Source organism: Salmonella sp. SAL00672 (assembly GCF_046552175.1).
GTDB lineage: Bacteria > Pseudomonadota > Gammaproteobacteria > Enterobacterales > Enterobacteriaceae > Salmonella > Salmonella enterica.
This window is the reverse complement of sequence record NZ_JBGDUQ010000005.1, coordinates 57549-115219: the sequence shown is the minus strand read 5'-3', so window position 1 is coordinate 115219 and position 57671 is coordinate 57549. Positions and strand designations below refer to the sequence as shown.

The window sequence follows — 57671 nt, the reverse complement described above, 5'->3', positions numbered from 1 at the left end:
GAGTGTAAACCATTGCTGACTGGCGTGGCGCAGACCCTTTTATAAAAGCGGCAATAGTCCCGACAACGCTAAGGATTTTGTGTATAATTGCGGCCTTTTTCGGCGATCTGCCATTTTTGGGCGCGTTTGCCCCCGCTGACTTTTTGAGGATATCAACATGTCATTACCCCACTGCCCGCAATGTAACTCCGAATATACCTACGAAGATAACGGCATGTTCATCTGCCCGGAATGCGCTCACGAATGGAACGATGCGGAACCCGCTCAGGAGAGCGATGAGCTGATTGTCAAAGACGCCAACGGCAACCTGCTGGCAGACGGCGATAGCGTCACCATCGTGAAAGATCTGAAAGTAAAAGGCAGCTCTTCCATGCTGAAAATCGGCACCAAAGTGAAGAACATTCGTCTGGTTGAAGGCGACCATAACATCGACTGCAAAATCGATGGTTTTGGCCCGATGAAACTGAAATCCGAGTTCGTGAAAAAGAACTGATTTACCGTGTCATTGCCCGGTAGCGCCTTGCTTACCGGGCCTGAGCGGCCCTGCCACCGACAATATTGTGCCAATTTCGAACTACACTTAACGAGCATCTCTTACCTGAGGTAACCATCATGCCGTTAAGTCCCTATCTCTCTTTTGCCGGCAACTGTGCCGACGCCATCGCGTATTATCAACAAACGTTAGGCGCAGAACTGCTTTATAAACTCAGCTTCGGTGAAATGCCCCCCTCGGCGGCGGATAACGAAGAGGGTTGCCCGTCAGGAATGCGCTTTCCCGATACAGCTATCGCCCACGCCAACATGCGCATTGCCGGCAGCGATATCATGATGAGTGATGCCAGCCCGTCGGGAACGGCGCATTATTCCGGCTTTACGCTGGTGCTTGATACCCAGGATGTAGCAGAAGGGAAGCGCTGGTTTGATAACCTTGCCGCACAAGGGCAAATCGAAATGGACTGGCAGGAGACCTTCTGGGCGCAGGGTTTCGGCAAGGTCAGCGATCGTTTCGGTGTGCCGTGGATGATTAACGTGGTTAAACATCAGCCTGCCACCTAATTCCCCGGGAGGCTCGCCCTCCCCCTTGCCATCAGAGTGATCTTTGGCTGTACGTTATCCGCCGTTTAACTGTCATAGAATAAATAATGACGGTAGTTTGCTACAGTCTGGCGAAAGATGGTTGATCCTGATGAAGCGTCGGGAGGACATTATGCCAGTCTGTGAATTACGCCACGCGACAACAGAGGATACCGATTCTGTTTACGCGCTTATCTGTGAGTTACTTAAAAATGAGCTTGATTATCAGGCTTTCAGGGATGGATTTGCCGCTAATTTACTGGACCCCAACGTTCATTATCGTTTAGCGCTGCGCAACGGAGAGGTAGTCGGCATGATCAGCCTGCATATGCAGTTTCATCTCCATCATGCCAACTGGATTGGCGAAATTCAGGAGCTGGTGGTATTACCGCCGATGCGGGGACAAAAAATTGGCAGTCAGCTTCTGGCCTGGGCAGAAGAAGAAGCACGTCAGGCGGGGGCGGAGCTAACGGAGCTTTCCACAAATATTAAACGCCGCGATGCACACCGTTTTTATCTTCGCGAAGGTTACAAGCAAAGTCATTTTCGGTTTACGAAAGCATTGTGATCTGGCAGCCGTCATCAGGAGATAAGGCATAACGTAATCAGCCGTCACCGGGTGAAGTAGCGGAGCCATCTCAATTCTACTGTCGGCAAGCCTGGATAAAGGTTAAACGGGCTGACTCGCTTCTTTAGCAAAAACGGCCCTTTTAAGTTGTAGAAATGTAAATTTATTGTCAACGAACTACACTTTTCTCTTTGGCATCACCGGGAGGGTTGCCTGAAAATCCCGGGATGAGGTTTTCTTAGAAGGACAGTGACGTTATGTTCGCAGCAATCATTATCGGTATTTTTATTATCAGCGTCATTTATGCGCATTCACGCGGTGTGGAAAAACAAAAACTTTCCCGTCAACTCTTTGACCACTCGACGTTTATGGCGCCGATCAATATGTTCATGACTCGCTTCTCAACGTTACCGGCAAAGCAGCCGTACTTTGATACCACGGCATTTCCAGAGCTGCAGAAGCTGACGGAAAACTGGCAGGTGATTCGTGAAGAGGCGCTACGGCTTCAGCATCACATAAAAGCCGCGCAGGCCAATAACGACGCCGGATTCAACACCTTTTTCAAGCGCGGCTGGAAACGGTTTTACCTTAAATGGTATTCCGATGCCCACCCGTCGGCGGAAACGTTATGCCCGATAACGACAAAGCTGGTCAACAGCATCCCCTCTATCAAAGCGGCGATGTTCGCCGAGTTGCCTCCCGGAGCCTATCTGGGAAAACATCGCGACCCCTATGCCGGTTCAGTACGTTACCATCTTGGATTAAGCACACCGAATGACGACCGCTGTTTTATTGAAGTTGATCGACAGCGCCATAGCTGGCGCGACGGCGAAGCCGTCATCTTCGACGAAACCTACGTTCATTGGGCGGAAAATAAAACTGAGCAGACGCGTATTATCCTCTTTTGCGATATTGAGCGTCCAATGAAATGGCGCTGGGCGCAGAGCGTAAACCACTGGGTCGGCGCATCGTTGATGTCCGCCGCCAGTTCGCCAAACGACGAGAACGATCGCACCGGTGCGATTAATCGCATCTTTAAATACGTTCATGCAGCACGCGATGCCGGGCAACGGCTGAAAAAGAAAAACCGCACTCTCTATTACGCGCTGAAATATCTCGTTATTGCCGCTATTTTTGCCGCGATAATCCTTTTCAGCCTCCTCTGAAGCCGGGCCGCGGTATGGAACTGCCTGCCGCGGCCTGTTCTATCCTGGCGTTAGTCTCAAAGCGTTCCCTGGCCTTGAGTCTATCCATCCGGGTAATTTCCACTTCAGGCAGAGCAGATTGCCGGATGGCGGCTCCGCCTTATCTGGCCTGCGCTCAGCGTTTCTCCCCATAATAAATGTCATGCGGCATTTTCTTTCGACACGTCAAAACTGACGATAGCCTGTTTTTCGTCAGGGTTTTGAGCAAAATTCGCCCGTAATATCAGGGAAAGCCCATACTAAAAAAGTGGCATAAAACATGCATACTGAGGGCGACAGCGCGTATGCGCGATTTGATTAACTGGAGCGAAACCGATGAAAAAAGTCGTCACGGTTTGCCCGTATTGCGCATCAGGTTGCAAAATCAATCTGGTGGTCGATAACGGCAAAATCGTCCGGGCTGAGGCGGCGCAGGGGAAAACCAACCAGGGTACCCTGTGTCTGAAGGGCTACTACGGCTGGGATTTTATTAATGATACCCAGATCCTGACCCCGCGCCTGAAAACCCCAATGATCCGTCGCCAGCGTGGCGGCAAACTGGAATCTGTTTCCTGGGATGAAGCGCTCAATTACGTCGCTGAACGTTTGAGCGCCATCAAAGCGAAGTACGGTCCGGATGCAATCCAGACAACCGGCTCCTCTCGCGGTACCGGAAATGAAACCAACTATGTAATGCAAAAATTCGCACGCGCCGTTATTGGTACCAATAACGTTGACTGCTGCGCTCGCGTCTGACACGGCCCATCGGTTGCAGGTCTGCACCAATCGGTCGGTAACGGCGCAATGAGTAATGCGATTAACGAAATTGATAACACTGATTTAGTGTTCGTCTTCGGGTATAACCCGGCGGATTCCCACCCTATCGTGGCGAATCATGTGATTAACGCTAAACGCAACGGGGCGAAAATTATCGTCTGCGATCCGCGCAAAATTGAAACCGCGCGCATCGCTGACATGCATATCGCGTTGAAAAACGGCTCGAATATCGCGCTGCTCAACGCCATGGGGCATGTCATTATTGAAGAAAACCTGTACGACAAAGCGTTTGTCGCCAGCCGTACCGAAGGTTTTGAAGAGTACAGTAAGATTGTCGAAGGCTATACGCCGGAGTCCGTCGAAGAGATCACTGGCGTGAGCGCACAGGAAATTCGTCAGGCGGCGCGGATGTATGCCAGCGCGAAAAGCGCAGCGATCTTGTGGGGGATGGGCGTCACCCAGTTCTATCAGGGTGTGGAAACCGTGCGTTCACTGACCAGCCTCGCGATGCTGACCGGCAACCTCGGCAAGCCAAGCGCGGGCGTTAACCCGGTTCGCGGCCAGAACAACGTTCAGGGCGCGTGCGATATGGGCGCGCTGCCGGATACTTATCCGGGCTACCAGTACGTTAAGTTCCCGGAAAACCGCGAGAAGTTCGCTAAAGCCTGGGGCGTAGAAAGTCTGCCTGCGCATACCGGCTATCGCATCAGCGAGCTGCCGCACCGTGCGGCGCATGGCGAAGTGCGCGCGGCGTACATTATGGGTGAAGATCCGCTGCAAACCGATGCGGAACTCTCTGCAGTACGTAAAGCGTTTGAGGATCTGGAACTGGTCATCGTGCAGGACATCTTCATGACCAAAACCGCGTCGGCGGCGGATGTGATTTTACCCTCCACCTCCTGGGGCGAGCATGAAGGCGTCTTCTCTGCGGCTGACCGTGGCTTCCAGCGCTTCTTTAAAGCCGTTGAGCCGAAGTGGGACCTGAAAACCGACTGGCAGATTATCAGTGAAATCGCCACCCGGATGGGCTATCCGATGCACTACAACAACACCCAGGAGATCTGGGATGAGTTGCGTCATCTGTGCCCGGATTTCTACGGCGCCACTTACGAGAAAATGGGCGAACTGGGCTATATCCAGTGGCCATGCCGCGACACGTCGGATGCCGATCAGGGAACCTCGTACCTCTTTAAAGAGAAGTTCGATACCCCCAACGGTCTGGCGCAGTTCTTCACCTGCGACTGGGTAGCGCCTATCGATAAACTCACCGAAGAGTACCCGATGGTACTGTCGACGGTGCGCGAAGTCGGCCACTACTCCTGCCGCTCAATGACCGGTAACTGTGCGGCGCTGGCCGCGCTGGCCGATGAACCGGGCTATGCGCAAATCAATACCGCCGACGCCGCGCGTCTGGGCATTGAAGATGAAGCGCTGGTGTGGGTTCATTCGCGCAAAGGTAAAATCATCACCCGCGCGCAGGTCAGCGATCGCCCGAACAAAGGGGCGATTTACATGACCTACCAGTGGTGGATTGGCGCCTGTAACGAGCTGGTGACTGAAAACCTCAGCCCGATTACCAAAACGCCGGAGTACAAATACTGCGCCGTACGCGTTGAGCCGATCGCCGATCAGCGAGCCGCCGAGCAGTATGTGATTGATGAGTACAACAAGCTGAAAACCCGCCTGCGCGAAAGCGCAATGGGTTGATCTGCCGGATGGCGGCATCAGAATGCTTTATTCGGCCTGCGTCTACAGTAGGCCTGATAAGATGCATTAGCATCGCCATCAGGCATTTTCCCTATAACAGCCTCCGCCCGGAGGCTGTTTTTTTATCCATACGATCTCTTTATACTGTCTTTTCCGTACCCTAAATAAAATTCAAAATGAAACTACTTCTTGCATTGATGTTGTTTATGACATTCTTTGCCCATGCCGCAGATCCTGAGCCGGGTAGCCAGTATTTGCAGGCAGCAGAGGCAGGTGACAGACGCGCGCAATATTTTCTGGCCGACAGTTGGTTGAGCTATGGCGATTTGAACAAAGCTGAATACTGGGCGCAAAAAGCCGCCGACAATGGCGACGCCGACGCCTGCGCGCTACTGGCGCAAATCAAAATCACTAATCCGGTAAGCCTGGATTATCCCGACGCGAAAAAGCTGGCTGAAAAGGCGGCTAACGCGGGCAGTAAAGCGGGAGAAATTACGCTGGCGCGGATCCTGGTCAACACCCAGGCCGGGCGTCCGGACTACCCAAAAGCCATCTCGCTGCTGCAAAAGGCCTCTGAAGATCTGGATAACGACTCCGCGGTGGATGCGCAAATGTTGCTTGGCCTGATTTACGCCAACGGCGTGGGCATTGCCGCCGATGATGAAAAAGCCGCCTGGTATTTCAAACGCAGTTCCGCTATTTCCCGTACCGGCTATTCAGAATACTGGGCGGGAATGATGTTTTTAAACGGTGAACCGGGCTTTATTGAAAAGAACAAGCAGAAGGCGTTGCACTGGTTGAATCTAAGCTGTCTGGAAGGGTTTGATACCGGTTGCGAAGAGTTCGAAACGCTAACAAATGGCTGATGTTTATTGCCGGATGAACGTAGTCGTTGTAGGCCTGATAAGCGTAGCGCCATCAGGCAACCCGGAGCAGGTTGCGGATGGCAGCGTGAACGCCTTATCCGGCCTACATTTTCTTTCTTTGTAGGCCGGATAAGCAAAGCGCCATCCGGCAATCCGTTATTGGGCGGTTTTATCAAATTTGCCCAGCACATCGCGCTCATAGGCCAGCGCTTTTTTGCGGTCAAACTTGTGTTCCCACTTGGCGATCACCAGCACCGCCAGCGCATTCCCCACCACATTTAGCGCAGTACGCGCCATGTCGAGGATACGGTCGACACCAGCGATAAACGCCAGCCCTTCCAGCGGAATGCCCACGCTGCCCAGCGTCGCCAGTAACACCACGAAGGAAACGCCAGGCACGCCGGCAATCCCTTTCGACGTCACCATCAGCGTCAGCACCAGTACAATTTCCTGCCACAACGACAGGTCGATACCGTATAGCTGCGCGATAAAAATGGCGGCGATGCTCTGGTATAACGTGGAGCCGTCGAGGTTAAATGAGTAACCGGTCGGTACCACGAAACTGGTGATAGAGGCTGGCGCGCCGTAAGCTTCCATCTTCTCGATAATGCGCGGCAGCACGCTCTCGGAGCTGGCGGTCGAGTACGCCAGAATCAATTCATCTTTCAGAATGCGAATCAGAATCCAGATACTTAACCCGCACAGGCGCGCCACGATGCCCAGCACTACAAGCGCAAAGAAGATAATGGCAAAGTGTACCAGCAGCACCAGTTTCGCCAGCGGCCACAGCGACGCGAAACCAAAATTCGCCACCGTGACGGCGATCAGCGCAAAAACGCCCACTGGCGCATAGCGCATCACCATATGGGTGACTTTAAACATGGTCTCAGAGATGGAACGAAATACCGTCACCAGCGGTTCGCGGTGCGTTGCCGGCAGGGATGACAACCCCAGCCCAAACAGGACCGAGAAAAAGATAATTGGCAGCATATCCCCTTTGGCCATCGATGCGATGATATTGGTCGGCACCAGCGACAGTATCGTCCCCATCAGCCCATGCGCATGACTTTGTACTTCCGCCGTGGTGTTCTGGTATTTCGAAATATCGACGGTCGCCAGTTGCGACATATCAATGCCTGAGCCTGGCTGAAAGACATTCGCCAGCGTAATGCCGAGGATAATCGCCACCGTAGTGATCAGTTCAAAATAGAGAATGGTTTTGGCGCCGATACGGCCTAGCTGTTTTGCATCGCCAACGCCGGCGATGCCGACAATCAGAGTCGAGATCACGATCGGCACGACGATCATTTTAATCAGATGGATAAAGATATCGCCAGCAGGCGACAGCAGGTTGGCAATCAGCCATTCACGACTGTCACTGTGATAATGCAGATAGCTGCCCAACAGAATGCCCAGCACCATAGCCAGCAAAATTTGCCAGGCCAGGCTGACTTTCAAATTTTTCATAACAACAGACTTCCTCGATGAAGCGTTGCTCTCCGCCGAAAGCATGAGAGCAATACATACTGAAAGGGTATGATTTGTGTTGCGTTGGTTTGTAGAGTTTTTTAACGCGCATAATCAGTATCATTTGCATAGCGTCTTGCGCAACCCTTTCATAACAGGGCTTTTGGCTGTTTTTATGCATAATAACGCGAGTTTATGGCGTTAATGATGAATAACTATTTGTTATGGAAAGTTTTTTACTTCGTCAAAAACGAATAATACACTGAGGTAATTAATTTTTACTTGTGTCTCATTCGCCGTTTTTTTAAACAGCACACATGACAAAAGTCACAAAAAAGAAAAAATTATTTCTGCCGATTTTGTAACAATTTAGCCAAATTAATGGCCTCTACCAGCTGCGCGCGGTTCACTCGCGGCGAGTTGGCATCCAGTAAGGTTTGCCACAGCGACACGGCTTGCGCATAATCCGCCTGCATAAACGCATCCGCCGCCAGCAGCATCTGCGCGGTCACTTCTGTCGCATCCAGCGCTAACGCTTTATTAATCATTTCACGCGTCGCAGGCGTCATATGTTGCCCGGCCTGGTAATACAGCACCGTTGCCAGCGCGGCGAAAAGCTGCGCGTTATCGCCTCGCAGACGCAACGCCTGACGATATGCCAGCAGCGCATTGTCATACGCATTGCGATAGAGATAATACTCGCCCAGCCGCGCCCATTGCTCGCTATCCTGCGGATTGGCGCGGATTTTTTCTTGCAGCCTGGAAAGCTGCGCCTCTGGCGTTTGCGGGTTCGTAAAGTCACGTAGCGGATCGGCCAGACGCTGTTGCTCGCTACGCACAGCCTGCCATTTCGGCGTCAACAGATAGCCGCCGACACAGGCAGCCACCATCAACACCGCCGCAGCCGCCAGACGCTTTACGGGCATGGGACGTAACGGCGCAGTGGAGTGTTCAGACTGGCTCATTGTTCCCCCTCTTCTGCGTGCTGACGCTTTCTCACCCGCCAGGCCACCACGCCCACCAGCAATAACAGCAGGTACGGCAGCGCCCACAACAGCAGCGTTTGCTCATTCAACGGCGGGTTGTAGCGTACGAAATCACCATAACGGTCGGTCATCCAGGCGGTGATTTCCGCTTCGCTTTTACCTTCGGCCACCATGCTGTAAACCTGATGGCGCATACTGACCGCCACGGGCGCATTGGATTCCAGCAAATTCTGGTTCTGACACTGCGGACAGCGCAGTTGACCGGCAATAGACAGCGCTTTTTCCTGCTGTTGCGGATTGTCAAAGCGCCAGGTATCCACCACCTGGGCGTGGGTGCTAAAAGGCAGAAAAATCAGAAAAGCCACAAGTAACATCGTCTTGCCGGATGGCGGCGTAAACGCCTTATCCGGCCTACCATGCTTTTCACTCGTAGGCCTGATAAGCGCAGCGCCATCAGGCAATAACTCAGGATGCTTCCTCCCCCGCCATCCGCTCAGCAGCGCGCCACACACCATCAACAATCCCCCACCCCAGATCCAGCGCACGCCGGTCTGCACGTATAAGCGCATGGCGTAACGATCCGGTCCGGTTTTTTCGCCCATCACCGCGTACCAGTCATGTAGCAGGTTCCAGTGAATCCCCGGCTCCATCATCTGTTGACGACGCGCGGCATAGAAGCGCCTTTCAGGCTGCAGGCTGCCAATGCGTTTTTCATTTCGCCACAACGTGATCCGCGCTTTTTCACTGGTGTAGTTGCCTTTGGCTTCCAGATCCAGACGCTCAAAGCGGAAAATGTAGCCCGCCAGTACCACCTGCTGACCGGGGCTGAGGTTAAGGCTGATTTCATGCCGACTGCCGCTGGAAACCATGATCCCGGCGGCGAAGATAAATACGCCCGTATGCGCCAGCAACGCCGGAAGCTGACAACGCACAGAGACTTTGCGGCTTCTGATTGTCGCCAGTACGATAACCACCAGCATCAGCAGGCCAAACGGCAGCGTGACGCGATTAAAATAGGGCGCGCCCACCGAAAGCCTTCCCCAGCCCATCAAACCATAAATCATGGGGTAGAGCGTCCCGATTAGTACGATCAACAAGACGGCGCTAAAGAGCAGCAGCGTCGCCAGAATGAGCGTTTCACACTTTCCGCCGCCCAAACGCGTCGCCGGATACGGCTCCCGCGCCCGCCAGCCGTACAGAGCAAGCGATGCCAGACTTAACGCGGCAAAAAGGGTAAACAGCGGCACCGCGCGCACGTTATCCAGCGCAAAGGCATGTACCGAAACAAGAATGCCGGAACGCACAATCAGCGTTCCCAGCAACGAGAGGATCAGCGTCAGTATCGCCAGCAGCAACGACCAGTGGCGGAAGCCCCCGCGCTGGCGGCTGACATACAAACTGTGCAGCAACGCGCTGGCGGCAAGCCACGGCAACAATGAGGCATTTTCCACCGGGTCCCAGAACCACCAGCCGCCCCAGCCCAGTTCGCAATACGCCCACCACGATCCGAGAATGATTCCCAGCGTCAGAGCGCACCAGCCGGCTAACGCCCAGCGCCAGCAAACCCAGGCGGTTGCGGCGTTAAAGCCGCCGCACAGTAGCGAAGCCAGCGCTACGCTCGCCGCGGTCATCAGGCCGCCATAACCCAGATAGAGCAGCGGCGGATGTAAGATCAGCCCCAAATGTTGCAGCATGGGATTAAGGTCGCGCCCTTCCATGGCGGGAGGGAAAATACGCAGGAACGGATCGGACCACTGCACAATAAATAGCAGCAGCGAGGCCATAATGAGGGACAAGATGCTCAGGGTCAGCGGAAAAAGCGCGTCAGATTCATGCCGGGAGCGCCAGGCGAATAGCGCCGTCCACCCCGAAAGAAGCAGCGCCCACAGCAGGAGAGAGCCTTCATGACCGCCCCATACCGCCGCCAGTTTCAGTCCCCATGACAATTGACTATGGCTATGCTGCGCAACATAAACGACCGAAAAATCGCTGGTCAGAAAACAGCTAACCAGAATCGCAAACGCCAGTAGCAGCAGCGTGAACGCCGTCCACGCGCCGCAGGTCGTCAGGCGCATGACGCCGCGCCAGTGCTGCCCCATCCCGCACCACGTCGCCAGCGGGGTCAACACGTTGACCCCGAGACTCAACAACAGCGCCAGAAATCCGGCTTCAGGAAGGAAGATGTCCAGATTATGCAACCGTTAGCTGTCCCGCATAAAGAATGAAAAAGCGCAGCAACAGCACGCCGGTCAAACTGGCGCCGCAAACGGCCAGCACGCCGTGAAACGTGACGCTACGATTTGCCCAGGGTTTCAGCAGCAGCGGGATAATCAATCCCAGCCCTACGACGCCAAGCCAGAACCACCAGCTCCAGAATCCGCCGCCCAGCGCCGCCGCCAGCGCGCGCATTTTGCCGTCATCGCCCAGCGCCAGACCGACGAAGAACGCCGCCAGCAGGAAAATTTCCAGCCATACCACCGGAACCTCCATGCGATGCACAAAGCGCTCTTCAGTGCTGTGCGGGTTGCTACGATGGCGTAACGCCATGGCGATCAGCGCCACCGCCGCGCCGGAGGAAATCCCGGAGAACAGAAACAGCGCCGGCAGGATCGGGTTATTCAGGAACGGATAGGATTTCAGCGCCGACAGCAGAAACCCGGTGTACGCCCCGAGCAGAACCGCCAGTACCAGCATTAACGTCTCCAGCGCGCGATGAAACGGCGTTATTAGCGCCAACACTTTCTGCACGATCTCTAACCGCGGCAGCCAACGCTGTTGCAGGGCAATCACCTCTTTTTCAAAGATTTTCGCCAGCCACAGCACTAACACCACCATGTACAACTGGAACAGCATCACCCCCATCGACATCACCGAGGTAAAGCTGTAGTGGAACATCAGCTTCCAGAAGGTCCACGGGCGCGTCAGGTGGAAGACCAGAATCAGCAGACCAAGAATAATCGCCCCCGGCCCTAACACCAGCGTGGTGCGCAGCAGCGTGCTGTCCGAACCACCCGCCTCCGGATGGAAGCGGCGCAGCAGAATCGCCAACGTAACCAGTCCGGCGGAGATGCCAATCAGAAACAGATAGATGGCGATGGGCCAGTCCCACACCAGTGATGCAAAATGAAATGCAGAAGCGGATGTCATTGGCTCACCTCCCCATAGTTAAAGGGAACGCGGTAGACCTTCGGTTTTGTGCCCAGCGCCAGCTTGTAACGATAGGTGGTTTTCTGCCGCAACAAACGGGAAATATCGCTGTTGGGATCGTCCAGATTACCAAACGTCAGCGCCTTCGTCGGGCATGACTCAACGCAGGCGGGCTGTTTGCCCGCTTTCAGGTTGGTTTTCCGGCAGAAATCGCATTTATCCGCCGTCTTACTGACCGGATGGATAAAGCGCACGCGGTAGGGACACGCGGCAATGCAGTACTGGCAGCCGACGCAAAGGTCCGGGTTCACGTCGACAATACCGCTGGCGGCATCGCGGAATGATGCGCCGGTCGGGCAGACGTCAACGCAGGGGGCATGGTCGCAATGCTGGCACGAGTGGCGGAAGAAGCGATATTTCACATCAGGAAACGTCCCCTGCGGCTCGCTGCGAATAATCGTCAGGCGCGATACGCCGTCCGGCACGTTGTTGACTTCCCGACAGGCATCCATGCAGGCCGTACAGCCGATGCATAATGACTCATCGTGTACCATACCGTAACGCACGCCGTTAATATTCAACGTGTTCGCTACAACGCGTCCTGCCATCCCACCGATCGCCGCCAGCGCGCCGACGCGGGTAATAAATTGACGTCGGGTGCAACTCATGGCTGCTCCTTAAGCAACGGAACGGACGCCGGGTTAAAGTGCGGGTTAGTACGCTGATCGCTGTGACAATCCACGCATATTTTGATCCGCCCTTTCTCGCTTAGCGTCTGCATCGTGTCTTGCTGCGGATGCAGGGAATGGCAACTGGCGCAGGTCACTTTAGTAACATGAACATCGTGCGGCCAGAACGCTTTTTGCAGTTGTTCAGGCAAGTGGCAGGACATACAGACGCTGTTCTGTTGCTCTACCGTATACATCGGGTCGTTAAAACGCATCACATCTTTCACCCCTTCACGGTGGTGAAGCGACGGTTGACCGTGGCAGTTGGTACAGGTTATCGGCAATTTATTGTTCGGGTTGATAGCGCCCGTATGTTTACCGTGCATACCTTCGGTGTCCGGCTTGTGACAGTCCAGACAGGCAGCATCCGGATTACGCTGCTGGGTGACCGTCCAGCGTTGATCCGACTCCTGCGGCGTTGGCGTGGCAGTGATTCCACTCAGGCTCCAGAACAGGCCTGACGCCAGCACCCCAGCAGTTAATAACGAACGTAATACGCTCATATTCACTCCATTACATAATGCCTGATGGCGCGCAGCTTTAAGGCCTACAAGACTTCTGTAGGCCGGATAAAGCGCTTGCGCTGTCATCCGGCAAATTTGTCACATGTGAGGTTATTGGCTTAACAGACCGTTTTTACGCGCCTGATCTTCCCACTGCGGTACGACCGTTTTCAGGAAGTCCTGCTTCTCCGCGTTGATTTGTTGCATATTCAAACCAATCGCTTTCTGCGCCTTCTCTTTCGTCGAAATATCCGGCAGCGGAATTTCATGGGTAATGCCTTTGGTCGCCAGCAGTCGCGCCAGTTTAGTACGGGCATCCGCGGCTTTATCCATCGCACTGCCTAACATCCGTAGACCTTCTTCCGGGGCATGCATATGAATACCGTGTGACGCAATCGCCAGATCCCAACGCCACTGCGCGTGGCGAATATCGTTCAGAATCGGTTTCATTTCCGCGTCTGTCGCCCCCGCATCCCATGCGGCTTTCGCTTCGAAGTGCGCATGTACCAGCTGATCTTCAACCTTGATTTTCAGGTCATGAATCGCCTGTTTACGCTCGGCGACCACTTTTTGCAGGGACGCTTTGTCCTGGGTGTGGCAGTTGGCGCAGGTTTGCGCGAAATTGTCGAACGGGTTGCCGATTTTATGGTCGGTGTAGAGCTTGCCTTCGGCGTTCTGTACTTTCGGCATGTGGCAGTCGATACAGGTCACGTTGTTCTTACCGTGAATGCCCGCGCTCCAGGTTTCATATTCCGGGTGCTGCGCTTTGAGCATTGGGGTTTTCGACAGCGAGTTAGTCCAGTCAGAGAAGGCGATGGCGTCGTAGTATTGCTCCATATTTTCGACCTTCATGCCTTCATCCCACGGGAACTTAACGGCTTTGTTTTTACCGTCAAAGTAGTACTCCACGTGGCACTGACCGCAGACCATCGATTGCTGATCAAATCGTCCCGCTTTATCAAACGGTTTGCCGATAGCCTCCATCGCCCGTTCAGCATAGGGGCGCGACAACGTTAACGCTGGCTTCCCCTGGGCGAAATCGTCCGACGCGGTGTTATGACAGTCGGCACAGCCCAAATCGTTGACAATTTCCGGGCCGCCGCGCGCCCATTTGCCATGGAAGTAGCCGTCTTCGCCTTCTTGTTGGATAAGGCGCGCGACATCAGGGCTTTTACAGCTCCAGCAGGCCATCGGCAACGGGCCGTCTTCCGCCGTTTTTGGCGCGCCGGTACGCAGCGTTTCGCGCACGTCAGTTACCGCATACGCGTGGCCGCGTGGTTTGTTGTAGTCACGGGAGAAGGGATAGCCCGCCCACAGGATCACCAGACGAGGGTCTTCCGCCAGCGCATCTTCACGGGCAGACTGTTCTGACGTCGCTTTCCATGACTGATATTGGTCGGGGTGTTGAGGCGCGAACGTTTCATTTTTCGCTTCAACAGTAACGGTTTTTGCGGATACAGGCGTTTGCTCAGCGTAAACAGAGGTAATGAAGAAAAAAGGAAATATAAGGCTGAAGAAACGGCGTGCGCGTAGTGTTTTCCTTGCCATAGAGCTCTCATCCAGATTGCGCCATTATCTTTAATGGCGATTTTTTATCGTTTTCCATAACAGCAACCGCACAAATACTGTTATTACATTGATCTCCTCTATGTGTAACAAATAACCACACTTAAAATGTTGTCTTTAATCAATTGTAAGTGTATGTAAAATACCACTTTAGAGTTAGCAACCTGGACAAAACTCCCTCTCTTTTCTGATTTCCGGACACGGATCACTTTTTTAAAAAATTTCATATAACGTCATGTTATCCCGAAAATTTATCTAATTTTGCGGGACACAATCAAAAAATAGATTGCTGCTTATTTGCACAGTTCCCTTTTTGCGTGATCTGTCGCCCAAATACTAAACAAAACTTATTAAGACCCTACATTTAACGTTTATGCGACATATTATTAACATCCTACAAGGAGAACAACAGCATGAGCCAAACACATAAACACGCCATTCCCGCCAACATTGCGGATCGTTGCCTGATAAATCCAGAGCAGTATGAGACTAAATATAAACAGTCTATTAACGACCCCGATACGTTTTGGGGCGAACAGGGAAAAATTCTCGATTGGATCACGCCGTACCAAAAAGTGAAAAACACCTCCTTTGCGCCAGGCAATGTGTCGATTAAATGGTACGAGGACGGCACGCTGAATCTGGCGGCGAACTGTCTTGACCGCCATTTGCAGGAAAATGGCGATCGCACCGCCATTATCTGGGAAGGCGATGACGCGTCGCAGAGTAAACATATCTCTTATCGCGAACTGCATCGCGATGTCTGCCGTTTCGCGAATACGCTGCTGGATCTGGGCATTAAAAAAGGCGATGTGGTAGCGATTTATATGCCGATGGTGCCGGAAGCGGCGGTGGCAATGTTGGCCTGCGCCCGCATCGGTGCGGTGCATTCGGTGATCTTCGGGGGCTTCTCGCCGGAAGCCGTCGCCGGACGCATTATCGACTCCAGCTCGCGGCTGGTGATCACCGCTGACGAAGGTGTACGTGCCGGACGCAGTATCCCGCTGAAAAAGAATGTCGATGACGCGCTGAAAAACCCGAATGTCACTAGCGTTGAGCATGTGATCGTCCTGAAGCGCACCGGCAGCGACATTGACTGGCAAGAAGGCCGCGACCTGTGGTGGCGCGATTTGATTGAAAAAGCCAGCCCTGAGCACCAGCCTGAAGCGATGAATGCCGAAGATCCGCTGTTTATCCTTTATACCTCCGGCTCCACCGGCAAGCCGAAAGGCGTGCTGCACACCACCGGCGGCTATCTGGTCTACGCCGCGACCACCTTTAAGTATGTCTTTGATTATCACCCTGGCGATATTTACTGGTGTACCGCCGATGTGGGTTGGGTGACGGGGCACAGCTATCTGTTGTATGGCCCGCTGGCCTGCGGCGCGACCACCTTAATGTTTGAAGGCGTGCCGAATTGGCCAACGCCCGCTCGCATGTGCCAGGTGGTCGACAAACACCAGGTCAACATTCTTTATACCGCCCCGACGGCTATCCGCGCGCTGATGGCGGAAGGCGATAAAGCCATTGAAGGCACCGACCGTTCTTCACTGCGCATTCTGGGTTCCGTCGGCGAGCCGATCAATCCCGAAGCGTGGGAATGGTACTGGAAGAAGATCGGCAAGGAAAAATGTCCGGTCGTCGACACCTGGTGGCAGACTGAAACAGGCGGTTTTATGATCACGCCGCTACCAGGCGCTATCGAACTGAAAGCCGGTTCCGCCACCCGTCCTTTCTTTGGCGTACAGCCTGCGCTGGTGGATAACGAAGGCCATCCGCAAGAAGGCGCGACGGAAGGCAATCTGGTCATCACCGATTCCTGGCCGGGCCAGGCGCGCACTCTGTTCGGCGATCATGAACGTTTTGAGCAGACCTATTTCTCTACCTTTAAGAATATGTATTTCAGCGGCGACGGCGCTCGTCGCGATGAAGACGGCTATTACTGGATCACCGGTCGCGTGGATGACGTGTTAAACGTCTCCGGCCACCGTCTGGGTACGGCGGAAATCGAATCGGCGCTGGTGGCGCATCCGAAGATCGCCGAAGCGGCGGTGGTGGGTATTCCACACGCTATCAAAGGCCAGGCGATTTACGCTTATGTGACGCTCAACCACGGCGAGGAGCCGTCGCCAGAACTGTACGCGGAGGTGCGCAACTGGGTACGTAAAGAGATTGGCCCACTGGCGACGCCGGACGTGCTGCACTGGACCGACTCACTGCCAAAAACCCGTTCCGGCAAAATTATGCGCCGCATTTTGCGCAAAATCGCGGCGGGCGATACCAGCAATCTGGGCGATACCTCGACTCTCGCCGATCCTGGCGTGGTGGAGAAACTGCTCGAAGAGAAGCAGGCCATCGCGATGCCGTCATAACCATAAATGCCGGATGGCAACGCGAACGCGTTTTATCCGGCCTACGACCCTACCCCTGCCCTCTCTCAAACCGGGAGAGGGAAATATAAAAAACCCTCCCCCAAAGGATTTCGTGTTACAGGAAGGCGGCAAGCGAGCACACCCTCAGCAGCATAGTTCACTATGTGGCTGGGGCGCGCGAGTGCGGCCAACGCGCCTGTAGCGCGAAAGACGCAGGGGGACCTCTGGAGAGCTCTGTGATGAATGACCAAATTTATCAGCGGATAGAAGACAGTGCGCGTTTCAGGGAATTAGTTGAAAAACGGCAACGGTTTGCCACGATTCTGTCGGTTATCATGCTGGCGGTTTATATCAGCTTTATTTTACTGATCGCCTTCGCGCCTGGCTGGCTGGGCACGCCTCTACATGCGGGAACCAGCGTCACCCGAGGAATTCCCATTGGCGTCGGGGTGATTGTGATTTCTTTTGTGTTGACCGGAATTTATATCTGGCGGGCGAACGGCGAATTCGATCGTCTTAATAACGCCGTACTGCATGAGGTGAAAGCATTATGAAGAGAGTTCTGACGGCGCTTGCCGCCGCACTCCCCTTCGCCGCTCATGCGGCGGATGCCATTAGCGGCGCGGTTGAACGCCAGCCCACCAACTGGCAGGCGATTATCATGTTTTTGATTTTCGTCGTGTTTACGCTCGGTATTACCTACTGGGCCTCTAAACGCGTACGTTCCCGTAGCGACTACTACACCGCAGGCGGCAATATCACCGGGTTCCAGAACGGCCTGGCGATTGCCGGCGACTATATGTCCGCCGCGTCATTTCTCGGCATTTCCGCGCTGGTGTTTACCTCCGGTTATGACGGGCTGATCTATTCGCTGGGCTTCCTTGTCGGCTGGCCAATCATCCTGTTTTTGATTGCCGAGCGCCTGCGTAATCTGGGACGTTATACTTTTGCTGACGTTGCCTCTTATCGCCTGAAACAGGGGCCAATCCGTATTCTTTCGGCCTGTGGCTCCCTGGTAGTGGTGGCGCTTTATCTCATCGCCCAAATGGTCGGCGCCGGTAAACTGATTGAACTGCTGTTCGGCCTCAACTATCACATCGCCGTGGTGCTGGTCGGCGTGCTGATGATGATGTACGTGCTGTTCGGCGGGATGCTGGCGACAACGTGGGTGCAAATTATCAAAGCCGTCCTGTTGCTGTTTGGCGCCAGTTTTATGGCCTTTATGGTGATGAAACACGTCGGCTTTAGCTTCAATAATCTGTTTACCGAAGCCATGGCGGTACACCCGAAAGGCACGGCGATTATGAGCCCAGGAGGGTTGGTGCAAGATCCGATTTCGGCGCTGTCGTTGGGTCTGGGGCTGATGTTCGGCACCGCCGGCTTGCCGCATATTCTGATGCGTTTCTTTACGGTCAGCGATGCTCGCGAAGCGCGCAAGAGCGTGTTCTATGCCACCGGTTTTATGGGCTATTTCTACATTCTGACCTTTATTATCGGTTTCGGCGCTATCATGCTGGTGGGGGCGAATCCCGCCTATAAAGATGCGGCGGGCGCGCTGATTGGCGGCAATAACATGGCGGCGGTGCATCTGGCCAACGCGGTAGGCGGCAACCTGTTCCTCGGCTTTATTTCGGCAGTGGCGTTTGCCACCATTCTGGCAGTGGTCGCCGGTCTGACGCTGGCGGGCGCATCGGCGGTGTCGCATGACTTGTACGCCAACGTGTTCCGCAAAGGCGCAACCGAACGTGAAGAGCTGAAGGTGTCGAAAATCACCGTCCTGGTGCTGGGCGTGATCGCCATTATCCTCGGCGTCCTGTTTGAAAATCAGAACATCGCCTTTATGGTGGGCCTGGCGTTTGCTATCGCCGCGAGCTGCAACTTCCCCATCATTCTGCTTTCCATGTACTGGTCAAAACTGACCACGCGCGGCGCTATGCTGGGCGGCTGGTTAGGTTTACTGACAGCGGTGGTGCTGATGATTCTTGGCCCTACCATTTGGGTGCAGATCCTCGGCCACGAAAAAGCGATCTTCCCGTATGAGTATCCGGCGCTGTTCTCTATCAGCGTGGCGTTCCTGGGGATCTGGTTTTTCTCGGCCACCGATAACTCGGCAGAAGGCAACCGTGAACGTGAGCAGTTCCGCGCTCAGTTTATCCGCTCCCAAACGGGATTCGGCGTACAACAAGGGCGTGCGCATTAATCTTACCGTTTCCTCCGGCCCCGTGGGTCGGAGGAAAATCAGAACATCACCCTCGCCACCAGCGGGGCAGCCAGTACCATCACCACGCCGGACAGCATCATTACCAGACTGGCGACGACGCCCTCCTGCTGACCAAGTTCATAGGAACGCGCCGTGCCCGCCCCATGTGACGCCGCGCCGAATCCTGCCCCTTTTGCCATGCCTTCCCGGATAGAGAGACGCAAAAATAGCGCGTCGCCGACCGCCATGCCAAACACGCCAGTGACGACCACGAACAGCGCCACCAGATCTGGCTGCCCGCCCAGGGGTTCTGCCGCCGCCAGCGCAAATGGAGTGGTAACGGAACGTACCGCCAGACTACGCTGAATCTCATCCGATAACGTGAACAGACGCGCCAGCCAAACGGAACTGGTGACCGCCACCACCGTCGCCGTCACTACGCCCGCGGTGAGCGACATCCAGTGACGTTTGATAATCGCGAGGTTATCGTACACCGGCACCGCAAAGGCAATGGTCGCCGGGCCGAGCAGCCACAATAGCCAGTGCGATTCGCCAATATAGTTTTGCCAGGAGATATGACCGAACACCAGCATTAACACCAGCAGTGCCGGCGTCAACACTAATGGCATCAACGGCAGTTTGCGAAAACGACGATACAGGCGCTTATTGGCGAAGTAAATTCCCAGCGTAATCACCAGGCACAGTACGCTTAACTGAACGTTATTCACGGTTTAGCCTGCTCATCTCATAGCGATACACTTTATCCACCACCCACGCCGTCGCGCCGAGTACCATTAAGGTACTGATCGCTATCACCGAGAAAATGCGCCAGCCGTCCACCAGTAACAGATGGGCATAGTTCACTACCGCCACGACGGCGGGAACAAAGAATAACAGCATCTCCGCCAGCAGCCAGCGTGCGCCTGCGCGTACCCAGCTAAGCGGAATAATCCGGCAAACGATCAGCGCCAACATAAGTACCATGCCGACCAGATTCGCGGGCAACGGCAGGTGCAGCCAGGAGACAAGATATTGGGAAAAAATGAATAAACCTGCATAGAGCAGTACCTGAACCGGTACCTGGAGTCGTTGCACAACGGCAGGCGTAACGCGGCTTATCGCCACAGCCATGAGGGAATGTCCTGAAAAATAATACGGAGCGCCAGTATAGAGAACCTCCGTCACGGGCAGAAATGAATTAAAATCATTGCAGGCATAGTCGGAAGGAATAATCATGGATATCAGAACGCTGCGTTATTTTGTCGAGGTGGTGCGCCAGCAAAGTTTCACCCGCGCAGCGGAGAAGTTATTTGTCACCCAGCCCACCATTAGCAAGATGCTGAAAAATCTTGAAGATGAGCTTAACTGTACGCTACTGATCCGCGACGGACGTAAGTTATTGCTGACCGATACCGGACGCGTGGTGTTTGAACGCGGTCTGGCGATCCTCGCTGAGTTTCGCCAGTTAGAGGCCGAGTTGAGCGATATTAACCATCTCAATAAGGGCGTGCTGCGGCTGGGTATTCCCCCGATGGTCGGCATGTTGATGGCCGGGCCAATCAGTTTGTTTCGACAACGCTACCCTGGCGTTGAACTCAAAATTTCGGAGTTTGGCGGCCTGACGGTACAGCAGGCGGTAATGAATGGCGAGCTGGATGTTGCGATGACCGCGCTCCCGGTGGAAGAAGCGAGCGGGCTGACGACGTTATCGCTGTTCAGTCATCCGCTGTGCGTGCTGGTTCCCCGTTCCGGTCAGTGGACAACCTGCGACTCCATCGCGCCTGAAGCTCTGGCGGAGCATCCTCTTCTTATCTATAACGAAGACTTTGCCCTGAGCCGCCAGTTGATGACCTTATTTAGCCAGCATGACGTAAAACCACGGATTGCCGTGCGCAGCGGGCAATGGGATTTTCTCGCCGCCATGGTGCAAGCGGGCGTCGGTATCGCCATTTTGCCGGAGCCAATTTGTCAGCGTCTGGATAAGGCCACGCTGCGCTGGCTGCCGCTGGAAAGCGATCTCCGCTGGCAGTTGGGCATGATTTGGCGCGAGGGCGTGTATCTGTCGCACAGCGCCCGGGCATGGTTAACCTGTTGCGAAGGGTTTTGGCTGAAACAACCGTAAGCCATAGGTTAAAACCCTTGCCGGATGGCGGCGCAAGCACCTTATCCGGCCTACTTGTAGGCCCGATAAGCATGGCGCCACCGGGCCACAAGGACTACTGATTTTCTATCAGTAGCGCTTCCATCAAATCCAGGTCGTGCAGCAGCTTTTGCAATGTTTCATTGCTGATTTCTCGCGTGGCGCGCAGATGATACAACTCGGCGCGCTCGGAACGCAGCGCCGCCAGACGGAAACGTCGCTCCAGGTTTTCTTCCTGTATGGAGCTTTCGACATCGTTTCGCCCATCGGCACGGCGACGCAAGTTACCAATGACACGCGAGCTTACTTCAGTAAGCAACTGATTATCGATGTTTTCTTCGGTATCCGCCGCCAGACGCTCTTCCATTTTCTGAATGGCGACAATTGCCACTTCCGCCGTCGCCGCGCGGGCGATACGCTCCTCTTTCAACTGTTGCGCATGATCGGCGACTTCCAGATGTTGCAACAGCAGCGGCAGCATGATCACGCCGACAAACAACGAGAACAGAATGACGCCAGCCGCCAGGAATACCAGTTCATAACGCGCCGGAAATCCGCTGCCATCCGGCAAAAGTAACGGTATAGAGAGCACACCAGCCAGGGTGATCGCCCCACGAACGCCAGCGAAGGAGGCAATCAGAATTTCACGCGACGTCCAGCTGGCGAACTCCATCGGTTTCTTCTTCAAAAAGCGCAGGCTGAACTTTTTCATGGTCCACAGCCAGCCGAAGCGAACCAGCATCAATGCCGCATAAATCAGCACGATATCGGTAAAGAGCATCCAGGTTTCGACATTCGGGTCAGCTTCCGCCGCCGCCAGCGAAGATTCCAGAATCCCCGGCAGTTGCAGTCCCAACAGCAGAAAGACCATACCGTTAAAGACAAATTCCAGCATCGCCCAGGTACTGTTCGCGCGCAAACGCATTGCCAGCGGCGCGCGGCGCATTACGCCAGAACGGGTGATGGTCATCCCGGCGGCAACCGCGGCCAGGATGCCTGAGACGCCAATATGCTCGGCAATCAGGTAAGACGCGAAGGGCAGCAGAAACAGCAGGACGATTTGCGTCGCGGGTTCATCGCCGCCCCAGCGGCTCAAAAAACGCAGCGAGCGGCCATACAGCCAACTGACCACAAAACCCGCCAGAATACCGCCGATAGCGACCTTAAAAAACTCCAGCGTCGCGCCGCCGACGGTAAAGACCATCGTCCCCATCGCCACCGCGACGGCGAATTTCAGCGATACCAGACCGGAGGCGTCGTTCATTAACGCCTCTCCCTGCAGAATGCCCATGATTTTTTTCGGGATACGCCCCTCGCCCACAATTCCGGAGAGCGCTACCGCATCGGTCGGCGACAGCACGGCGGCCAGCGCAAAGGCGGGGATCAGCGGAATGCCGGGCACCAGCCAATAAATCAGGAAGCCGATTCCCACGACCGTTACCAGGACCAGCGCCAGCGCCAGCCCGAAAATCTCTCGTCCATGCTCAAGAAATTCACGGGTCGGCGTCTTCCAGCCATCCGCAAACAGCAGCGGCGGAATAAACAGCACCAGGAAGAGTTCCGGGTCGAATTCCACATGCAAACCAAACGTCGGCCACGCCAACAGCGCGCCAACGGCGATCTGCATAAGGGGTAAAGGAAGCTGGAAGGGTAATACACGCGTAAATACCCCCGACAGCGAGACCACAAGGGTCATGATGAGTATTGTGAAGAAAATTTCCATGCGTTCCCTGTTTGCGATGTTTTTTATGATGGAGAGAGGCATCATGCCTCGGTTTCACCTTCTTCAGATTAACGCAAAAGGTAACGTGATGTGTCCTGAAAATGAAAACGGGCGACCAACGCCGCCCGTTTTTCAGAATGAAGGCAGAGCTAGATAGCCCAGCCGCCGGCATAAAAAGCGACCAGCGCGACCGCAATGACGACAGTTCCGATATTCAGCTTACGCCATTCACCGGAAACCAGACGCCCGACGACCAGCGTGGCAAAGCCGATCATAATCCCGGTGACGATGTTACAGGTCAGTACAATAAATACGGCCGTTACCAGCCCCGCCATCGCATCGACGAAATCAGCAAAATCGATTTTCGCCACGTTACTCAGCATCAGCAGACCGACATACATGAGCGCCGGGGCAGTTGCATAGACGGGAACGAGATAAGAGAGCGGCGAAAGAAACAGGATCAGCAAAAACAGCACGCCCACGGTAATCGCCGTCAGGCCCGTTTTACCGCCCGCCGCCGTACCGGCCGCAGACTCGATATACACCGCGGCTGGCGCCGCCCCGACCAGGCCGGAGAAAACGCTACTCAGGGAGTCGGTGGTTAGCGCTTTGCCGCCATCGATAATTTGTCCTTCTTTGTCCAGCAGGTTAGCCTGCCCTGCGACCGCACGGATCGTGCCGGTCGCATCAAACACCGCCGTCATCACCAGCGCCAGTACGCTTGGCAGAACGACAGGGTTTAACGCGCCCATAATATCCAGACTGCCAATCAGCGAGTTGCCGTTTTCATCGCTCAACGAAGGCATGGCGAAAATGCCAGAAAAATGGACGTTAGGATCGAAGAGCAAACCCACAATAGAAATGCCAATAATGGTCAACAGAATGCCGCCGGGGACTTTCAGCTTTTCCAGGCCGAGAATAACAGCCAGACCCACAAGCGACATAATCACCGGGAAGGTGTCGAAGTCGCCCAGCGCGACCGGCAGGCCATCCAGCGGGTTTTTAATGACCAGGCCGACGCCGTTGGCGGCAATCAGCAACAAAAACAGGCCAATACCGATACCGGTTCCGTGGGCCACGCCCTGTGGCAAGTTACGCAAAATCCAGCTACGAATGCCGGTGGCGGAGATAACGGTAAACAGTACGCCCATCAGGAATACGGCGCCAAGCGCGACCGGGACGCTAATATGCTGCCCCAGGACCAGGCTAAACGCGGTAAACGCCGTCAACGAGATAGCGCAACCGATAGCCAGCGGCAGATTCGCCCAAAGCCCCATAACGATAGAGCCGACGCCTGCGACCAGGCAGGTCGCTACAAAGACGGCAGCAGGCGGGAACCCGGCTTTACCCAGCATCCCTGGCACCACGATGACGGAGTAAACCATCGCAAGAAACGTGGTTAAGCCAGCAACGACTTCCTGGCGAACGGTGCTCCCGCGTTGTGAAATTTTAAACCAGGCGTCGAGTGAACCGCCGGTACGCGCTGAAGGCGTAGACATAGAAAACATCCCCTGAGAATTTATTATTCGTCGGTATACGTGGGAGGTAATCCACTAACAGCGCAACGTTATCTCCTTGTGCTATATTTACGACAACCGGGGCGCCGCAAAAAAGCAAACGTTTAGCTCCACGTATACAAAACGGGTGGCAAAAAAAAGCAAACGATTATCCAGCGATCATCAACGCTTTTTCAACTGAACTTTGCCGCTTTTTATGCTTTTCTGCTTAATATGCTCAATAAATCGCCAGACGATGCGCAAACGTTATCGTCCCTGCGCAATCCAGCAACAATTTTTCGCATCGCTGTTAGCAAATACGTTGCGCAATCTGCTCACAAAAACGCCATTATCCGCCGGGAATGGTAAACGGACCGCCCTGCTGAATCGCTCGCTGCCAGGCTGGACGCATTTCTACCCGCGCTTTCCATGCGTTGATATGGTCGAGATGAGCGATTCCGCCTCGGGCAAGCAGCGCAAATAGCGGGAAGCTCATCTGGATATCCGCCATACTTAACTGCTCTCCGGCAAACCAGGGGTGATTTGCCAGATGCCCGTCAATAAAGCGCGCATGGGTTTCCAGTTGCGGATTGAGGTACGCTTTTTGCGCGCCCTTACCGATAACGCCGCCCAACGTTCGCAGGCCCAATGGTACCGGCGGTTTACCCAGAGAGGTAAAGAGCAGTCTCATCAATAGCAAGGGCATGAGCGAACCTTCAGCGTAATGTAGCCAGAAGCGATAGTGTTGTTTCCCCTGCGCATCCGCAGGTTTAAAGCGTCCGATACTGTCGTAAGTGTCCTGCAAATATTCCAGGATGGCGCCCGATTCCGCAATAACCATACCGTGATCTTCGATAACCGGAGACTTGCCCAGCGGATGCACTTTTTTCAATGCCGGCGGCGCCAGCATGGTCTTTTCACGCTGGTAACGCACAATCTGGTAAGGCAACGCCAGCTCTTCCAGCGCCCAGAGGATGCGCTGCGAACGAGACTGATTTAAATGGTGCACCGTCAGCATGGCTGTCTCCTGTAAGGTATGCCAACTAACTATAGAAAATTATGGCAGTTGCCGTAAAAATTTCGGCTAAAAAATCAGCATTTCGCTGGCGAACAGGGCGTCGTCGCTTACACTTACAGTATCAACACAAACCGGAACCTCCACCACGTGCTCGATATGAGGGGTGTTGACGTCGGGGGAAACCCTCCTGTAATCAGCGGGATAGAGCGAAAGACAAAGACCGGAAACAAACTAAAGCGCCCTTAGCGGCGCTTTAGTTTTAGGTGAACTCAGCCCGATGGCCGAGTGCATGTTAATCATCTTCAAGCAGCCGGGCGCCCGTCCCGTGTTCGCCAAGCCTGTCGCCTGGATTTCGCAGCGGACAGTCGCTACGCGATAAACAGCCGCAGCCGATACAACCGTCCAGCTCATCGCGCAACGCCACCAGCGTATGAATACGTCGGTCTAACTCTTCGCGCCACTGCGATGAGAGCTGCTTCCACTCTTTCGCGCTTAACGTATGCCCTTCCGGCAAGATACCAAACGCGTCGCCGATAGTTGCCAGCGGGATGCCGATACGCTGGGCGATCTTGATAATCGCGACATAACGCAACACGTCACGCTTGTATCGCCGTTGGTTACCGCTATTACGGATACTGGTAATTAGCCCTTTGCTTTCATAGAAGTGCAGGGCGGACACAGCAACACCGCTACGTTTCGCAACTTCCCCCGGCGTCAGTAAGGCTTTTAAACGGGGAGATTTTTTTTCCATAAATCGCTTTACCTCAAGTTAACTTGAGGAATTATACTCGCCCGCAGACAAAACGACGAATCGAATACTGTTTAAGAGGCAACAATATGTCGCATCAGCAGATAATTCAGACCCTTATCGAATGGATTGATGAACATATCGACCAACCGCTAAACATTGATGTGGTGGCAAAAAAATCGGGCTACTCCAAGTGGTATTTGCAGCGGATGTTTCGTACGGTAACGCATCAAACATTAGGCGAGTATATTCGCCAGCGCCGTCTCCTGTTGGCGGCCGTTGAGCTACGAACGACCGAGCGCCCGATTTTTGATATCGCGATGGACCTGGGCTATGTATCGCAGCAAACCTTCTCGCGTGTATTCCGCCGCGAGTTCGATCGCACTCCCAGCGATTACCGTCACCGCCTGTAGGGCCTCTGCCCGCGTATCGTCAGAGGCGCGGGCGTTTGTTGTAGCCAGGCGATGAATTCCTGCGGTGGTAACGCCTTCGCAAAGTGCCATCCCTGACAATACTGAACGCCGCGTTTTAGCAACCAGCTAACCTGTTCAGCCGTTTCAACCCCCTCAGCAATGATTTTTAGCCGCAAACTTTGCGCCATTTCAATAATATGTTCCACAATCAAATGGCTGGCGCTATTAGTGGTTAGCGTGTCGACAAAAGATTTATCAATTTTTAAAAGGTCGATATTTAATGAGTACAGGTTATGCAAGTTCGAATAGCCGGTACCAAAGTCATCAATTGCCACCTCGTATCCCGCCTGGCGAAACGCCTGAATAATCGGCGTCATTTTAGGCACATCAATAAATCCGCGCTCAGTCACTTCAACCTTTATCTGTTGCGCAAGCACTGAATGCTGACGCGTTTTTTCATGAATCATCACAATTAGTCGGGAAGAGAGAAAATCGGCGGCAGCGAGATTGATAGAGACATAAAGATGCGGGTGCGCGGCCAGAAAACCACCTAAATCATTAAATACCTCTTCGACGACATAATCGGTGATCTGCTCAATCATCCCCTCTTTTTCCGCCAGCGGAATAAATTCGCACGGGCTCATCACCGGACCGTGATAGCCCGGCCAACGCAATAGCGCTTCGGCACCTACACATGTCCCGTTTCGGATATTAATGATCGGCTGATAATGAAGGCAAAGCTGGTGCCTGGTAATGGCCCGTTGCAGCAATCGACGCGGTGAGTAATATGCCTGCCGGGATCGTGACCACATAAATAAGATGATAATGCTACAGATGATCCCTAACGGTAGCGTTAACGTAAGCTGATGAAAGAGGTTCTGGTAAAAGCGTTGCTTTGAGGTTGACACAATCGCGGCAACCGGTCGTTTTGCTGATTTAACCAGAGTATAAAAACGCTCACCCTGTTGGAACACAGGTTCACTCCGTCGTACCAAAGGTAATAGCTGATCAGCCTGCGCCTGTTCACTCAGGGAGAAAAAGGTGTTGGTCACCGTATCATACATTCCCCAGGCCAACGCCGGATCGTCTGACATCACCTCGCTATAAGATAAGGGATTGATAACCGCGACATAGTTTCCCCGCTGCATATATGTCATTTTATAACCGTTGAAAAAAGGCGTATCACGATAGTAATAAATAGCGATGTCAGGCTTTCGTTTATAGTCAGCGCGGGGAATAAAATAAGGACTTGTTGGCGTCATAACCGTAGAGCATAGAAAACGCTGGCCCTTAGCATAAATCAACTCATTAATGTACAAACGACCGCGGATAATATTCAGCATTCGCTGTTGATGGGCTGGCGTACAGGCTTGCCCCTGATATTGTTCAGCGGCATCGCGGGCTAAATCTGCTTGCAGGATAACCCGCTCCGTTTTATCTAATACCGACTGCGCAAATGAATGTAACTGATTTCTGGTTTCAGAGACTGCCCGGATATGAGCAAACCAGATCGCCAGCAATACAGGAAGTAACACCACAATGATCGTTCCGAGAAATCTCAACACCTTGCGTCGTGTGCTTTGACTCATTTTCAGCCTATTTCCCTGCATTATTTGTGACTATTGTTGGCAAAATAAGACGTGAACCAAACGGAGGTTTACGGTGCATGAATTTATCAATATTAGCAACAGACTTTTACCGATCAACATTTACCATTAATAACTACGCGCAATCTCTTTCGCATACCAGGCAGGACACTAAATATTTTTGATAATATCAGATTTATACTCAAGTAAACGATGGGGTATACATCTTTACTCCTTTCTTTTGATAAATAACTTGATATTTTTATCAGGTCTGAATTTCACGAAAAAAAATAAAAGAGTAGTAATAATACATCTTTGCTTTCCGGCAGTTTCTCTACGGACGCACAGAGGTCACACAAAAAATACGGTTATAAAACGCACAAAAAATACATTGCCGATCTGGCGAACAAGCTGGTTTTTGTGATATAGTTCACAAAAACAATGAAATAGAAACAATGTTTCATTCGATGTTGATGTGACGTCCGTCGATAGCCAGAATATCCCATGCTTCCCGGGAGCAACGCCGCGCTGTCCTGGACAAAGGTCTATTCAGAGGAAATGTTTCATGGCTGCCATAACCACTGGTGTCGTTCTTCTCCGTTGGCAACTGCTGAGCGCCGTGCTCATGTTTTTAGCCAGCACGCTCAATATCCGTTTCCGTAAATCAGATTATATTGGTCTGGCGGTGATCAGTAGCGGTCTGGGCGTGGTATCCGCCTGCTGGTTTGCCACCGGTTTACTCGGTATTACCATGATGGATCTCGCTGCGATCTGGCATAACATTGAAGCCGTAATGGTCGAAACGATGAGCCAGACCCCGCCAGAATGGCCGATGGTGCTGACCTGATAGGCTATCGCTGCCGCTGAAGTCGCCCACCGGTTATCTCAACGCGGAATCGCGCGCCAGGGGTAGTCTTGCGCACCATCACGTCCCTCGCATTGCCGTTGATGAGGGCCACCAGGTGTGGTTATCCAAAAATGGCAAGTGGAATAGCCCTAACAGAATCGAGCTAAACTTATTGAAGACGTTGCCGACTCGTTAAATGACAAAAAAGACCCGTTTGTGCAACGGGTCTTTTTTATTAAGCAGTACCACCTGATAACAGCGACAAGCGCTTCTTATTTTACATTAATAATTTATCCGGAGAACAATCACGGATTATTTTTCCACCTTTCATTACCAGGACCCGGTCAAAATACTTTATCAGATATCGACGATGCGTCACCATGATCAACGTTTTCCCATGAATAAACTCATCTAAGTTATCAAAAATTTGCTTCTCGGTATTCTCATCCAGATTTGATGTTGGTTCATCCCATAAAAAGACGCTGGCGTCACTACTCAGACTACGTGCTAATAATAACTGCTGCTGCTGTCCGGATGACAGGTTTTTAGCCATAAAATTCACCGGAAACTTCAGCCCCATAGGATGTTGCAAGATAAAACCACAGTTCGCCAGATGGAGCGCCTTGAGTACCCGGCCCCTGTCGTTTTGCGGTTTTAACGCGAAATTACTTTCAATGGTTCCGGTGAATAAAACATCATGTGTCGTCACCACGCTTAAATGCTGAGAAAAAAAGTTCTGCGATAAATGTCCTAAGTTATATCCATCATATAAGATGGCACCGTCTGTTGGTGAAAGGTAGCCAGATAGCATTCCCAGTAATGAGCTTTTTCCTGCTCCGCATTCGCCTACCACCGCGACACGTTGCCCCGCAGGTATGTCTATAGACAGTCGGTTAATAATCATCGGAGATTGAGCATCATACTGATAACTCACGCCCCGGATAGAGATATCGCCATTGCACTTTGATATTGACTGTAATGCCGGTGTTTTTTCTGCCTGATCTTCATCAAAAAAAGAAAGCAGATCCTTACCGGTTTTTTCTGCTGATAAAATAGAGATTAATGTAGAAGAAAAATTCGAAATGATCCCGGAAATACGACCAGAGACAATGACAGATGAAACAATTGCGCCAGTAGTAACATCACCCTTGATTACCATAAAAAAGGCTATTACCATAATAGTTATTTGGGTAATAGATGACATACTCCCCAATATAGATTGATAGATAAGATTTAATTTCCTTATCTTCAGGTTAAGATACGACTGTTCATTTGATGTATTAACCCAATCAAAAAGTAAACCTTGATTATTTAAGGTATGGATCATTTTAATAGATAAGAAAACTTCTGAGATAAAAATATTCCTGTTCTTCTGTCCTTCTTTTTGTTTGTTCATTAACTCATTAGTATAATGGTGGTTAACGAGGGAAATAATAATAGAGACGATAAACATGGTAACAGGTACAATAACGACCAGACCTAAATTTACATATATAACAATGAGAAATATAATAAATATTGGAATATCGGCTATACGTTGAAAGATCGAGTTTAATAAAACGGGTTTAATTTTCTGAAACTCATTCCATAGCACAAATGCTGATGACATGGATCTGCCATTTTTCTTTTTACTATAAAGTACCGCTTCAAGAAATGCGATATCAATATCGACGTCATCCTGCCTTGCTGTGATAGACTGATAAATATCTTTCGAAGTACGAAGGATAAACTCAAAAACAATAAATACAGCAACAATTATAGCCACGCCAAATAAAGATGAAACCGAAGCACTTGGAACAAGCTTATCATAGAACAGATTACTAAATACTGGGATAGTTAACGCAAAAATTGCCATAAAAAGAGATGAAAAGAAGTATTTAGTATAAAAAATCTTGTTCATCGATAAAGAGTTTTTTATGATATTTTTTACTCTTATACTATCAACAACTTTATTTAAAGGTAGTATACTAAATGCAGATAACTCTTTTAAATATTCATCCTCAACTTCAACATAACAGAGTTCACCACGCGCGTTTACCAACTTTATTTTTTGCCCGCCACTCACACACACCATCCACTTCATTTCTGGTGTTAATAGTAAAATCGGCATAGGCTCATTTAGTAAATCCTCACCATTATTAAATAATATATCCTGTAGAGAAAGCCCTAACGACAAAAAGAAATTCTTCATTTGTATAGAGTCGTCAGTGTTATTTCTGTCGTACTTTTTAAATCTTAAATTTATATCATCCTCTTTGATGTCAATTTTTATGTTGAATTTTTTAGACACTATAGATAATGCCGTTTCCGCACTTAAATAATAAGGTTCTAGTTTTTTATCCATAAGTAAACCCCCTCACCCAAAGGTGAGGGGCCTCCGTTATTATGCGTGTTCTTCTTGATTATCTACAGGTAGCGTAACTTCATTAACGGCGAAAACATCAATAGCGCCGTTATTGTTGTGCCCTACAGAACTCGTTGAAGGGGAATCATTAATATCATCCTCGGTCTTTCCTCTTGCATTCATTGCGTTCACAATATCCGCCGAGGAGTGATCGACTGAGAATGTTTTCTCCTTAATCAGGAAATCATCGTCCTTATCAATGAATTTCACGTCCATAGTATATTCACCATCTTCCAAAGATAGCGGAACTTCGAATATTGCTTTCTGGTTAGTTATCGGCAGAGTAAACTCTTCTCCTTCAAACATAACACTGACATTAACAATATTCTCAGGTACTGATATTTCAAAAGAAGGTGTCTGACTAATTGAACGATCTATTTCATCCCCAGAGTCAGCGTTTAACAATGTAATACTATAGGCTGTCTCCTTCACCACGCTTTCTTCCGCCGCAGACGGCACAGTTCGAAGATGCGTAGCGCTTTCGGCATTCACTGTTTCAGACTCCGGTGGAGTAACCGCTGTTGCCGTGGCGTCATCGCTCGCATCGTCATGCTGGCTATCCGCTGTTACCGTCACCGTTGAGTCAACCGTCACCGCTAGCGAAGCAGATTGCTGTGAATTCCCCGCGCGATCCACCACCGTCACGCTCAGCGTGTAGTTACCGTCATTCCAGGCGGCTGGCGGCGTGAAGGTCCAGCCATCCGCGCCTTGCGTCGCCTGATAGATGTCTGTCACGCCATTATGCGTCACGTTTACGGTCACCCCGGTCACATCAGCATCAATATGCTGCAGCGTGAACTTAGGCTGGGTGTGATTCGTCACGTTATCGCTGTCTGAAGCGCCATTGTCTTCACCTGCTGCCAGCGCAATCTCCGGCACGGTCAGCGTACTGTCGATCGTAACGGTAATGGGTAACGAGTTTTTCTGATTACCCGCGGCATCGCTTGCGATTACCGATATCGTATAGGAACCATCAGCTAACGGTGTACCTGGCGTAAAGAACCAAACGCCATCGGCATTTTTTTCAGCATTATATACGGTCCCATTGATATCGACCTGAACGACCACAACATCGCTTTCCAGATTCCCGATAATAAAGGTAGGTTGCTTATCTCGCGTAATATTATCGCCCACCGTACCACTGTCTGAGTCTGGAGATAATGAAATAACGGGAACCTCTTTCATGATATCGAGAGGGACATCATCACTCCGGTTACCAATCGCATCCACACTCGTAATGGTAAACTTCCCTTCCGATGGATACGGGATCGCCATACTCCATTTACCATTATCAGGAACAGTTAACGTATAAGTATTCCCATTACTATCGGTTATTATTAGCTGAGATTTGGCTTCCGCCGTCCCCTGCATAATAATTAGATCGTTGACAATATCTGAATACGTTACGACCGGAGCGTTTGGCGGCGTTCGATCAATAAATATTTCATGTACCTCTTCCTTACGGTTGCCTGCGTTATCCTCAATACTCAACGTGATATCGTATTTACCTTCCGGAAGCTGATCGGTCGATAATTCCCACTGCCCATTAGCCGCAACGACAGCGGTTGCCAACGTGACCCCTGCCACGATTAATGATACCGTAGCGCCAATTTCCCCCATACCTCTCATGGTAATAGTGGAGCTATTACTCCACCAGTCCGTTTTCGATGATGATTTATTGTCATCAAGCTCGCTGGTAAATACCTGGATATGCGTATCGACCCAAATGGAATACTTTTCCTGATTTACGTTACCAGCACGGTCCGTAGATTTAACAGTGATATCCAGTTGGCCTTCTGTGAAATAAAGCGGGTTCACCGGCATCTGCCAGTGGCCTTTTTCATTAACCCAAACTTCCCCCACATTTAAGCCATTAATGATGATTTCTATTTTGCTATTGGGCTCGGCACTGCCACTAAACAATAAGTTACGCGTCGTGTCCGTTATATATATTTTGCCATCACTACCGGTCATCTCTGCTAACGTTTGTCCACCGATAGAATCAATGGCGACAGGCGTCGTATTAAAGGTATCGATAGTAAAGTTTAGCGTTTTCGAGGTAGCCGTGTTGCCTGCTTTATCGGTGATAACATAATAAATGCTATGGGAACCATCGCCCAACGGTGACTCAGGTCGATAAACTTGATTTCTGTCCGTCACCGTGATCGTATCGACTAACACCCCATCAATGAAAATCTGAACACTCTGGTTCATTTCTCCAGAAATACTAAACGTAGGCCGGGTCTGACTCGTTATACTATCATTACTAAAAATACCGTTATCAGAACCTGCCACCATAGCAGGATTATCGATAAACGTACTGGTATCTATCGTGACGAGTAAGCGAGGCGATTCTGCCGTATTACCTGCCGGGTCTTCGGCAACCACACGGATAGAATATTCACCATCTTTTAACGCATTATCAAACTGGTAGGACCAGGTTCCATCTTCAAGCACAAGCACATTTGCCACGATCTTTTCATCCACATAAATATGGATTGTGGCTCCCGCTTCTGCGGTGCCAACTAACACAGGCTTGTTGTGATTAGTAATCAGATCGTCAAGTGAACCAGAGTTGCTTGCATCTTCAAGGTTGAGCGTTGGGAAGTCGGTTGATGAATCGACATCCACGCTATAATCCTTGCTCACTTCAGTGTTGCCAGCAACGTCAGTAATACTGAAATGAATATTAAACGTACCATCATCTTGCAGCAGTATCGGCGCGCGCCATGTGCCATCAGCCTCAACCATAACAACGTTGACTAATTTACCATCGACAAAGATGCTGACCTGAGAACCAGCCTCCCCGACACCTGAGACTGACAACGCCCGGTTATTAGAGAGGGCCGGTAATGAATCTTCATCAATGTCAAAGACAGCAATTTGAGAATCGATTGTCACGGTTGTAATCGCAGACTCAACCCGGTTACCAGCAGTATCCGTAGCAACAAATTGCACCTGATACTCGCCGTCGGCGCTATTTGCCGGCATGGTATAGCTAATATTACCTGACGAACTCGCCTCTACTGTGCCTTGTAACACACCATTAATATAAACCTGTACCGTCGCGCCGGGATCGGTCATGGCAACCAGTACCGGAGACTTATTATTGGTAATCAGATCATATTTATCACCGCTATTAGTATCCCGACTTAATGAAATATCGCTGATTTCAATCTGCGTATCATGTTCTATCAGGATATCTTTTTGTTGGCTGTTGCCCGCTTTATCTTCCGATACCACGACAAAGGCATTACTACCTTCACGCAGATCTAATTCTGCGCTCCATCGACCATCATTGCCTACCACCAGGGTAGCAATAACCACCCCCTGCGGACTCCTGATGGTTAAAGTACTTCCGGCTTCGGCAGTACCATCGATGGTGACATGAGATTTATTGGTGATCCAGTCGCCAACTTTGCCACTGTCATCAGCTTCGCGTAATACCACGGTTAACGGCGAAATTACCGTATCCAGTATCACATTCTGCGGACCAAACTCTCTGATATTGCCGGCAACATCTTCAACTTTAAACGTTAATACATAATTACCGTCATTACCCAAAGCAGGTAATACTACGCCCCAGTGTCCTGCGCCTGTCGTATAAGCAATCGCTTTTTCAACGCCATTCACAAAGATAGTGATTTTGCTGTTTGGCTCACTGGTGCCGCCAATCTCCGGCGTCACCGTATTGATATATCCGCCCTCATGCATTCCAGATATATTCCATACCAGTTCAGCAACCTCGGTATCGATAGTGACATCAACGGCGGTGGAACGCAGTTCGCTATTATCGCGAGGGTTGACGATACCCACCTGGACGACATAATGGCCATCTTTCATTTCCGATAACTGGAAAGTATATCGACCCGCTGTATCCGCTGTCGCCTCGCCGACCTTCACGCCATCCACATAAATACTCACAATCGCATTAGGTAACGTGTTCCCAACCAGGGTCGGCGTTTTATTATTCGTGGTAAAGTCTCCTAAGGCACCACTATCGCTCTCCTCGCTGAGCTTTATGGTTGGAGGCGTGACATCAATAACAGGTATTACGACAGGAAAGTCGACCTGCGACGATTCATTACCCGCTTTATCTTTGGCAACAATGCTCACAACATAGGAGCCTGGCGCTAATACTGATGGCGGCGTCCAACTCCATTCGCCATTCGCATTGGCGTTTGCGGAGCCGACCACTTTCCCATCCCACTGAATCATAATCGTCGAGAACGCTTCGGCAAACCCTTTGAACTCAGGACGCAGGCTGGTTGCTTCATGCTGATCATCAATAGATGGATCCGAAAGGCGAATGGTGGGATCGATCGTAACCGTATCGATAGTGAATCTTTCCTGCGTTTGCGCAGTATTTCCCGCGACATCTGTTGCGACGACGTTGATGGTATACATGCCATCCGGCAGTATATTCGGCGTCACACTCCAGTTGCCATCAGCGCCAACCGTAATCGTTTGTTTTAAAACCTCCCGACCTGACTTATCGTCAACAATGGTAATCACCAGTTTCGCATTGGGCTCTGCAGTACCTTCGAATTTGGGATTTTGCTTATTCGTAAGGTTATCGCTATTGGAATTTCCGGTATCAGACGCTGGCTCCATTCTGACACTGACGCTTGTCGTGGTATCAATGGTAAAGGGCAGCTTAGTTTCAGAAGTATTTCCGGCAATATCTCTGAAGACAACAACGGCTTCATATACGCCATCGTTTAACGCAACGGGAACCTGGAATTCCCAGAGGTTATTGCCATTTGCCGTAACCGGATAAGAAACGCCGTTAATTCTGATTACAACAGTATCAATATCGGCGGGTACATTGCCAATAACGAAACGTGGTTTAGTGACACTCGTAATATTATCAACAGCGCTTTCGCCAGTATCATCCGCATCCAGCAAATCAATACTGGGATCAGAAACAATAGTGTCTATTGTGAATGATACCTCTTTGCTAATTTTATTACCTGCGATATCTTCAGCCACTATTTCTATTTTGTAAGTTCCATCCACTAACGGTGTATCAGGGGTAAACAGCCATTTATTACCTGCCCCCTGAGTCAGTGTGCTGGATTTCCCGTTTAAAATTACCGTCACGCTCTGCAGCGGTTCTCTGGCTGAAATTTCAAAACGTGGAGAGGTAATATTCGTAATACCATCCGTAGAATCCTTTCCGGCGTCGTCCAGCATCACGACGCTCAGGCCGTCAATCTGCGTATCCACGGTGAAGCCCAGCGTGGAATTTGCCGTATTCCCTGCCCGATCCGTCGCCTGGACATGGAGAGTATAATGACCATCAGGCAATGCGCTACCTGCAGTAAATTCCCACTGCCCGGCCGCATTTTTACTGATGGGCGTCCAGTTTACGCCATCGAAAGAAACCAGCACCGATGTCACATCATCAGGCGTTGCAATTTCAAAAGAGGGACGGGTAGCATTGGTGACATTATCGTGATCGTTGACGCCGCTATCTGTTGTTAACGTAACACTGTCAATCTGAACCTGCGTGTCGATTTCAATCTTCAGTTCGGCCGATGTTTTGGTATTACCAGCAATATCCGTTACGGTAACAGAGATCGTATGCTGACCGTCAGACAGCGGTTGATCCGGCGTAAAGGTTAAATTCCCCCCTGTGTTTTCAATGGTGTAATCCCGACCATCAATATGAACCACAATGTGTGATACATCATTATCGACATTACCGATAATAAACACCGGTTTGTTAATCCTGGTAAGATTATCATTAGTATCATCACCAGTATCATGGGTGGGATCGAGTACAATTGTCGGCTCTCGCAGAGTCGTATCAATCGTAAACTGCAGCGTTTCTTGCGCAACGTTGCCGGCGATATCAGTCACATCAACCAAGAGAGTGTGTTGCCCATCAGGTAATGCCGAACCGACATTAAATATCCAGCGGCCATCCCCTCCTTTTGTGAGTTCAATCCAATTAGCGGCGTTATCGATTTTAACGCGCACATGGGTAATATCATCAGCGGTAACAATACTAAACTGCGGCTTGTCGACTTTGGTAATGTTATCTACATCGCTATCACCGCTATCTGTAACCAACGTGACGCTTTCAATTTCAGCCGTCGTATCTATCACAACAGGTAATGGTTTCGATGTCGCGGTATTTCCGGCCTTATCTTCAACCGTAACGGTAATATTATAAGAACCATCCGGAATGGCATTGCCTGGCGTAAATTGCCAACCAGCCCCAACCTTAGTCGCGTTATAATCATGACCATCAATCGTCACCACGACTTTGATAACATCGGGGTCAACATTACCAATCGTAAAGGTGGGTCGTGAAATATTAGTGATATTATCGGCTGTATTCGCTCCGGTATCTTGTCCTGCGTCTAAAGCAATAGTCGGAACCTGTATATTAGTATCGATATTAAATACTAAATCTTTATTCGCAATATTACCTGCCTCATCCGTGGCCTCTACGCGAAGGGTATATGTGCCGTCAACCAGAGTATTCGGGCTGTCAAAAATCCACTGTCCGTCGGCATTTTTGCGTATCACATTCCAGTTAGCGCCACCATCCAGGGTTACGCGTACCTGGACGACATCACCGGGAACGTCAATTCTGAATGACGGTTTGGCAACATTCGTTAATTGATCATTCTGCACGCCAGTATCATTAAGCAATACGATATTGTTAATGGTTGTCGTGGTGTCAATACGCACCTCAAACGGCGCAGACTCTTTTACATTCCCCGCCAGATCTTCCACCACAACGGCTAACTGATATGAGCCATCAGCCCAGCTCGCAGAAGGCGTAAAGCGCCATTGACCATTGGTGAATACCGCCGCTTCCTCGTGCGTTTTACCGTTGTAAGTTACTTTGACCATCACGCGCGTAACGTCAGAATCAACCTGGCGTATGTCGAACACAGGCCGATCGTGATTGGTGAGGCGATCGCCAACAGTACCGCTATCTTCGCCAGCTGCCAGTTCAATCACCGGCGTAGTCAACGTACCGTCTATCGTCACCTTTAAAGGCGCGGATGTTTGCTGGTTGCCTGCCACATCTGTTACCGTCACGGTGAATGTGTAGCTACCGTCCGCCAAAGCAGAATCCGGTCGATAGCGCCAGCCGTCGGCTGATTCGGTGAGTACCACCGTTTTAAACGTGCCGTTATGCTCAATACTCAATTCCACGTGTCGAACATCTTTATCGATACTCCCCAACACAAATACTGGCTGAGTGACGCTGGTCAGATTATCGTTCTTATTCTGTCCGGTATCCTGATCGGGCGCCAGCTCAATGGTTGGCGTCATCAACGTGATGTCGATAGTGAAATTGAGCGTCTCCGTCATCTTATTACCCGCACCGTCAGTCACTTCCACGGTCAGGGTATGCTGTCCCTCTGGCATATCCGTCGGCCAGGTGTAATCCCAAATGCCAGCCGTCGAACTCTTGATTGCGGTAACCCAGGTCGTGCCGCCGTCAATACTCAGAAGAACCTTTTCCACATCATCCGGTACCGAGATCTGGAACTGCGGACGCACATGTTTTGTCACATTATCGCCAGGGACGCCGCTATCGTTGACTAATTCAATATGATCAATGGCTATTTGCGTATCCACTGTCACCGTCAGCGGCGTAGACGGACGCGTATTTCCCGCCCGATCCTCCACTGTCACCGTCAGCGTATAATCACCGTCGCCCCACGGCGCTGGCGGTGTAAAGCTCCAGCCTCCAGCCCCCTGTGTCGCGGTAAACGAGGTTGTCGTTCCATTATGCGTGACGCTGACTGTAACGTTGATAACATCCGAATCGATATTCTGCAGAATAAAGGTCGGTCGGGTGCGATTGGTCATATCATCGCCAGGCGTACCGGTATCATCCGTGCTATCCAGCGCAATAGTCGGCGTCGACAACCGGGTGTCGATGAAAAATTCAAGCGTTTGCGTCGCCGTATTGCCCGCTCTGTCGGTGACCATGACGGTTAGGGTGTGTTTTCCATCGCCCATATCCGTTGGCCAGGTATAGCCCCAGACGCCTTCAATACCCTGCGCCGCGCTCACCCAGTTTGCGCCCCCATCAATGCTCAGTTGCACAGAATTCACATCCGCCGGCACCGTGATCTCAAACTGCGGACGGGTGCTGTTAGTTAGATTGTCATCAGGCACGCCATGATCATTGACCAATGTAATATCAGTAATGCTGGTTTGCGTATCTACCGTCACTATCAGCGGCGTGGACTGACGAACGTTTCCTGCGTTATCCGTTACCTCTACCGTCAGTGTATAGCTACCGTCCGCCCAGTCAGCATCTGGCGTAAAGCGCCACTGTCCTCCAACCTGGGTTAGTGTCACTTCCTGGCTATTGCCGCCCTGTGTGATCCGCAAAATGACCGATTGCGCATCGGAGTCAATATTGCCAATGGTAAAGCCCGGTCTTTTGACGCTCGTAATATGATCGCCAATGGCACCTGTATCGTCCCTGCTATCCATAGTGATGGTAGGCGTTGACAGCCGGGTATCAATGGTAAAATCGAGCGTCTGCGTCGTCTTATTTCCCGCCTTATCGGTCGCTTCTACCGTCAGGGTATGTAGCCCGTCGGTCACATCTTTCGGCCAGGTGTAATCCCAGATCCCTGCCGTGCCCTGTGTTGCACGAACCCACGTATTACCGCCGTCGATACTCAGACGTACCTCGTTGACATCCCCTGGCACCGTGACGCGGAAGTGTGGACGAACGTCATTGGTCAGGTTGTCGCCGGGAATACCGTTATTATTAACCAGTTCAATAACATCAATGGTGATTTGGGTATCAACAGTGACCGTCAGCGACGCTGAGTGTTTTTCGTTCCCCGCCTCATCTTCCACCCTCACTGTCAGCGTATAGTCGCCATCTGCCCATGTACCGGTCGGTGTTACGCTCCAGATGCCGGTCGCGCCTTTGGTGGCCGTCAGCACTTCTTTCGTGCCGCCATACTGCACCTCAACCGTGACATACCGCGCGTCTGCGTCAATATTGCCCAGTATAAACGTCGGCTTATTCGCGTTGGTCAGGTTATCGCCTTTTGTTCCGCTGTCGTCCGTGCTGTCCAGCACGATAGTCGGTTCTGACAGCATGGTATCGATGATGAAGTCCAGTTTCTGCGTCGTCTGGTTTCCCGCCTTGTCGGTCGCCTCCACTGTCAGGGTATGCTTCCCCTCTCCCACATCAGCCAGCCAGGTATAATCCCAGACGCCCGGCGTCGCGCTCTGGGTAGCGTTGAACCACGTCTTGCCGCCGTCAATGCTCAGGCGTACCTCGTTAACATCCGTCGGTACCTTCACCTGGAAGTGCGGACGCACGTTATTAGTCAGATTATCGTCGGGAATACCGCTGTCATTGACCAGTTCAATGTTATTAATGGCGATTTGCGTGTCCACCGTCACCGTCAACGATGCAGAATGGCTGGTGTTCCCCGCTTTATCTTCGACTGACACACTCAGGGTATAATCACCATCCGCCCACGCCCCTGTCGGCGTAAAGCTCCATCCGCCTACGCCTTTCGTGGCGTCAAATGTGGTGGTGACGCCGCCATGCTCCACGCTGACCGTAACGCGAACGGCATCATCATCAATATGCTGCAGGGCAAATGTCGGCTGGGTGCTATTGGTCATGTTATCGCCCTGGACACCGGTATCGTCCGCGCTATTCAGTACGATGACCGGCACTGACAGCGTGGTATCAATAGTGAAGTGGAGTGTCTCCGTCACCGTATTACCCGCATTGTCAGTCGCTTTCACATTCAGCGTATAGTCGCCATCCGGCACGGTGCCCGGCCAGGTATAATTCCAGACGCCCGGCGTCGCGCTCTGTGTCGCCTTAACCCAGGTCACGCCACCGTCAATGCTCAGACTAACTTCGTTAACGTCCCCCGGTACCGTCACGCGGAACTGCGGATGGGCGTCGTTAGTCATATTGTCGCCGGGAATACCGTTATCATTAACCAGTTCAATAGCATCAATGGTGATTTGGGTATCAACAGTGACCGTCAGCGACGCTGAGTGTTTTTCGTTCCCCGCCTCATCTTCCACCCTCACTGTCAGCGTATAGTCGCCATCTGCCCATGTACCGGTCGGTGTTACGCTCCAGTTGCCGGTCGCGTCTTTGGTAGCCGTCAGCACTTCTTTCGTGCCGCCATGCTGCACCTCAACCGTGACATACCGCGCGTCTGCGTCAATATTGCCCAGTAAAAACGTCGGCTTATTTACGTTGGTCAGGTTATCGCCTTTTGTTCCGCTGTCGTCCGTGTTGTCCAGCACGATAGTCGGTTCTGACAGTAGGGTATCGATGATGAAGTCCAGTTGCTGCGTCGTTTTGTTTCCCGCCTTGTCGGTCGCCTCCACTGTCAGGGTATGCTTCCCCTCTCCCACATCAGCCAGCCAGGTATAATCCCAGACACCCGGCGTCGCGCTCTGGGTCGCGTTGAACCACGTCTTGCCGCCGTCAATGCTCAGGCGCACCACGTTGACATCAGTCGGTACCGTCACCTGGAAGTGCGGACGCACGTTATTAGTCAGATTATCGTCGGGAATACCGCTGTCATTGACCAGTTCAATATGGTCAATGGCGATTTGCGTATCGATGGTGACCGTCAACGGCGCTGAGTGGCGAATATTACCCGCCTCATCTTTCACCGTTACCGTCAGCGTATAGTCGCCATCAGTCCACGCGCTGCCGGGTACAAAACGCCACTGCCCGTTAGTCTGCGTCAGCTCCACCTCCTCGCTGTGACCATCGCGCATCACCTGCACGACGACCTGAGTCACGTCAGAATCAATACCGCCGATAATAAAACCCGGCGTTTTAACGTTAGTCTTATTATCGTTGGCGGTGCCGCTATCATCTGCGCTATCCAGCGTGATGGTCGGTGTCGACAATGTGGTATCAATGATAAAATTGAGCGTTTCCGTCGCCGTGTTGCCTGCAACATCGGTTGCTTTCACTGTCAGGATATACGTATTTTCGACCAGATCTGTCGGCCATATATACTCCCAAACGCCGTCAGACGTCAGCGTTGCGTTAACCCAGTTGATGCCGCCATCAAGACTCAGTTGCACAGAGTTCACGTCCGTCGGTACCGTAATATGAAACTGTGGACGTGCTTCATTGGTCAGGTTATCCCCGACAATACCCGTGTCATTAAGAAGTTCAATGCGATCAATAGACGTTTGCGTATCGATAGTCACCGTCAGCGGCGCAGAATAATTTGTATTACCCGCCTTATCTTCTACCTTTACCGTCAGCGTATAGTTGCCATCGGTCCAGGCTGCGCCCGGCGTAAAGCGCCACACACCGCCGTTCTTAATCAACTCTATCTGTTGGTTCTTACCATCATGCGCCACCGTCACCACCACTTTGGTCACGTCGGCGTCGATATTACCGAGGGTAAAGCCTGGCATCTTAACGTTGGTGATGTTATCGCCAGCGGCGCTATCATCCGCGCTGTCCAGGGTAATAGTCGGTTCTGACAGCAGGGTATCGATGATGAAGTCCAGTTTCTGCGTCGTTTTGTTTCCCGCCTTGTCGGACGCTTCCACCATCAGGGTGTGAGGGCCGTTAGCCACATTCGTCAGCCAGGTGTAATCCCAGACGCCCGACGTCGCGCTCTGCGTGGCGTCAAACCACGTTTTGCCGCCATCAATGCTCAGTCTTACACCGTTAACATCCGCCGGTACTGTCACCTGAAAGTGCGGGCGCGCTTCATTGGTCAGATTATCGCCGGGGATACCGCTGTCGTTAACCAGTTCAATACGGTCAATGGCGATATGCGTGTCTACTGTCACCGTCAACGGCGCGGACTGCTTCACATTTCCGGCCCTATCTTCTACCTTCACCGTCAGGATATAGTCGCCGTCCGCCCAGTCGCTGGTCGGCGCAAAGCGCCACTGTCCGCCGGTCTGAACCAGTGGCACCTCCTGTTTAATGCCATTGTGCATTACCTCCACTATCACCCGGCTGACATCGGTATCAATATTGTTGAGGGTAAAGCCCGGCGTTTTAACATTGGTGATATTATCGCCCGCGATGCCGCTGTCATCTGCGCTGTCCAGCGAGAGGGTCGGCACAGACAGAGTGGTATCGATGGTGAAATCAAGTTCCTGCGTCGTCTTGTTTCCCGCCTTGTCGGTCGCTTCTACCGTCAGGGTATAGCCTCCGTCGGCCACATCATCCGGCCAGATATAATCCCAGGCGCCCGGCGTCGCGCTCTGGGTAGCGTTGAACCACGTCTTGCCGCCGTCAATGCTCAGGCGCACCACGTTGACATCCGTCGGTACCGTCACCTGGAAGTGCGGACGCACGTTATTAGTCAGATTATCGTCGGGAATACCGCTGTCATTGACCAGTTCAATGTTATTAATGGCGATTTGCGTGTCCACCGTCACCGTCAACGATGCAGAATGGCTGGTGTTCCCCGCTTTATCTTCGACTGACACACTCAGGGTATAATCACCATCCGCCCACGCCCCTGTCGGCGTAAAGCTCCATCCGCCTACGCCTTTCGTGGCGTCAAATGTGGTGGTGACGCCGCCATGCTCCACGCTGACCGTAACGCGAACGGCATCATCATCAATATGCTGCAGGGCAAATGTCGGCTGGGTGCTATTCGTCATGTTATCGCCCTGGATGCCGGTGTCGTCCGCGCTATCCAGTACGATGACCGGCACTGACAGCGTGGTATCCACCGCGAAATCGATGGTCTTCGTCACTGTATTGCCTGCTTTATCAGTCGCTTCCACCGTTAGCGTGTATTGACCATCTGCCAGGTCTGTCGGCCAGATATACTCCCAGCTTCCTGCCACGCCCGGAGTTGCCTGAACCCACGAATTACCACCGTCAATGCTCAGACGGACTTCATTGACATCCGTAGGTACCGTCACACGAAAGTGGGGACGGTCGTCGTTGGTCATATTATCGCCTTTCACGCCGCTATCGTTGACCAGTTCCACCCCATCAATGGCGATTTGGGTATCGATAACGACCGTCAGCGGCGCTGAGTAGTTGGTATTTCCTGCCTTATCTTCTACTTTCACCGTTAACGTGTAGCTGCCATCCGCCCACGTATTCCCTGGTATAAATAACCAACTACCATTGAGGTGGGAAAGTTCGATCTCTTCGCTCACGCCATTGTGCATCACCTGTACGACGACCCGATGCGCATCAGCATCAACACCGGAAATAGCAAAACCTGGCTTATTGATATTGGTCAGGTTATCGCCTGTAACCCCCGTATCATCCTTAGAAAGCAGGGAAATCACCGGCGTTGATACTGTGGTATCGATAGTAAAATCGAATACCGCGCTGTTCGCTTTATTACCCGCAATGTCCTCAACCTTGACATAAACCTGATGCAAGCCTTCCGTTAAATCTGAAGTAAAGGTATAGGCCCATGAACCATCAGGTTGTTGCGTGGCAACACCGATCTGCGTATCAGACGCGGCATCCCATACCTGAACACTGATAATGTCCGGATCAATATCTTTTAGGTGCAAGGTAGGTTTAACGATATTCGTTAAATTATCATCTGCAATTCCCGAATCTGAATCCGGGCTCAATGAAACTATCGGTATTGAAATAGCAGTATCGACGCTAATTAAGAAAGGATCCGAATGAGCAATGTTGCCAGCGATATCTTCAACTGAAGCGGTTATTCTATGATCGCCATCAACCAAACCTTGATCGGCTTTCAGGGTATACTCCCATCTGCCATCTTTATTTGTTCTGACCTCAGCGATCAGTGCGCCATCAATATAGAGTTTAACCGTTGAATAGGGTGCAGCGGTTCCTGTCAGTGCAGGATTCTTTTCATTAATAATATGGTCTGTATTATCAACCCCCGTATCGTTGACCAACTCTATTGTTGGTTTTTGCGTTTGCGTTACGATTTGGAAATTATACGCTGATGAGGAGGCAGTATTACCGGCAATATCTTCTACCTTTACCGTTACGTCATGCGAGCCATCAGATAACGCTGTGGTAAATTGAAAATTCCATACACCATCATCGCCAGCAATAGCCTCACCACTTAACACACCGTCAACATAGATGGAAACCTTAGCATTAGCTTCAGCCATCCCGGTAAACAACGGCGTATTAATTTTAGTAATCATATCGCCTTTAACGCCAGAATCAGCGCTATCATGCAACATAACAGTAGGGATCGGCGTAAAGCTATCAATGGTAAGCTGATAATCTACAGATGACGTTCTTCCTAAAGGATCGATGGATTCAACCGTAATCTTATAAACATTGTCAGACAGATTTCGGGAAATATCAAAATTCCAGTTACCGTCTGCATCCGCAGTCGTCACGCCTATCGTTTTACCATCGATAAGGATATTTACGGTAGCAAACCTATCCGCTGTTCCCAGTAATGTCAGAGCATTATGTTTATTGGTAATCCAGTCGCCTTTTGCACCAGAATCATCACTGGCATCGAGTTCCGCTTTTGGAGGTACAACTTCAGTTTGAATAGTAAAAGAATATTTAACAGTAGAGGATTTATTACCGGCGGCATCCTGAGAGATGATTTCAATATCATAGGCGCCCTGAAGAAATTTATTACTAAACTGATAATTCCAGGTCCCGTTTGAGTCAACCTCAATGCTGTCATATAATTTACCATCTCGCATCAATAAGATGGTAGACTTTGGCTCTGCCGTACCGACTAAAGCCGGTAAATCATTCCCTGATAAAATTATACCATTCGGTAAAACAACAAAATCCTCCAAAGAAACCGTCGGAGGTACAGGGGCAACAGTATCGATAACGTAACTAAAGGAAAAATCCTTTTTGTTGCCAGCGACATCTTCAACAGTGAACGTAAGATTGTTAACCCCTTCCACTGAGTCGGAAGTGAAATTGAATGTCCATTCGCCCTTGTCATTCGCTTTAAAAATAACCTCTTCGCCAGTCTCACTATTTATGACACTGATAATAGCATTTGGCTCAGTTTTACCTGTAAAGGTTGGGCGAGTATTGTTAGTAACGTTATCTCCGACAATACCGCTATCATCAGTCGTTTCAATCTCAGCGCTGAAATAGCTGATACGGGTATCAATAGTAAAAGGCAGATTTGCCGTCGCTGAGGTATGCCCGGCAATATCAGTAGCAGTTGCTGTTATATTGTATTCGCCATCCTTGAGCGGCGTAGTAAGCGTATAGCTCCATGTCCCATCTTTAGCAACAATGACCTCACCAAGATGTTTAAGTCCAAGATAAATAGAGACTGTAGAACCGGGTTCCGCCACACCAATAAATGTTGGCAGGGTGCTATTTGTAATGTTGTCATTTTTAATGCCGGAATCACTACTATCATCCAGCTCAATCGTCGGCTTTTCCGGAGGAATGGTGTCGGTTATGATACTATCCGTCGTTTCGTTTTTATTACCTGCTTTATCCACGGCAACGACTTTTATACTATTTTCGCCCTCAGATAATTCATTATCTTTAAATTCATAACTCCAGTTTCCATCTTTATCGACATCAACGCTGGCAACCAGTTTATTATCTACATAAATGTCAACCTTAGCATTCTCTTCCGCCGTACCAACAATTGAAGGCGTCAAGGTCGGCGTTAAGCCCTTATGACCGGACACACTACTTTCAGGCGAAAGTTCAAATGTTGGCTTATCGGTAACGGAATCGATAGTAATGACAAGTTTGGCGCTACCGCTCCCATCAGCAGTCTTGGCCTCTGCCTCCAGATTATATGTTCCATCAGTCAATGTTTCAGGCGCAGTGAAGGTGAAGTTACCCAAACTATCCGCTACAGCCTGACCGACAGCAATACCATTAATTTTAATAATGACCGTGGCATTGGGAGCAGTGCTACCTACAAACTGAGGTTTGGTAAAATTAGTTATACTATCATCTTTGCTACCGCTGTTACTCTCTGCCGCAAGCGCTAATGTGACTTTAAGCGGCTCTTTAACAGACTCAGCATCGAGCTTATTTTCCTCATTTTTACTGCTATTACTTTTGCCAGTACTGGTATTTTTATTAATAGGTTGAGGAAGAACTTTTTCAGCATCGTTCTGTTTAGAAGCCTGCGTTGCTTTAGCCTGTGTATTTTGCTGGGAAGCATCGCTTTGCTGAGCCAGATTGTCTTTTGCTACATTGTCAGCCAAAAAGTTCTGCAGCATTTCTTCAATTTGCTTTGACGAGTTCTGTACTTCAAACGCTTCATTGAGCGCTTTTTCTGCAGCCTCCTTAGCTTTCTCTGCTTCTTCCTTCGCCTTATCAGCTTCTTTCTTTGCGTTTTCAGCATCGTCAAGCTGCTTTTTTAATTCCTCTTCTTCCTTCTTATTTCGTCTTTTGCCATTACCTTTCTTTTCTACCTGAGCAGAATCTACCAATGAGCTGTCAATTCTCTCTAGTTGAATATCTTTTAAATCTACGCTGCCCAGAATTTTAGCGCCAGTAATAGTCTTATCTTTAAATTTAACAGCGAGGTTATTGCCTTTGATACTTGAATAAAGGGCGCCATTGACAATGATCACTGAACCACGCGGCGTGGTAATGTTCATGTCTGGCCCGGAAAGAGAAACTTTTGCGCCTTTGGCATTACCCAAAGAAGATAAATCAATTACAGAATTTTGATCGGCAAAAAACTTTTGTATGCTTTTATTTCCCATAATATTATATTCACTCTCAAGGTGTATCTAATCGTTTAGTATTAACTGGTTCTGAAAAGGCTTTGTCCACGCCTTTCATCAAGGGAGATAACAGGTATTCCATAATGCTGTGTTTTCCGGTAATTACACTGGCGTCAACAGTCATACCTGGTTTTAACCACCGTAAATCATCTTCATTAACATCGAATGCAATAATTACTTTATAATAACGCTGAATTGTTCCTCCGGTATTTTCCTCATAGGAATCAGGGCTAATATTATCGATAGTCGCATTATACGATTTTATCTTTGGTTGGATAATTGACTGTACATCCAGTTTAACGGCTTCATCTACATATATTTGGTCACGGTATTTGGGTAATATTTTCACATCGGCCAGCATAGTCCTTACTTTTGGTTTTATTTCAAAAAGTAAGTCCGCCGCCTGAATCACACCACCATGAGTAGTGGCACTTTTATTGATTTTATAAATTACACCGTCAACCGGTGAATAGATATCCTCCTCATTTATCTGCTTCTCTATTACTTTTAATGTAGAGTTAACAACCTCAAGTTCCTGAAGATTTTTAGATATTATTTTAGATAAAGATAGTCGCAATTCATTATTAAGCGCCTCAATATCATTAACAACCAACTCAATATCATCTTTTTTTAAAGTGATGCTACTTTCAATATCATTAATTTCAGACTTAACTTTTATATACGCCTGTTTCTTGTTAAGAAAATTGGTATATGGGCTAATTCCTTTTTTTACCAGTGGGGAAAGAATATTTATTTCTTCGGCAAGCAATGCGAGTTCTTTTTCTTTCGAACTCAGCTTCTCTTGTAATCCGCTAATCTCAGAATCAAGAGAGGTTTTTTTTAACTCTTTAGCTCTTATCTGACTATGCACTAATTCAATATTCGCTTTTACCTCTTTATTGCTTAAAGAACGGGTGCCATCCAGGGTAATCAACCCACTCTCATTTTCTTTATCAAGAATGAAAGATATTTCGTTAACATCTTTATCCAGATACCCTTTTTGAGTTCTATACCTTTGATATTCTTTTTGCAGATCAAGGTTAACGACCTTTGCAAGGAGTTCTCCTTTTTTTACAGTATCACCCTCGGCTACATAAATATCTTGTATCGTCCCTCCTTTAGAAAGAGATATTAACTGAGCATTATCTTTAGTAGTGATAACGCCCTGACCATGAACCACTGAATTAATTTCTATAAAGTAGGTAAGGATAATAATTAAGATCGTCAAAGAAATAATTATCATCATGAGATGATCGCTTTGTCTTCTATTCATTTCATTACATTTAACTCACTTTCAGTATTTCCTTTTAAATAATCCATTAAATGAAAAATCAATGAGAGTTGCTGTAGCTTTAAAATATACAGGCTATATTTGCTGTCGATCATGCTTACATATGCCTGAAATGCTTCATTACGGCTTGAAATTAAATCAAGCAAACTTTTTTGCCCTAACTGAAACTCCTGCTCATATAATTCAGTAAGCTGTAATGCGTTTGTATGTGAACGTTCCGCCACTGAGTAAGTCTCTTTTGCAGCGGCGTATCTTGAAAGTTGTGAATCAATGTTATAACGCGTTTTAATCAAAAAATCGTCAATTTGCAGCTTAGCCTGCGAGTAACTTGCCACCATTTTTCTTTCCTGGGCTGAATTTCTGAACCCATTAAAAATGTTGAAACTGACATTGATACCCGTTTTAAATTCATCTTCATAATCACTTTTTTTGGCACTACCGCTCGGGTTATTCTGTACATAGCTGGAAACAAGATCTACAGTCGGAAAATAGGATGATTTTGCGGCATTAATATCTTCGGTCGCGGCTTTTCGGGTATTGACAAGCATCTTATAGTCATCGTTGTATTTCATCACCATGTCCATAAGTTTTTCAGGGCTTTCGACAAAGATATATTTTTTGAAGAGGTTGAATTTTTCATCGCTTTGAATCTGAACTGGCGATAAATTCAGACCAGTCATATTCTGCATTTTATACATTTCATCATCCAACATCGACTGATACATAATGCTTCTGGTATTTAATGCATCGATAGATACTTGTACTTTACGCATATCAGATTGCATCGCTACACCGGAAGATACCAGCAACGAAAAAGTTTCCAGCATCTTTTTATAAAACTCTTTCTCCAGATTTACGCCATCAATCATTTCACGATATTTACTGATGTTGTAATAGGTTGTCACAACCTCCTGAGACACTATATTCTTTGTTTTTTCATAGTCAGTTTTACTATTATCTCTTTCATATTCAGATTTCCTGATATTAGCCCCCCTCACTCCAAAATCCGTTATTCGGTATGATAAAGACACCTTATTTTCAACGTTCCTCTCGGTACCTGATGACTCTTTCCTGTTATTATTAAGGCCAGATGTTAGATCTAGGGTAGGATAAAGTGCTGCCCGTGAAAGATCTAAGTCACTGTTTTTCTTTTCAGTCTCATAATATGAAACAGCAACAGAGGGCTGATGCGTTAATGCGGCATTAACTAAATCTCTTAGAGGAATGACCGGAAGCTCGCTGGCGTATGTGCTTTGTGTAATAAAAGCAGTCGTCAGAAAAAACATCTTAATCTTCATTTTTTTCCTCCTTGTTTAACAAACGTTGCTTTACTATTTCCTGATGCATAGATGTTATTTTTTCCATTAATGGCATATAGGTATCACGGTAGCTAACCATTTCAGCACTAATCTCTTTAGTATTGGCAATAATCTTTTTATCAGTAGCCGATAGATCGGATAGCGCTAAATGAACATTATTCATATCCTCATCCATTTCTTTTCTCAGCCCATCGAGAGTATGAGAAATATCGGCACTGCCAGCGGCAATATCGTTTATGGTCTTACCATGTGAAAGAGATTCCTGATAGCATTTATCAACTGATGCCATTATTGAATCATTCTTTTTGTCTATAATATTTTGTATTGTACTCATTGCCTCCAGTCGTGCATTATTATCAGCAAGCAGGGTATTACCTTCAGATAAACGAGAGGTAATTGTTATTACACCGTCAACTAATTTTTTGGTATTTTCGTTATTGCTTACCAGATAACCATCAATCAGCGTAGAAAGTTGCTCTAGTTTTGCTGAGTTATCCAATAGTCGGTTTTGCAAAGTGACAAAGCTATCTGATAGCATCTCTCGTTTCTTTTCTTCATCCTGCGTCCGTAAATTTTCAACTGACAGATAGTTATCAAAAAACGCTTTAAACAACTCTTTAAATTCTACAAGCGTCTCTGATTCAACCCGCAGGCTTCGTTGTTTATTATTGGATCTGTTGCTTATGATTTTTAATTTTTTGATTTCCGTAGAAACAAGGGAATAGGAGCTGCGAACAAAAACACTTTGTGAGGTCAGGAGTATGGCGCAAACAACACCATAGATAGAAGATACAAATGCGGTATTCATCCCTTTCAATGGTTCAGAAAGCGACGCTACCATTGTCACGATCATATTGAGTGTATTACTTGCATTATCACCGCCAACATCTGATGGCGAGCTCAATAAGTTCCCGATTGAACCAATCGTAATAGACAGACCCGCAAACGTCCCCAACAGGCCAACAAGCGTCGACACATTGCTACAGCTCATAATAAATGACAATCGTTGATTACGGGCGGTAGACACATTGTCATCTAATTCCATCAGCAAATTGAAATCACACTGTTTGGGTTCCCCGGCAAACAAAACCTGATTGAGGTTAGAAAGAATGCTATTTTTTCTACTGGCGTCCTGAGCTATTAATATGTCTTTTGCTGAAATATTTTTAAGAATAGTGAATAATGCACACAAAGAACCTGTAATATAAATGGCAATAATGACTCCATTGTAAATTGCAGAAACCATAAAGTTATCAAAAACATACTCTCTTATACCGGGAAAAGATAAAGCGAAAAAAGGGAGTATGGCAAGGAAAAAACAGACAAACAAATAGCGGTAATGATTTATATATTTCACTCTGACACCTTTTTATTAATAGTCGTGATAATAGCTTTACTCGTTGTACTTGATGCTGCGGAGTTAACACTCATGTCAATAACTACATCAGGATATATTTTCTTAATCTCTTTCATTAAAATAATTCCCCGTTCATATCCCAGTCGTAAAGAGTCAGAGAAAGAGATGTCTGCCTGAGGAATAACCATTTCTATCAATAAATTACTATTAGTTTTGTCTTCTAACCAAGCCTTTATTTTATGAGTATCCTCTTCTGAAAAGCTTCTCAGCCTGCCATGATACGTAATAACAAGCTCATTTTTTGTAGACGTTATATCAGTTTTCTGACCATCGGCGATATCGTATACTCCAACCTCCTTACCTGACATTGTAGTCATTCCGTCCGACACATCTTGAGTATTCACTTCCTTATTAACTATTTCATTAGGATTTGAATCGTCATTGGCTCCGCTATTTTGAGCAGTAGATTTAGTCTTATTCTCTATATTTGCTTTATAAACTTTAATTGAGTTGTCATACATAATAATCATATTATTAAGTGCAAACACCAACATAAGAAATATAAAAATGCACAATACCGTAGAGAATGTATCAACAAAACTAGGCCACGGATTACTTTCGTCTTCCATGTTGTCTCCTGATATTACATTGTGAATAAAATGTTTTTGTGGATTAGAAAGGATAAAGGATGCTCAACTTATTCAGAAAGTGAACGCTACCGCCCTTGGCTTCCTGCTACCAATACGCTTTATAGAGTTCAGTTTTCTTACATCTCGTAATCAGAAAAATAAAAACAACGACGCCATTTTTATGCGTCCACAACAAAGATGAGTGCTTTAATTAAAAACACTCTTCATTTTTTTAATTAGGTAGACATCAATTATTGCACTAACTATATCTTCCCCAATAATAGGTATCGCATAAGCTCTCAACTCATAAATAAAAAATAGTCATCAGCAAATTAAAACCACCCGCCGATAAATAGATTTGTTAGCTAATCATTGAAACTCTAAATCATTTTAAGGACATATTTCTTTTTAATACGCGTTATAACCATACGTATTTAATAAATTTGCCTCCAGAGGATAAAATTAATTTTCACAATTAAAACATAGGGTCATAGGGACTTCAATATAACTTAAATCATTAACAATATAATAAGTGGGGAGTAAAAAATCAGAATTGCGTAAAAACACACACAAATAAAACCATTTTTTATATAAAGCCAGCTATAAGTAACAACTTTATCTTCAGCAATTAAAAATAAAGCAAGATGCACATATCATATTTGAGCTCATCACAAGCTAAAGCAAACATTTAATTAACCATTGATAATACCGACCATTCTCTAACGTTATTTTATAATATCTTTTTGTTGTCAAAAAATGGCTATAAATTATATATTTTGCAGATGAGTTTTCTCTTTCATATTTAAGACAATCCGGGTTATTGCAGTACATTTATGAACTTCGGCTGGATAATGATGTGCCGAGGCGAGTCGGCCAGAGGCGATAAGCGACATTTTTCCGTGAGATATGCGCTTCTCTTTTTTGAAAGGGATACTAAGAGCCTATCCCATTAGGGCTATTTTACTTGCCATTTTGGTCCTGGGCAGTGCTCGCCAAAACGCGTTAGCGTTTTGAACGCCGCTTGCGGCGGCCCGAAGGGCGAGCGTAGCGAGTCAAACTTCACGTACTACGTGTACGCTCCGGTTTTTGCGCGCTGTCCGTGTCCAAACTGGCTGCGCCAATAACGCCTGGTGGGATAGGCCCTAAGACAATAATACCAGGTAAGAAAATGCCTGGTTTACACCAGGCATTTCAGCAGACGAGAACTATAGCGAAAATGCAAATAACGCTTTGAGTTTTTTACCAAAAATCAGAACGGAATGTCGTCGTCAAAATCCATTGGCGGTTCGTTAGACGGCGCTGGCGCGGATTGCTGTGGACGCGACTGCGCGCCGCCGCTGAACTGGTTGCCGCCCTGCGGCTGCTGAGGTTGTTGCGGTTGACCCCAACCCCCCTGCTGCTGACCGCCTGCCGGTGCACCGCCGCCCTGGCGACCACCCAGCATCTGCATCACGCCGCCGATCTGCGGAACGTTAATTTCAGTCGTATAGCGTTCCTGGCCACTCTGATCGGTCCACTTGCGGGTACGCAATTGACCTTCGATATACACCTGAGAACCTTTACGCAGATATTCGCCGGCCACTTCCGCCAGTTTGCCGAACATCACCACCCGGTGCCATTCAGTCTGCTCTTTCATTTCGCCGGTCTGCTTATCGCGCCAGGATTCAGAAGTAGCCAGCGTTAAGTTGGCGACAGCGCCGCCACTCGGCATATAGCGTACTTCCGGGTCCTGGCCCAGATTACCAACGAGAATCACCTTGTTTACGCCTCTGCTGGCCATAATTGAGTCTCCTGAATACGTTTCATAAATAGTGTAAACGCGTGAGTGTACCATTTCCACGTAGCATTTTAATAGCTGCGATGCAGGTTCCAGGTCACTCGCGCGAACCTCATATTGTTGCATACTTTAGCTGAAGATGCATTCCAATACTGTATATTCAAACAGGTTAAATTGTGTCATAATTAGCCGTTTCTGCCGTTTGTCCTTCAAACAAACCAGGCATCCGAGTCTCTACCGGGAAAGGTGAATGGATAAGATCGAAGTTCGGGGCGCCCGCACCCATAATCTCAAAAATATTAACCTCGTCATCCCCCGCGACAAACTGATTGTCGTGACCGGGCTTTCGGGTTCAGGCAAATCCTCACTGGCTTTCGACACTCTGTATGCCGAAGGGCAGCGTCGTTACGTTGAATCGCTCTCCGCTTACGCGCGGCAGTTTTTGTCGCTCATGGAAAAACCGGATGTCGACCATATTGAGGGGCTATCGCCCGCGATCTCAATTGAACAGAAATCGACATCTCACAACCCGCGCTCTACGGTGGGTACAATTACCGAGATCCACGACTACCTGCGCCTGCTGTTTGCCCGCGTGGGCGAGCCGCGTTGTCCGGATCATGACGTGCCGCTGGCGGCGCAAACCGTTAGTCAGATGGTCGATAACGTGCTGTCACAGCCGGAAGGCAAACGTCTGATGCTGCTGGCGCCGATTATTAAAGAGCGTAAAGGCGAACACACCAAAACGCTGGAAAATCTGGCAAGCCAGGGTTACATTCGCGCCCGTATTGACGGCGAAGTTTGCGATCTCTCCGATCCGCCGAAGCTGGAGCTGCAAAAGAAACATACCATTGAGGTGGTGATCGATCGCTTCAAAGTTCGCAACGATCTTTCCCAACGCCTGGCGGAGTCGTTCGAAACGGCGCTGGAATTATCCGGTGGCACGGCGGTTGTTGCCGATATGGACGATGAGAAAGCGGAGGAGCTTCTGTTCTCCGCCAATTTTGCCTGTCCGATTTGCGGCTACAGTATGCGCGAGCTGGAACCGCGTCTGTTCTCATTCAACAACCCGGCAGGCGCCTGCCCGACCTGTGACGGGCTCGGCGTTCAGCAATATTTCGATCCGGACCGCGTGATCCAGAATCCCGACCTGTCGCTGGCAGGCGGCGCGATTCGTGGTTGGGATCGTCGCAATTTTTACTACTTTCAAATGCTCAAGTCGCTGGCGGAACACTATAAGTTCGACGTAGATGCGCCGTGGGCAAGCCTCAGCGCCAACGTACATAAAGTCGTGCTGTACGGTTCCGGCAAAGAGAACATTGAATTTAAATATATGAACGATCGCGGCGATACCTCCGTGCGCCGCCATCCGTTCGAAGGCGTGCTGCATAATATGGAGCGCCGTTATAAAGAGACGGAATCCAGCGCGGTGCGCGAAGAGCTGGCGAAGTTCATCAGTAATCGCCCCTGCGCCAGCTGTGAAGGCACGCGACTGAATCGCGAAGCGCGCCATGTATTTGTGGAAAATACGCCGCTGCCTGCTATTTCCGATATGAGCATTGGCCATGCGATGGATTTTTTCACTAATCTCAAGCTTTCCGGGCAACGAGCGAAAATCGCCGAAAAAGTGCTAAAAGAGATCGGCGATCGCCTCAAGTTTCTGGTGAACGTCGGCCTGAACTATCTCACGCTCTCCCGCTCGGCAGAGACGCTTTCCGGCGGCGAAGCCCAGCGTATCCGTCTGGCGAGCCAGATAGGCGCCGGGTTAGTCGGCGTGATGTATGTGCTGGATGAGCCGTCCATCGGTCTGCACCAGCGCGATAACGAACGGCTGCTGGGTACGCTGATTCATCTGCGCAATCTTGGCAATACCGTGATTGTGGTGGAACACGATGAAGACGCCATTCGCGCCGCCGACCATGTGATTGATATTGGCCCCGGCGCGGGCGTTCACGGCGGCGAGGTGGTGGCGGAAGGCCCGCTGGAAGCCATTATGGCGGTACCGGAATCACTGACCGGCCAGTACATGAGCGGTAAACGCAAAATTGAAGTGCCGAAACAACGCGTGCCGGCAAATCCAGAAAAAGTGCTCAAACTCACCGGCGCGCGCGGCAACAACCTGAAAGATGTGACCCTTACGCTACCGGTAGGGCTGTTTACCTGTATCACCGGCGTCTCGGGTTCCGGTAAATCGACGCTGATTAACGACACGCTGTTCCCCATCGCCCAGCGTCAGTTAAACGGGGCGACTATCGCCGAACCGGCGCCGTATCGGGATATTCAGGGGCTGGAACATTTCGATAAAGTGATCGATATCGACCAGAGCCCAATCGGGCGTACCCCGCGTTCCAACCCGGCGACCTATACGGGCGTCTTTACCCCGGTTCGCGAGCTTTTTGCTGGCGTGCCGGAGTCTCGCTCTCGCGGCTACACGCCAGGGCGATTCAGCTTCAACGTGCGCGGCGGTCGCTGCGAAGCGTGCCAGGGCGATGGCGTCATTAAAGTCGAAATGCACTTTCTGCCGGATATTTACGTGCCGTGCGACCAGTGCAAAGGCAAGCGCTATAACCGGGAAACGCTGGAGATTAAGTACAAAGGCAAGACCATCCACGAAGTACTGGATATGACCATTGAAGAAGCGCGTGAGTTCTTTGATGCGGTTCCGGCGCTGGCGCGTAAGCTGCAGACGCTGATGGACGTGGGGCTGACCTATATCCGTCTTGGTCAGTCGGCGACAACGCTTTCCGGCGGCGAGGCCCAGCGCGTGAAGCTGGCGCGCGAACTGTCGAAGCGCGGCACCGGGCAGACGCTGTATATTCTCGACGAGCCAACCACCGGCCTGCACTTTGCCGATATTCAGCAGTTGCTTGACGTTCTGCATCAGTTGCGCGATCAGGGCAACACCATCGTGGTGATCGAACACAACCTGGACGTCATTAAAACGGCGGACTGGATTGTCGACCTCGGCCCGGAAGGCGGCAGCGGCGGCGGCGAAATTCTCGTCGCCGGTACGCCGGAAACCGTGGCGGAGTGCGAGGCGTCGCATACTGCCCGCTTCCTTAAACCTATGCTCAAATAACCTTCACGCCGCTTTCCGATTC

34 protein-coding genes are annotated in these 57671 nt (G+C 49.9%); 13 read left to right on the top strand and 21 right to left on the bottom strand.

Going from position 1 to position 57671, the window contains the following annotated elements; genetic code table 11:
* Window positions 1-157 precede the first annotated feature (157 nt).
* From ACLJTG_RS14620 to yjcO, 6 genes are all read left to right on the top strand, one after another.
* On the top strand, window positions 158-493 hold the full coding sequence (locus ACLJTG_RS14620) for a zinc ribbon domain-containing protein YjdM (RefSeq protein ID WP_000056482.1): 336 nt from the start codon (window positions 158-160) through the stop codon (window positions 491-493).
* A 119-nt stretch (window positions 494-612) separates the two neighbouring features.
* On the top strand, window positions 613-1056 hold the full coding sequence (yjdN, locus tag ACLJTG_RS14615; RefSeq protein ID WP_001131305.1) for a VOC family metalloprotein YjdN: 444 nt from the start codon (window positions 613-615) through the stop codon (window positions 1054-1056).
* 151 nt (window positions 1057-1207) lie between these two features.
* Window positions 1208-1642 (top strand): aminoalkylphosphonate N-acetyltransferase, encoded by a 435-nt coding sequence (gene phnO, locus ACLJTG_RS14610; RefSeq protein WP_001526214.1) that lies wholly within the window; start codon window positions 1208-1210, stop codon window positions 1640-1642.
* Between the two features lie 257 nt (window positions 1643-1899).
* Window positions 1900-2808 carry a lipid A hydroxylase LpxO gene (lpxO, locus tag ACLJTG_RS14605; protein ID WP_000457029.1) on the top strand — a complete coding sequence of 303 codons (909 nt, stop codon included), beginning with the start codon at window positions 1900-1902 and terminating at the stop codon, window positions 2806-2808.
* Between the two features lie 354 nt (window positions 2809-3162).
* Window positions 3163-5310 carry a formate dehydrogenase H subunit alpha, selenocysteine-containing gene (locus ACLJTG_RS14600; protein WP_011233236.1) on the top strand — a complete coding sequence of 716 codons (2148 nt, stop codon included), beginning with the start codon at window positions 3163-3165 and terminating at the stop codon, window positions 5308-5310.
* A 176-nt stretch (window positions 5311-5486) separates the two neighbouring features.
* Window positions 5487-6176: a Sel1 family TPR-like repeat protein YjcO gene (gene yjcO, locus ACLJTG_RS14595; RefSeq protein ID WP_000771449.1), complete on the top strand. Its 690-nt coding sequence runs from the start codon at window positions 5487-5489 to the stop codon at window positions 6174-6176.
* A 156-nt stretch (window positions 6177-6332) separates the two neighbouring features.
* On the opposite strand, the gene gltP is transcribed toward yjcO, so the two are convergent.
* The 7 genes from gltP to nrfA form a co-directional block, all read right to left on the bottom strand.
* Window positions 6333-7643 carry a glutamate/aspartate:proton symporter GltP gene (gltP, locus tag ACLJTG_RS14590; RefSeq protein ID WP_000793278.1) on the bottom strand — a complete coding sequence of 437 codons (1311 nt, stop codon included), beginning with the start codon at window positions 7641-7643 and terminating at the stop codon, window positions 6333-6335.
* A 344-nt stretch (window positions 7644-7987) separates the two neighbouring features.
* Window positions 7988-8608 carry a heme lyase NrfEFG subunit NrfG gene (gene nrfG, locus ACLJTG_RS14585; RefSeq protein WP_000083232.1) on the bottom strand — a complete coding sequence of 207 codons (621 nt, stop codon included), beginning with the start codon at window positions 8606-8608 and terminating at the stop codon, window positions 7988-7990.
* Entirely contained in the window at window positions 8605-10827 is a 2223-nt protein-coding gene (gene nrfEF / locus ACLJTG_RS14580) for a heme lyase NrfEFG subunit NrfEF (protein WP_198898281.1), read from the bottom strand. Before nrfEF ends, nrfG begins: the two co-directional genes overlap by 4 nt.
* Window positions 10820-11776 carry a cytochrome c nitrite reductase subunit NrfD gene (gene nrfD / locus ACLJTG_RS14575; protein WP_023238026.1) on the bottom strand — a complete coding sequence of 319 codons (957 nt, stop codon included), beginning with the start codon at window positions 11774-11776 and terminating at the stop codon, window positions 10820-10822. Before nrfD ends, nrfEF begins: the two co-directional genes overlap by 8 nt.
* The gene (gene nrfC / locus ACLJTG_RS14570; RefSeq protein ID WP_052932606.1) at window positions 11773-12444 is read right to left on the bottom strand and encodes a cytochrome c nitrite reductase Fe-S protein; all 672 of its coding nucleotides are present in this window, start codon (window positions 12442-12444) and stop codon (window positions 11773-11775) included. The genes nrfD and nrfC overlap by 4 nt, the downstream gene beginning before the upstream one ends.
* Window positions 12441-13007, bottom strand: coding sequence for a cytochrome c nitrite reductase pentaheme subunit (gene nrfB, locus ACLJTG_RS14565; RefSeq protein ID WP_000115065.1), 567 nt, complete (start codon window positions 13005-13007; stop codon window positions 12441-12443). Before nrfB ends, nrfC begins: the two co-directional genes overlap by 4 nt.
* A 111-nt stretch (window positions 13008-13118) precedes the next feature.
* On the bottom strand, window positions 13119-14555 hold the full coding sequence (gene nrfA, locus ACLJTG_RS14560; protein WP_000101784.1) for an ammonia-forming nitrite reductase cytochrome c552 subunit: 1437 nt from the start codon (window positions 14553-14555) through the stop codon (window positions 13119-13121).
* A 431-nt stretch (window positions 14556-14986) separates the two neighbouring features.
* Here nrfA and acs point away from each other — a divergent pair, with 431 nt between their 5' ends.
* The 3 genes from acs to actP all read left to right on the top strand — a co-directional run bounded on the left by acs (window position 14987) and on the right by actP (window position 19145).
* A complete protein-coding gene (gene acs, locus ACLJTG_RS14555; RefSeq protein ID WP_000083877.1) occupies window positions 14987-16945 on the top strand; it encodes an acetate--CoA ligase in 1959 nt (652 codons plus the stop codon).
* A gap of 239 nt (window positions 16946-17184) precedes the next feature.
* Entirely contained in the window at window positions 17185-17499 is a 315-nt protein-coding gene (locus tag ACLJTG_RS14550) for a DUF485 domain-containing protein (protein WP_000999620.1), read from the top strand.
* Window positions 17496-19145 (top strand): cation/acetate symporter ActP, encoded by a 1650-nt coding sequence (gene actP / locus ACLJTG_RS14545; RefSeq protein WP_000832536.1) that lies wholly within the window; start codon window positions 17496-17498, stop codon window positions 19143-19145. The genes ACLJTG_RS14550 and actP overlap by 4 nt, the downstream gene beginning before the upstream one ends.
* Window positions 19146-19183: 38 nt before the next feature.
* Here actP and ACLJTG_RS14540 read toward each other — a convergent pair whose 3' ends face one another.
* Window positions 19184-19873 (bottom strand): LrgB family protein, encoded by a 690-nt coding sequence (locus ACLJTG_RS14540; RefSeq protein WP_001067096.1) that lies wholly within the window; start codon window positions 19871-19873, stop codon window positions 19184-19186.
* Entirely contained in the window at window positions 19866-20276 is a 411-nt protein-coding gene (locus ACLJTG_RS14535; RefSeq protein WP_000257347.1) for a CidA/LrgA family protein, read from the bottom strand. Before ACLJTG_RS14535 ends, ACLJTG_RS14540 begins: the two co-directional genes overlap by 8 nt.
* 103 nt (window positions 20277-20379) lie before the next feature.
* On the opposite strand from ACLJTG_RS14535, the gene ACLJTG_RS14530 reads away from it, so the two are divergent.
* On the top strand, window positions 20380-21267 hold the full coding sequence (locus tag ACLJTG_RS14530; RefSeq protein ID WP_000354962.1) for a LysR family transcriptional regulator: 888 nt from the start codon (window positions 20380-20382) through the stop codon (window positions 21265-21267).
* Window positions 21268-21361: 94 nt separating this feature from the next.
* Here ACLJTG_RS14530 and ACLJTG_RS14525 read toward each other — a convergent pair whose 3' ends face one another.
* The 4 genes from ACLJTG_RS14525 to soxR all read right to left on the bottom strand — a co-directional run bounded on the left by ACLJTG_RS14525 (window position 21362) and on the right by soxR (window position 26273).
* Entirely contained in the window at window positions 21362-23008 is a 1647-nt protein-coding gene (locus ACLJTG_RS14525; RefSeq protein WP_001536604.1) for a Na+/H+ antiporter, read from the bottom strand.
* A gap of 149 nt (window positions 23009-23157) precedes the next feature.
* The gene (gene ghxP / locus ACLJTG_RS14520; RefSeq protein WP_023236904.1) at window positions 23158-24507 is read right to left on the bottom strand and encodes a guanine/hypoxanthine transporter GhxP; all 1350 of its coding nucleotides are present in this window, start codon (window positions 24505-24507) and stop codon (window positions 23158-23160) included.
* A 346-nt stretch (window positions 24508-24853) separates the two neighbouring features.
* The gene (locus ACLJTG_RS14515; RefSeq protein ID WP_000958575.1) at window positions 24854-25522 is read right to left on the bottom strand and encodes a glutathione S-transferase family protein; all 669 of its coding nucleotides are present in this window, start codon (window positions 25520-25522) and stop codon (window positions 24854-24856) included.
* Between the two features lie 292 nt (window positions 25523-25814).
* On the bottom strand, window positions 25815-26273 hold the full coding sequence (gene soxR, locus ACLJTG_RS14510; protein ID WP_000412686.1) for a redox-sensitive transcriptional activator SoxR: 459 nt from the start codon (window positions 26271-26273) through the stop codon (window positions 25815-25817).
* A gap of 86 nt (window positions 26274-26359) precedes the next feature.
* On the opposite strand from soxR, the gene soxS reads away from it, so the two are divergent.
* The gene (gene soxS, locus ACLJTG_RS14505) at window positions 26360-26683 is read left to right on the top strand and encodes a superoxide response transcriptional regulator SoxS (protein WP_000019483.1); all 324 of its coding nucleotides are present in this window, start codon (window positions 26360-26362) and stop codon (window positions 26681-26683) included.
* Here soxS and ACLJTG_RS14500 read toward each other — a convergent pair.
* Window positions 26671-28272, bottom strand: coding sequence for an EAL domain-containing protein (locus tag ACLJTG_RS14500; RefSeq protein WP_410959012.1), 1602 nt, complete (start codon window positions 28270-28272; stop codon window positions 26671-26673). The two genes, soxS and ACLJTG_RS14500, sit on opposite strands and share 13 nt — an antisense overlap.
* Before the next feature lie 562 nt (window positions 28273-28834).
* On the opposite strand from ACLJTG_RS14500, the gene ACLJTG_RS14495 reads away from it, so the two are divergent.
* Window positions 28835-29116 (top strand): YjcB family protein, encoded by a 282-nt coding sequence (locus ACLJTG_RS14495; RefSeq protein ID WP_000719058.1) that lies wholly within the window; start codon window positions 28835-28837, stop codon window positions 29114-29116.
* A gap of 277 nt (window positions 29117-29393) precedes the next feature.
* Here the strand turns inward: ACLJTG_RS14495 and siiF are convergent, their stop codons facing one another.
* From siiF to ssb1, 7 genes are all read right to left on the bottom strand, one after another.
* A complete protein-coding gene (gene siiF / locus ACLJTG_RS14490; RefSeq protein ID WP_079951353.1) occupies window positions 29394-31460 on the bottom strand; it encodes an SPI-4 type I secretion system protein SiiF in 2067 nt (688 codons plus the stop codon).
* Between the two features lie 39 nt (window positions 31461-31499).
* Window positions 31500-48179, bottom strand: a complete 16680-nt coding sequence (gene siiE, locus ACLJTG_RS14485; protein ID WP_410959011.1) for a non-fimbrial adhesin SiiE — start codon at window positions 48177-48179, stop codon at window positions 31500-31502.
* 16 nt (window positions 48180-48195) lie between these two features.
* On the bottom strand, window positions 48196-49473 hold the full coding sequence (gene siiD, locus ACLJTG_RS14480; protein ID WP_001081935.1) for an SPI-4 type I secretion system protein SiiD: 1278 nt from the start codon (window positions 49471-49473) through the stop codon (window positions 48196-48198).
* Complete coding sequence (gene siiC / locus ACLJTG_RS14475) at window positions 49470-50789, bottom strand: SPI-4 type I secretion system protein SiiC (protein WP_001541306.1); 1320 nt, start codon at window positions 50787-50789, stop codon at window positions 49470-49472. Before siiC ends, siiD begins: the two co-directional genes overlap by 4 nt.
* A complete protein-coding gene (locus ACLJTG_RS14470; protein ID WP_000875179.1) occupies window positions 50779-52167 on the bottom strand; it encodes a MotA/TolQ/ExbB proton channel family protein in 1389 nt (462 codons plus the stop codon). Before ACLJTG_RS14470 ends, siiC begins: the two co-directional genes overlap by 11 nt.
* Entirely contained in the window at window positions 52164-52796 is a 633-nt protein-coding gene (gene siiA, locus ACLJTG_RS14465; protein WP_000389232.1) for an SPI-4 type I secretion system auxiliary protein SiiA, read from the bottom strand. The genes ACLJTG_RS14470 and siiA overlap by 4 nt, the downstream gene beginning before the upstream one ends.
* Before the next feature lie 1249 nt (window positions 52797-54045).
* Entirely contained in the window at window positions 54046-54576 is a 531-nt protein-coding gene (gene ssb1 / locus ACLJTG_RS14460; RefSeq protein ID WP_000168322.1) for a single-stranded DNA-binding protein SSB1, read from the bottom strand.
* Window positions 54577-54823: 247 nt separating this feature from the next.
* Between ssb1 and uvrA the strand changes: the two genes are divergently transcribed.
* A complete protein-coding gene (gene uvrA / locus ACLJTG_RS14455; RefSeq protein WP_000357724.1) occupies window positions 54824-57649 on the top strand; it encodes an excinuclease ABC subunit UvrA in 2826 nt (941 codons plus the stop codon).
* The last annotated feature ends 22 nt before the right edge of the window (window positions 57650-57671 follow it).

Coding starts and splice junctions, on each gene's coding strand:
- ACLJTG_RS14620 (WP_000056482.1), top strand. CDS start 158: ATGTCATTACCCCACTGCCCGCAATGTAACTCCGAATATACCTACGAA.
- yjdN (WP_001131305.1), top strand. CDS start 613: ATGCCGTTAAGTCCCTATCTCTCTTTTGCCGGCAACTGTGCCGACGCC.
- phnO (WP_001526214.1), top strand. CDS start 1,208: ATGCCAGTCTGTGAATTACGCCACGCGACAACAGAGGATACCGATTCT.
- lpxO (WP_000457029.1), top strand. CDS start 1,900: ATGTTCGCAGCAATCATTATCGGTATTTTTATTATCAGCGTCATTTAT.
- yjcO (WP_000771449.1), top strand. CDS start 5,487: ATGAAACTACTTCTTGCATTGATGTTGTTTATGACATTCTTTGCCCAT.
- gltP (WP_000793278.1), bottom strand. CDS start 7,643: ATGAAAAATTTGAAAGTCAGCCTGGCCTGGCAAATTTTGCTGGCTATG.
- nrfG (WP_000083232.1), bottom strand. CDS start 8,608: ATGAGCCAGTCTGAACACTCCACTGCGCCGTTACGTCCCATGCCCGTA.
- nrfD (WP_023238026.1), bottom strand. CDS start 11,776: ATGACATCCGCTTCTGCATTTCATTTTGCATCACTGGTGTGGGACTGG.
- nrfC (WP_052932606.1), bottom strand. CDS start 12,444: ATGAGTTGCACCCGACGTCAATTTATTACCCGCGTCGGCGCGCTGGCG.
- nrfB (WP_000115065.1), bottom strand. CDS start 13,007: ATGAGCGTATTACGTTCGTTATTAACTGCTGGGGTGCTGGCGTCAGGC.
- nrfA (WP_000101784.1), bottom strand. CDS start 14,555: ATGGCAAGGAAAACACTACGCGCACGCCGTTTCTTCAGCCTTATATTT.
- acs (WP_000083877.1), top strand. CDS start 14,987: ATGAGCCAAACACATAAACACGCCATTCCCGCCAACATTGCGGATCGT.
- ACLJTG_RS14550 (WP_000999620.1), top strand. CDS start 17,185: ATGAATGACCAAATTTATCAGCGGATAGAAGACAGTGCGCGTTTCAGG.
- actP (WP_000832536.1), top strand. CDS start 17,496: ATGAAGAGAGTTCTGACGGCGCTTGCCGCCGCACTCCCCTTCGCCGCT.
- ACLJTG_RS14535 (WP_000257347.1), bottom strand. CDS start 20,276: ATGGCTGTGGCGATAAGCCGCGTTACGCCTGCCGTTGTGCAACGACTC.
- ACLJTG_RS14530 (WP_000354962.1), top strand. CDS start 20,380: ATGGATATCAGAACGCTGCGTTATTTTGTCGAGGTGGTGCGCCAGCAA.
- ACLJTG_RS14525 (WP_001536604.1), bottom strand. CDS start 23,008: ATGGAAATTTTCTTCACAATACTCATCATGACCCTTGTGGTCTCGCTG.
- ghxP (WP_023236904.1), bottom strand. CDS start 24,507: ATGTCTACGCCTTCAGCGCGTACCGGCGGTTCACTCGACGCCTGGTTT.
- ACLJTG_RS14515 (WP_000958575.1), bottom strand. CDS start 25,522: ATGCTGACGGTGCACCATTTAAATCAGTCTCGTTCGCAGCGCATCCTC.
- soxR (WP_000412686.1), bottom strand. CDS start 26,273: ATGGAAAAAAAATCTCCCCGTTTAAAAGCCTTACTGACGCCGGGGGAA.
- soxS (WP_000019483.1), top strand. CDS start 26,360: ATGTCGCATCAGCAGATAATTCAGACCCTTATCGAATGGATTGATGAA.
- ACLJTG_RS14500 (WP_410959012.1), bottom strand. CDS start 28,272: ATGAGTCAAAGCACACGACGCAAGGTGTTGAGATTTCTCGGAACGATC.
- ACLJTG_RS14495 (WP_000719058.1), top strand. CDS start 28,835: ATGGCTGCCATAACCACTGGTGTCGTTCTTCTCCGTTGGCAACTGCTG.
- siiF (WP_079951353.1), bottom strand. CDS start 31,460: ATGGATAAAAAACTAGAACCTTATTATTTAAGTGCGGAAACGGCATTA.
- siiE (WP_410959011.1), bottom strand. CDS start 48,179: ATGGGAAATAAAAGCATACAAAAGTTTTTTGCCGATCAAAATTCTGTA.
- siiD (WP_001081935.1), bottom strand. CDS start 49,473: ATGAATAGAAGACAAAGCGATCATCTCATGATGATAATTATTTCTTTG.
- siiC (WP_001541306.1), bottom strand. CDS start 50,789: ATGAAGATTAAGATGTTTTTTCTGACGACTGCTTTTATTACACAAAGC.
- siiA (WP_000389232.1), bottom strand. CDS start 52,796: ATGGAAGACGAAAGTAATCCGTGGCCTAGTTTTGTTGATACATTCTCT.
- ssb1 (WP_000168322.1), bottom strand. CDS start 54,576: ATGGCCAGCAGAGGCGTAAACAAGGTGATTCTCGTTGGTAATCTGGGC.
- uvrA (WP_000357724.1), top strand. CDS start 54,824: ATGGATAAGATCGAAGTTCGGGGCGCCCGCACCCATAATCTCAAAAAT.